Origin of the sequence: Streptomyces luteogriseus (genome assembly GCF_014205055.1) — a bacterium.
In the GTDB taxonomy this organism is placed as follows: Bacteria; Actinomycetota; Actinomycetes; order Streptomycetales; family Streptomycetaceae; genus Streptomyces; species Streptomyces luteogriseus.
Genome location: NZ_JACHMS010000001.1, coordinates 7,735,830 through 7,792,066, shown reverse-complemented (window position 1 = coordinate 7,792,066; position 56,237 = coordinate 7,735,830). Strand labels below are relative to the sequence as shown.

At 71.5% G+C, this 56,237-nt stretch carries 52 protein-coding genes and 2 pseudogenes (2 of these 54 cut by a window edge); 19 read left to right on the top strand and 35 right to left on the bottom strand.

The window, feature by feature from the left end; translation table 11 throughout:
• Positions 1-161, top strand: the 3' portion of a protein-coding gene (locus tag BJ965_RS34615) for a twin-arginine translocase TatA/TatE family subunit (RefSeq protein WP_184914459.1). Its footprint begins 91 nt before the window's first position; only the last 161 of its 252 coding nucleotides appear in the window; the start codon falls outside the window, past its left edge; the stop codon is at positions 159-161.
• 12 nt (positions 162-173) lie between these two features.
• Here the strand turns inward: BJ965_RS34615 and htpG are convergent, their stop codons facing one another.
• The 7 genes and pseudogenes from htpG to BJ965_RS34580 form a co-directional block, all read right to left on the bottom strand.
• Positions 174-2,072, bottom strand: coding sequence for a molecular chaperone HtpG (gene htpG / locus BJ965_RS34610; RefSeq protein ID WP_184914456.1), 1,899 nt, complete (start codon positions 2,070-2,072; stop codon positions 174-176).
• Positions 2,073-2,159: 87 nt separating this feature from the next.
• Positions 2,160-2,873, bottom strand: a complete 714-nt coding sequence (locus BJ965_RS34605; protein WP_184914453.1) for a class F sortase — start codon at positions 2,871-2,873, stop codon at positions 2,160-2,162.
• 116 nt (positions 2,874-2,989) lie between these two features.
• Complete coding sequence (locus BJ965_RS34600) at positions 2,990-3,688, bottom strand: hypothetical protein (RefSeq protein WP_184914450.1); 699 nt, start codon at positions 3,686-3,688, stop codon at positions 2,990-2,992.
• Between the two features lie 195 nt (positions 3,689-3,883).
• Positions 3,884-4,171: a DUF3040 domain-containing protein gene (locus BJ965_RS34595; RefSeq protein WP_184914446.1), complete on the bottom strand. Its 288-nt coding sequence runs from the start codon at positions 4,169-4,171 to the stop codon at positions 3,884-3,886.
• A 455-nt stretch (positions 4,172-4,626) separates the two neighbouring features.
• A pseudogene (locus BJ965_RS34590) lies at positions 4,627-5,858 on the bottom strand (cation:proton antiporter).
• 291 nt (positions 5,859-6,149) lie between these two features.
• Positions 6,150-7,613 carry an L-fucose/L-arabinose isomerase family protein gene (locus tag BJ965_RS34585; protein WP_184914443.1) on the bottom strand — a complete coding sequence of 488 codons (1,464 nt, stop codon included), beginning with the start codon at positions 7,611-7,613 and terminating at the stop codon, positions 6,150-6,152.
• A gap of 2 nt (positions 7,614-7,615) precedes the next feature.
• Entirely contained in the window at positions 7,616-8,902 is a 1,287-nt protein-coding gene (locus BJ965_RS34580) for an MFS transporter (RefSeq protein WP_184914438.1), read from the bottom strand.
• A 208-nt stretch (positions 8,903-9,110) separates the two neighbouring features.
• Here BJ965_RS34580 and BJ965_RS34575 point away from each other — a divergent pair, with 208 nt between their 5' ends.
• Positions 9,111-13,076, top strand: a complete 3,966-nt coding sequence (locus BJ965_RS34575) for a glycosyl hydrolase (protein WP_184914434.1) — start codon at positions 9,111-9,113, stop codon at positions 13,074-13,076.
• On the opposite strand, the gene BJ965_RS34570 is transcribed toward BJ965_RS34575, so the two are convergent.
• The 4 genes from BJ965_RS34570 to BJ965_RS34560 all read right to left on the bottom strand — a co-directional run bounded on the left by BJ965_RS34570 (position 13,064) and on the right by BJ965_RS34560 (position 15,774).
• Positions 13,064-14,083, bottom strand: a complete 1,020-nt coding sequence (locus tag BJ965_RS34570; protein ID WP_184914430.1) for a LacI family DNA-binding transcriptional regulator — start codon at positions 14,081-14,083, stop codon at positions 13,064-13,066. The genes BJ965_RS34575 and BJ965_RS34570 overlap by 13 nt on opposite strands.
• A 114-nt stretch (positions 14,084-14,197) precedes the next feature.
• Positions 14,198-14,770, bottom strand: coding sequence for a carbonic anhydrase (locus tag BJ965_RS34565; protein WP_184914427.1), 573 nt, complete (start codon positions 14,768-14,770; stop codon positions 14,198-14,200).
• Between the two features lie 57 nt (positions 14,771-14,827).
• On the bottom strand, positions 14,828-14,959 hold the full coding sequence (locus tag BJ965_RS40010; RefSeq protein ID WP_281402954.1) for a hypothetical protein: 132 nt from the start codon (positions 14,957-14,959) through the stop codon (positions 14,828-14,830).
• 383 nt (positions 14,960-15,342) lie between these two features.
• Complete coding sequence (locus BJ965_RS34560; RefSeq protein WP_184914424.1) at positions 15,343-15,774, bottom strand: helix-turn-helix domain-containing protein; 432 nt, start codon at positions 15,772-15,774, stop codon at positions 15,343-15,345.
• 76 nt (positions 15,775-15,850) lie between these two features.
• On the opposite strand from BJ965_RS34560, the gene BJ965_RS34555 reads away from it, so the two are divergent.
• The 3 genes from BJ965_RS34555 to BJ965_RS34545 are packed head-to-tail and all read left to right on the top strand — an operon-like array spanning position 15,851 to position 18,543.
• Positions 15,851-16,702 carry a class I SAM-dependent methyltransferase gene (locus BJ965_RS34555; protein WP_184914422.1) on the top strand — a complete coding sequence of 284 codons (852 nt, stop codon included), beginning with the start codon at positions 15,851-15,853 and terminating at the stop codon, positions 16,700-16,702.
• A 51-nt stretch (positions 16,703-16,753) separates the two neighbouring features.
• Positions 16,754-17,464, top strand: a complete 711-nt coding sequence (locus BJ965_RS39655; RefSeq protein WP_184914419.1) for a ThuA domain-containing protein — start codon at positions 16,754-16,756, stop codon at positions 17,462-17,464.
• Positions 17,434-18,543, top strand: coding sequence for a Gfo/Idh/MocA family protein (locus BJ965_RS34545; RefSeq protein ID WP_184914415.1), 1,110 nt, complete (start codon positions 17,434-17,436; stop codon positions 18,541-18,543). Before BJ965_RS39655 ends, BJ965_RS34545 begins: the two co-directional genes overlap by 31 nt.
• Positions 18,544-18,545: 2 nt before the next feature.
• Here BJ965_RS34545 and BJ965_RS34540 read toward each other — a convergent pair whose 3' ends face one another.
• Positions 18,546-20,024 carry a glutamate-cysteine ligase family protein gene (locus BJ965_RS34540; protein ID WP_184914412.1) on the bottom strand — a complete coding sequence of 493 codons (1,479 nt, stop codon included), beginning with the start codon at positions 20,022-20,024 and terminating at the stop codon, positions 18,546-18,548.
• Between the two features lie 140 nt (positions 20,025-20,164).
• Here BJ965_RS34540 and BJ965_RS34535 point away from each other — a divergent pair, with 140 nt between their 5' ends.
• The 3 genes from BJ965_RS34535 (at position 20,165) to BJ965_RS34525 (ending at position 23,118) form a co-directional block, all read left to right on the top strand.
• Positions 20,165-21,346 (top strand): MFS transporter, encoded by a 1,182-nt coding sequence (locus BJ965_RS34535; protein WP_184914410.1) that lies wholly within the window; start codon positions 20,165-20,167, stop codon positions 21,344-21,346.
• A 100-nt stretch (positions 21,347-21,446) separates the two neighbouring features.
• Complete coding sequence (locus tag BJ965_RS34530; protein ID WP_184914408.1) at positions 21,447-22,325, top strand: SDR family oxidoreductase; 879 nt, start codon at positions 21,447-21,449, stop codon at positions 22,323-22,325.
• Positions 22,326-22,389: 64 nt separating this feature from the next.
• Positions 22,390-23,118, top strand: a complete 729-nt coding sequence (locus BJ965_RS34525) for a maleylpyruvate isomerase family mycothiol-dependent enzyme (protein ID WP_184914405.1) — start codon at positions 22,390-22,392, stop codon at positions 23,116-23,118.
• A gap of 18 nt (positions 23,119-23,136) precedes the next feature.
• Here BJ965_RS34525 and BJ965_RS34520 read toward each other — a convergent pair whose 3' ends face one another.
• Positions 23,137-23,529 carry a MarR family winged helix-turn-helix transcriptional regulator gene (locus BJ965_RS34520; protein WP_184914402.1) on the bottom strand — a complete coding sequence of 131 codons (393 nt, stop codon included), beginning with the start codon at positions 23,527-23,529 and terminating at the stop codon, positions 23,137-23,139.
• 86 nt (positions 23,530-23,615) lie between these two features.
• Between BJ965_RS34520 and BJ965_RS34515 the strand changes: the two genes are divergently transcribed.
• Together BJ965_RS34515 and BJ965_RS34510 are read left to right on the top strand one after the other, a co-directional pair.
• Positions 23,616-25,103: an MFS transporter gene (locus BJ965_RS34515; RefSeq protein WP_184914400.1), complete on the top strand. Its 1,488-nt coding sequence runs from the start codon at positions 23,616-23,618 to the stop codon at positions 25,101-25,103.
• Between the two features lie 197 nt (positions 25,104-25,300).
• Complete coding sequence (locus BJ965_RS34510; RefSeq protein ID WP_184914398.1) at positions 25,301-26,548, top strand: ABC transporter substrate-binding protein; 1,248 nt, start codon at positions 25,301-25,303, stop codon at positions 26,546-26,548.
• A 24-nt stretch (positions 26,549-26,572) separates the two neighbouring features.
• Here the strand turns inward: BJ965_RS34510 and BJ965_RS34505 are convergent, their stop codons facing one another.
• The 4 genes from BJ965_RS34505 to BJ965_RS34490 are packed head-to-tail and all read right to left on the bottom strand — an operon-like array spanning position 26,573 to position 30,178.
• Positions 26,573-27,313 (bottom strand): ABC transporter ATP-binding protein, encoded by a 741-nt coding sequence (locus BJ965_RS34505; RefSeq protein WP_184914397.1) that lies wholly within the window; start codon positions 27,311-27,313, stop codon positions 26,573-26,575.
• A 2-nt stretch (positions 27,314-27,315) separates the two neighbouring features.
• Positions 27,316-28,188, bottom strand: coding sequence for an ABC transporter ATP-binding protein (locus tag BJ965_RS34500; RefSeq protein ID WP_184914395.1), 873 nt, complete (start codon positions 28,186-28,188; stop codon positions 27,316-27,318).
• Positions 28,178-29,170 carry a branched-chain amino acid ABC transporter permease gene (locus tag BJ965_RS34495; RefSeq protein ID WP_184914393.1) on the bottom strand — a complete coding sequence of 331 codons (993 nt, stop codon included), beginning with the start codon at positions 29,168-29,170 and terminating at the stop codon, positions 28,178-28,180. The genes BJ965_RS34500 and BJ965_RS34495 overlap by 11 nt, the downstream gene beginning before the upstream one ends.
• Positions 29,171-29,182: 12 nt before the next feature.
• Positions 29,183-30,178, bottom strand: a complete 996-nt coding sequence (locus BJ965_RS34490; RefSeq protein ID WP_221513289.1) for a branched-chain amino acid ABC transporter permease — start codon at positions 30,176-30,178, stop codon at positions 29,183-29,185.
• A 112-nt stretch (positions 30,179-30,290) separates the two neighbouring features.
• On the opposite strand from BJ965_RS34490, the gene BJ965_RS34485 reads away from it, so the two are divergent.
• Together BJ965_RS34485 and BJ965_RS34480 are read left to right on the top strand one after the other, a co-directional pair.
• Positions 30,291-31,229: an SAM-dependent methyltransferase gene (locus tag BJ965_RS34485; protein ID WP_184914390.1), complete on the top strand. Its 939-nt coding sequence runs from the start codon at positions 30,291-30,293 to the stop codon at positions 31,227-31,229.
• 8 nt (positions 31,230-31,237) lie between these two features.
• Positions 31,238-31,522 (top strand): DUF6332 family protein, encoded by a 285-nt coding sequence (locus BJ965_RS34480; protein ID WP_184914388.1) that lies wholly within the window; start codon positions 31,238-31,240, stop codon positions 31,520-31,522.
• Here BJ965_RS34480 and BJ965_RS34475 read toward each other — a convergent pair.
• From BJ965_RS34475 to BJ965_RS34465, 3 genes are all read right to left on the bottom strand, one after another.
• Entirely contained in the window at positions 31,483-32,148 is a 666-nt protein-coding gene (locus tag BJ965_RS34475) for a response regulator (protein WP_184914386.1), read from the bottom strand. The genes BJ965_RS34480 and BJ965_RS34475 overlap by 40 nt on opposite strands.
• Positions 32,145-33,386 carry a sensor histidine kinase gene (locus BJ965_RS34470; RefSeq protein WP_184914384.1) on the bottom strand — a complete coding sequence of 414 codons (1,242 nt, stop codon included), beginning with the start codon at positions 33,384-33,386 and terminating at the stop codon, positions 32,145-32,147. The genes BJ965_RS34475 and BJ965_RS34470 overlap by 4 nt, the downstream gene beginning before the upstream one ends.
• A gap of 99 nt (positions 33,387-33,485) precedes the next feature.
• Positions 33,486-34,178, bottom strand: a complete 693-nt coding sequence (locus BJ965_RS34465; RefSeq protein ID WP_184914382.1) for a TetR/AcrR family transcriptional regulator — start codon at positions 34,176-34,178, stop codon at positions 33,486-33,488.
• A gap of 170 nt (positions 34,179-34,348) precedes the next feature.
• Between BJ965_RS34465 and BJ965_RS34460 the strand changes: the two genes are divergently transcribed.
• The gene (locus BJ965_RS34460; protein WP_184914380.1) at positions 34,349-34,798 is read left to right on the top strand and encodes a nitroreductase family deazaflavin-dependent oxidoreductase; all 450 of its coding nucleotides are present in this window, start codon (positions 34,349-34,351) and stop codon (positions 34,796-34,798) included.
• Here the strand turns inward: BJ965_RS34460 and BJ965_RS34455 are convergent.
• On the bottom strand, positions 34,782-36,023 hold the full coding sequence (locus BJ965_RS34455) for a geranylgeranyl reductase family protein (protein WP_184914372.1): 1,242 nt from the start codon (positions 36,021-36,023) through the stop codon (positions 34,782-34,784). The genes BJ965_RS34460 and BJ965_RS34455 overlap by 17 nt on opposite strands.
• Before the next feature lie 190 nt (positions 36,024-36,213).
• On the opposite strand from BJ965_RS34455, the gene BJ965_RS34450 reads away from it, so the two are divergent.
• From BJ965_RS34450 to BJ965_RS34435, 4 genes and pseudogenes are all read left to right on the top strand, one after another.
• Entirely contained in the window at positions 36,214-37,569 is a 1,356-nt protein-coding gene (locus tag BJ965_RS34450) for a dipeptidase (RefSeq protein ID WP_184914370.1), read from the top strand.
• A gap of 61 nt (positions 37,570-37,630) precedes the next feature.
• Positions 37,631-38,335, top strand: coding sequence for an MBL fold metallo-hydrolase (locus tag BJ965_RS34445; protein ID WP_184914367.1), 705 nt, complete (start codon positions 37,631-37,633; stop codon positions 38,333-38,335).
• A 198-nt stretch (positions 38,336-38,533) separates the two neighbouring features.
• Positions 38,534-38,815: pseudogene (locus BJ965_RS40535) on the top strand (IS5/IS1182 family transposase); the annotation flags it as partial.
• Positions 38,816-38,938: 123 nt separating this feature from the next.
• Positions 38,939-39,445, top strand: coding sequence for a DUF6624 domain-containing protein (locus BJ965_RS34435; protein WP_184914365.1), 507 nt, complete (start codon positions 38,939-38,941; stop codon positions 39,443-39,445).
• A 77-nt stretch (positions 39,446-39,522) separates the two neighbouring features.
• On the opposite strand, the gene BJ965_RS34430 is transcribed toward BJ965_RS34435, so the two are convergent.
• The 13 genes from BJ965_RS34430 to BJ965_RS34370 form a co-directional block, all read right to left on the bottom strand.
• On the bottom strand, positions 39,523-40,608 hold the full coding sequence (locus BJ965_RS34430) for an ABC transporter ATP-binding protein (RefSeq protein ID WP_184914363.1): 1,086 nt from the start codon (positions 40,606-40,608) through the stop codon (positions 39,523-39,525).
• Positions 40,609-40,634: 26 nt separating this feature from the next.
• The gene (locus tag BJ965_RS34425; RefSeq protein ID WP_184914361.1) at positions 40,635-41,735 is read right to left on the bottom strand and encodes an ABC transporter ATP-binding protein; all 1,101 of its coding nucleotides are present in this window, start codon (positions 41,733-41,735) and stop codon (positions 40,635-40,637) included.
• 26 nt (positions 41,736-41,761) lie between these two features.
• Positions 41,762-42,754: an ABC transporter permease gene (locus BJ965_RS34420; RefSeq protein WP_184914359.1), complete on the bottom strand. Its 993-nt coding sequence runs from the start codon at positions 42,752-42,754 to the stop codon at positions 41,762-41,764.
• 77 nt (positions 42,755-42,831) lie between these two features.
• On the bottom strand, positions 42,832-44,508 hold the full coding sequence (locus BJ965_RS34415; RefSeq protein ID WP_184914357.1) for an ABC transporter substrate-binding protein: 1,677 nt from the start codon (positions 44,506-44,508) through the stop codon (positions 42,832-42,834).
• Between the two features lie 79 nt (positions 44,509-44,587).
• Positions 44,588-45,619, bottom strand: a complete 1,032-nt coding sequence (locus BJ965_RS34410; RefSeq protein WP_184914355.1) for an ABC transporter permease — start codon at positions 45,617-45,619, stop codon at positions 44,588-44,590.
• 297 nt (positions 45,620-45,916) lie between these two features.
• Complete coding sequence (locus tag BJ965_RS34405) at positions 45,917-46,960, bottom strand: NUDIX hydrolase (RefSeq protein WP_184914353.1); 1,044 nt, start codon at positions 46,958-46,960, stop codon at positions 45,917-45,919.
• A gap of 145 nt (positions 46,961-47,105) precedes the next feature.
• The gene (locus tag BJ965_RS34400; protein ID WP_030834847.1) at positions 47,106-47,306 is read right to left on the bottom strand and encodes a hypothetical protein; all 201 of its coding nucleotides are present in this window, start codon (positions 47,304-47,306) and stop codon (positions 47,106-47,108) included.
• A gap of 64 nt (positions 47,307-47,370) precedes the next feature.
• Positions 47,371-47,607 carry a hypothetical protein gene (locus tag BJ965_RS34395; RefSeq protein WP_184914350.1) on the bottom strand — a complete coding sequence of 79 codons (237 nt, stop codon included), beginning with the start codon at positions 47,605-47,607 and terminating at the stop codon, positions 47,371-47,373.
• 50 nt (positions 47,608-47,657) lie between these two features.
• Positions 47,658-47,933 carry a hypothetical protein gene (locus BJ965_RS34390; RefSeq protein ID WP_097215086.1) on the bottom strand — a complete coding sequence of 92 codons (276 nt, stop codon included), beginning with the start codon at positions 47,931-47,933 and terminating at the stop codon, positions 47,658-47,660.
• A 161-nt stretch (positions 47,934-48,094) separates the two neighbouring features.
• Positions 48,095-50,488 carry an ATP-binding cassette domain-containing protein gene (locus BJ965_RS34385; RefSeq protein ID WP_184914348.1) on the bottom strand — a complete coding sequence of 798 codons (2,394 nt, stop codon included), beginning with the start codon at positions 50,486-50,488 and terminating at the stop codon, positions 48,095-48,097.
• Positions 50,489-50,590: 102 nt separating this feature from the next.
• Positions 50,591-51,007 (bottom strand): VOC family protein, encoded by a 417-nt coding sequence (locus BJ965_RS34380; RefSeq protein WP_184914346.1) that lies wholly within the window; start codon positions 51,005-51,007, stop codon positions 50,591-50,593.
• 10 nt (positions 51,008-51,017) lie between these two features.
• Entirely contained in the window at positions 51,018-51,461 is a 444-nt protein-coding gene (locus tag BJ965_RS34375; RefSeq protein WP_030834860.1) for a helix-turn-helix transcriptional regulator, read from the bottom strand.
• Between the two features lie 165 nt (positions 51,462-51,626).
• Positions 51,627-52,580, bottom strand: coding sequence for an ROK family protein (locus BJ965_RS34370; protein WP_184914344.1), 954 nt, complete (start codon positions 52,578-52,580; stop codon positions 51,627-51,629).
• Between the two features lie 197 nt (positions 52,581-52,777).
• Between BJ965_RS34370 and BJ965_RS34365 the strand changes: the two genes are divergently transcribed.
• Both BJ965_RS34365 and BJ965_RS34360 read left to right on the top strand, forming a co-directional pair.
• Complete coding sequence (locus BJ965_RS34365) at positions 52,778-53,842, top strand: LacI family DNA-binding transcriptional regulator (protein ID WP_184917840.1); 1,065 nt, start codon at positions 52,778-52,780, stop codon at positions 53,840-53,842.
• 7 nt (positions 53,843-53,849) lie between these two features.
• Positions 53,850-54,665 carry a hypothetical protein gene (locus BJ965_RS34360; RefSeq protein WP_184914342.1) on the top strand — a complete coding sequence of 272 codons (816 nt, stop codon included), beginning with the start codon at positions 53,850-53,852 and terminating at the stop codon, positions 54,663-54,665.
• On the opposite strand, the gene BJ965_RS34355 is transcribed toward BJ965_RS34360, so the two are convergent.
• Positions 54,611-56,237 carry the 3' portion of a serine/threonine-protein kinase gene (locus tag BJ965_RS34355; RefSeq protein ID WP_184914340.1) on the bottom strand. Its footprint extends 167 nt past the window's final position, so only the last 1,627 of its 1,794 coding nucleotides appear in the window; its start codon lies beyond the right edge, outside the window; the stop codon is at positions 54,611-54,613. The two genes, BJ965_RS34360 and BJ965_RS34355, sit on opposite strands and share 55 nt — an antisense overlap.

Sequence of the window (56,237 nt, the reverse complement as noted above, 5' to 3'; positions counted from 1 at the left end):
GCAAGGCGGCCCGCATCCTCAAGGCCGAGGCCCGCGCGGCGAAGGACGAGGAGGCCGGGACGGCCCCCGCGCCGCGGGTGGTCCAGGGCGAGGTCGTCCCGCCGGGCACCGGCACCACCCCGCCCGGTGCCCGGCCGGCGGGCGCCCCGGACCACCCCTGATCCTCACCCTGACTACAGCGTCCGCTCCAGGCGGTCCGCCACGAGCCTGACGAAGCGCGCCGGGTCCTTGGGCTGGCCGCCCTCGGCGAGCACCGCCAGGGCGTGCAGCAGCTCGGCGGACTCGGCGAGCTCCGAACGGTCCTCGCTCGCCCGGTACGCCTCGTGCAGGCCCTTCACCAGCGGGTGGCCGGGGTTGAGCTCCAGGATCCGCTTGGTGCGCGGCACCTCCTGGCCCATCGCCCGGTACATGTTCTCCAGGGCCGGAGTCAGGTCGTGCGCGTCCGAGACGACGCAGGCCGGGGAGATCGTGAGCCGCGTGGAGAGGCGGACCTCCTTGATGTCCTCGTCGAGCCGCTCCTGCATCCAGCCGAGCAGCCCGGCGTACTCCTCGGCCTGCTTCTCCCGCTCCTCGCCGGCCTTCTCCTCGCCCTCGGCGTCGAGGTCGATCTCGCCCTTGGCGACGGACCGGAGCTTCTTGCCCTGGAACTCGCCGACGGCGTCGACCCAGACCTCGTCGACGGCGTCGGTGAGCAGCAGCACCTCGATGCCCTTGTCCCGGAACGCCTCCATGTGCGGGGAGTTCTCGATGCTCTGCCGGGACTCGCCGGTGATGAACCAGATGTCCTCCTGGCCGTCCTTCATCCGCTCCACGTACTGCGCGAGCGTGGTCGGCTCGTCGGCGGAGTGCGTGGTCGCGAACGAGGAGACGGCGAGGATGGCGTCGCGGTTCTCGGAGTCGGTGACCAGGCCCTCCTTCAGGGCCGTGCCGAACTCGCGCCAGAACGTGGCGTAGCGGTCGGCGTCCTTGGTCTTGATCTCCTTGACCGTGGAGAGCACCTTCTTGGTCAGCCGGCGCTGCATCATCCGGATGTGCCGGTCCTGCTGGAGGATCTCGCGGGAGACGTTGAGCGAGAGGTCCTGCGCGTCGACGACGCCCTTGACGAAGCGGAGGTAGGGCGGCAGCAACGCCTCGCAGTCGTCCATGATGAAGACGCGCTTCACATAGAGCTGGACGCCTCGCTTGAAGTCCCGCGTGAACAGGTCGTGCGGGGCGTGCGAGGGGACGAAGAGCAGGGCCTGGTACTCGAAGGTGCCCTCGGCCTGGAGCCGGATCGTCTCCAGCGGCTCGCGCCAGTCGTGGCTGATGTGCTTGTACAGCTCGTGGTACTCGTCGTCGGACACCTCGTCGCGCGAGCGCGCCCACAGGGCCTTCATGGAGTTCAGCGTCTCGGGCTCGGGCGCGCTCTCACCGTCCTTCGCCTCCGGGACCATCCGGATCGGCCAGGTGATGAAGTCCGAGTAGCGCTTGACGATCTCCCGGATCGTCCACTCGGAGGTGTAGTCGTGCAGCTGGTTCTCGGGGTCGGCGGGCTTGAGGTGGAGCGTGACGGAGGTGCCCTGCGGCGCGTCGTCGACCCTCTCCAGCGTGTACGTGGCCTCGCCGCGCGACGTCCAGCGGGTCCCCTGGCCCTCCCCGGCGCGCCGGGTCACCAGCGTCACCTCGTCCGCCGCCATGAAGCCGGAGTAGAAGCCAACCCCGAACTGGCCGATGAGCCCCTCGGCCCCGCCCGCGTCCTTGGCCTCCTTCAGCTCCTTCAGGAACGTGGCGGTCCCCGAGTTGGCGATGGTGCCGATGAGCTGCCCGACCTCGTCGTACGACATGCCGATGCCGTTGTCCCGCACGGTGAGGGTGCGGGCCTCCTTGTCGATGTCGAGCTCGATGTGCAGGTCCGACACGTCGGCGTCGAGGGAGTCGTCCCGCAGCTTCTCCAGACGCAGCTTGTCGAGCGCGTCGGAGGCGTTGGAGACGAGCTCCCTCAGGAAGACATCCTTGTTCGAGTAGACCGAGTGGATCATCAGCTGGAGCAGCTGACGCGCCTCTACCTGGAACTCAAACGTTTCGGTCGTCATGGTTCGCGAATCCCTCACAGGTCCCACAGTCGCCTGAACTGGTGGGTGTCACTGTAAAACACCAAGTCAGGCCCGGGCGCCGGAAAGTCAGACGAGGTGGGCGAAGACGACCAGGTTCTCGGTGTAGTCCCGGGCCCGACGGTCGTAGGAGCCGGAGCAGGTGATGAGCCGGACCTGGGCCCTCGGTGTGTCGCCGTAGACGCGGTCGCTGGGGAAGGCGTCCTTCTCGAACGACTCGACGGCGTCGACGGCGAAGGTCGCCTTGCTGCCGTCGGCCCGCGCCACCTGGAACCGGTCGCCCTTCTTCAGCGCGTTGAGTCCGGCGAACACGGCCGGGGCGGTCGCGGTGTCCACGTGCCCGGCGATGATCGCGGTGCCGGACTCCCCGGGCGTGTGGCCCTTGGCGTACCAGCCGACCAGGTTGGTGTCCTCCGCCGGCGGCGGTTCCAGCTGCCCGAAGTCGTTGATGGCGAGAGCGGTGAAGGGCGCGTCGACCGAGATCTTGGGGATGAGCAGACGCACCGGCCGGGACCGCGGCAGATGAGGGCCGGACGCGCCGGACCGGTGGGGCGCCGCGGACGTGGACGGCGTGTCGGGCAGGTCGGGCACGGCCGAGGCGGCGGCCACGGCGGGCGGCGCGTGCGGCGGGCCGGCGGAGTCCGGCGACCCACCGCGGCCGCCGACCAGGTTCACGGTCAGGACGAGTGCGGCCACCACCCAGAGCACCGTCACCACGCGGCGGAACCGCCGCTTCGACGGGGCGGGGCCGAGGTCGGAAAGAGCGGAGGGACTGGCTGCCATCAAGGACCACCTCATTCAGGCACGGCAGCGGGCACGGCACGCGGGAGGACGAGCCGGGCCGCCGCGACGTGCGGGGCACGTGCGGCGGCCACGGCTGCCATGGGGTCAGGCACCGGTCACACGGCGCCCTGCGAGGCCTTCTGACGACGCAGCGCGAACAGACCGGTGCCGGCCACCGCCAGCACCGCCAGACCACCGGCGGTCACGCCCGGAGCGGAGGCCAGGCCGCCGCCACCGGTGTGCATGCCACCGCGCGGCTTCTCGTGCTTGCCCTCCCAGGAGCCCTTGTCGTGCTTGCCCCCTTCTTCCTGCTTGCCGCCCCAGTCGCCCTTCTCGCCGGAGCCGCCCTCTTCCTGCTTGCCGCCCCAGTCGTCCTCGCCGTCCTTGTAGGTGTCCGGGTCGTACTTGGAGCCCTCCCAGTCGTCGGAGTTCACGGAGGCCAGCGCACCGCCGCCGGTGTGCATCCCACCGTGCGGCTTGCCGTGCTTGTCGTGCTTGCCCTCCCAGCCCTTCTCCTGCCCGTCGTCCTTGCCGTGCTCCTCGTGCTTGCCCTCTTCGTCGCCCTTGCCGCCCCAGTCGCCCTTGTCCTGCTCGGAGGAGTCCCAGTCGTCCGCGGTCACCGCGGACAGCGCTCCGCCACCCGTGTGCATCCCGCCGTGCGGCTTGTGGTGCTTGCCGTCCTTGTGGTGCTCCTTGCTGTAGGAAGTGGTGTCGTGGTCCCCGTCACCCATCGCGTCGGCGAATGCGGCGGGTGCGGCGATCGCGAGGGCGGCCGTGGCAGTGGCCGTCGCGAGCAGCATGCGGGCAGAGCGCATCGGTGAGTCCTTTCGTCGCGAGCCGGGCAGCTGACGCCTCGCCAGCTCACGAGACCCGGCCTCGACGTGAACCACCGTCAGTCGAGTCGGGCCGTCCCACCATCCGGGGCGTGCACACGGGTTAAGACGACACCCTGACGGCGGCATAACGCGACGGTCCGGCCGGCCCCGGAGGGACCCGCCGGACCGCCCCCGTCAGCGCCGTCCGAACCCCCGGTGCGTCATGCGGGCCGGGTCCGGATCGGCCAGCTGCGCCGCCATGCCGACGAGGACGAGCCCGCCCGCGATGAGCAGCCCCTGCGCCAGGACGATGCCGGTGCCCAGCACGACGAAGCCGAGCCCCAGCCCCCACCAGGCTCCGGCCCGCCGGTACTCGCGGGGCCGGGCGGGTCGGCCGGTTCTCATGGCCCGGGTGAACCGGGGGTCCTCCCGCTCGAGTCGTGCTTCGAGATCGACCAGACGACGGTCTTCGGACTGCGGCACGGCTTCTCCTTCCCGGAACCCGAGCGCTTCGAGGCAGGACACGGCTGAGGGCATGACAAGTCCTGAGGGGTCGGGCCCTGTGCGGTGCGGAGGGAGACAGGGCGCGCCGATGCGGCGGTACGACCGGCCGCGGCTGTCTCACCAGGGCTTCGGCTTCCCCCCTCCAGCGGCGTCCCCCATCGGGCCCCACCTCCATTCTTCCCGGTGGCCGCCTCCGCCGAACGCCGTTCCGGGATGCGGGTGTTCGGTCCGACGACGGGTGCTGTCACGGACGGCGGGCCGGCCCGGCGCCGGGCGTCCGCGGGCTCGAGGCGGCGGTAAGCGGCGCTCTTGCTCCGACGGATCTTCCGGCTGACCGCCCTCGTGCTCGTCGCGCACGCCGTGCTGCGTACGATCCGTGCCGTCCGCGTCGGGCGGCCCGGCCCCTGGGGCGCGCCGGGGCCGGCCATCGCCCGCTACCGCTCGGCCTCGGCGGGCTGGGGGGCGGACGGTGTGCCGTCGCTCTCGGGTCCGACGTCGTACGCCGGGGCCGTGCGGCGGGGCAGGAGGCCCTGGCCCGTCCGGAGCGCCCGGGCGAGCAGGTGCGCGCGTCCGGCGGCGATGGGTCCGAGGACCGCGAGGACGAGGACGTACCCGGCGATGAAGGGGGCGAGCCGGGCGTCGAGGCCAGCGCCGGCGGCCATGGCGGCCAGGATCAGCGCGAATTCCCCGCGGACCACGAGCGTGGTGGCGATCTCGGCTGCGGGGTCGATGCCGTAGCGGTACACCTGGGCGACGAGGAGACCGGCGATGACGTTCATGACGAGCGTCAGGACGGCCGCCGCGGTGACCGGTCCGACGACGGAGACGATGTCGCCGGGGTCGATGGAGAGGCCGAAGGCGAAGAAGAAGATGGCCGCGAAGGCGTCGCGCAGCGGGTGTACCAGGTCCCTGATGCGCGGGCCGGAGGGGGTTCCGGCCAGGATCAGGCCGACCATGAACGCGCCGATGGCGTCGGCGACGCCGAGGACCTCGGCGACTCCCGCAACCAGGACGGCCGCGCCGAGGAAGCTGATGACGAGCAGTTCGTTGTCGCGGGTCTCGATGAGCCGCCCGACCGGTTTCGTGCCGTAGCGGGCCGCCGCGGCCAGCAGCAACAGGAAGCCGAAGGCCTTGGCGCCCTGCAGGACCATGTCGCCCACGCCCTGGGCGCCGCTGATGACGGGCTGGAGGGCGGCCAGGTACAGCGCGAGGAAGATGTCCTCGACCACGATGACGCCCAGGATGAGGCGCGTCTCCGGGCGCCCGATGCGGCCCAGGTCGATGAGGATCTTGGTGGAGATGGCGGACGAGGAGATCCCGAGGAACCGGCGAGGACGAGTGCCTCCCGGACGCCCCAGCCCAGCACGAAGCCGAATCCCAGGCCCGCGCCGACGTTGAGCAGCAGGTAGATCCCGCCCGCTGCCAGCAGCCGCCGGCCGCCGCTCTTGAGGTCGTCGAGGTGGAACTCCAGGCCGAGGTAGAACAGCAGCAGCACCAGTCCGAGTGCCGAGAGCATCTCGAAGTCGTGGGCGTCCTGGACGATGACCAGGCCGGGGGTGTGGGGGCCGAGGAGGATGCCCGCGAGCATGAACAGCGGGATCGTGGGGAGGCCGATTCTGCCGCCGAGGCGGGCGAGGAAGGCGGCGGCCAGGAAGGCTCCGCCCATGGCGAGAAGGCTGTCAGCGTGTCCCACGGATCACCACCTTCGTGGACGCGCAGGCGGATCGTTTCACCGAACGGGGATGGATAGGGGCTCCTCCTCCAGGAGGCTGGGTCGGGCAGCGCGCGCCTCTCGGCGCGCCCCCGAGGCCGCGGCCATGACCAGGGCGCGGCGGCTCGGGCGGTGCTGTCAGCCTCACACGGGCCCCGGGCCCGCCACCATCGGTGCCCGCACCCACATCCGGGTGGGGACGACACCCATCCTCGACGACACCCTCCCCGGCGCGGTGGGGGCCCCTCACACCTGCCGGTGGTCGATGCCCAGCAGGCTCGCGGCGGCCCGGAAGTCGGCCGTGCGGTGGCCGACCGCGAGGGACCAGTGGTGGCCGACGCCCGTGGCACTCCAGGCGTCGACCCATTCGCCGGGGTCGCGGTCGAAGTCGACCCGGCTGGTGGTGTTGCCGATCTCCAGCAGCGGTCCCGGTACGACGGTGCCCTCGGAGGTGACGAAGGACAGGCTGCCGTCGGCATCCTGGCCGAGGCCGAGCAGGGTGACGGGCCCGTGCCGGACGTCGAGCTCGACGCTCACGCCCCAGCCGCGCTTGCCGTGGTAGACGCCGAGGCCGCGCAGCAGCGGGTCGCGGGCGCCGAGCGCGAGGTGGGCGGGGCCGTCGTGGCCCATCTCCACGACGCCGTCCTCGAAGTCGAGGGCCTGGATCTCGGTGAAGGAGCCTCCGGCCCCTGCGCACTGAGTGGCCAACTGGGCGACGGATGTGCGCAGTTCGTACTCGCCGGCTGCGGGCACGCCCCGGGCGGTCAGCAGGGAGGCGCCGAGGATCATGCCGGCGGCGAGCCGCTCGTGCAGTTCGCCGTCGAGGCCGCGGTGGTAGTAGGCGAGGCTGTCGAGCTCGAAGTCCGCGACCAGCCGGTCCAGGGCGACGGACACGGTCGCGCCCCAGGCGAAGTCCTCCTCCACCACGCTCTCGTCGAGGGTGAACACCTGGCGGGCGAGCGCCATCCGCTCCCGGGTCTCCGCCTGCGTCACCTGTTCCACGCGGTGCCGCAGGTCGTCGAACTCCAGGACCTCCACGTGCGAGCCGAACGTCGTGGCGAGCAGGGTCGGATCGGTCTGCACGTCGAGCATGCCGGGGTAGACGTGCCCCATGAGGCCGTGCCGGGCGTGCCGGAGCGCGGCCCGGATGCGGGCGGCCCGGATCCACTGCTCGATGCGCCGCCAGGCGGACTCCTGGTGCAGCCAGCCCGACACCGACCGGAAGGGGATGCCGGCACGGCGGAAGACGTTGCCCACCTCGGGGACGGAGCACTGTGCGCAGTAGGCCAGCCAGTCCCCCGTGCCGAAGGCCGCGTGGTCCATCCTCTCGGACGGCTGGAGGTCGATGACCAGCACCGGGGTGTGCGAGCGCTGGGCGATCGGCAGCACCATCGAGGAGGTGAGGTACGTCGTGAGGAACAGCACGATCAGGTCGCAGTCGGCCTTGCGCAACTCCTCGGCGGCGCGTGCGCCTTCCCGGGCGTCGGAGACGAACCCGGCGTCGGTCACCTCCGCGTCCATCTGCCGGAAGCGGTCGGCGACATGGGCGGCCGATTCCTTCAACTGCGGCAGCAGGCCGGGGAACTGGGGCCAGTACGTGCCGAGTCCGCCGGAGACCAGGCCGATCCGGGTGCGGCGCCGGGTGACGGGCGGGAGCAGGTCGTGGAGGGCGGCGGTCCGTACGCCCGTGCGATCCGCGGTCGTTGCCATGGTCAGTGCTCCTTGTCGGAGAGGCCGGCCGGCCAGGTGCTGGGAACGCGCAGGTCCGCCGCGTCCCGCCCGGGGCTCGCGGAGCGCGGGACCAGGACGCGGATGATGAACAGGCCCGCGAACGCGGCCGCCGTCATGCAGGCGGTGATCGTCCAGAGGAGGACGGAGGGGCTGTGATCGGCCAGGGCCGGGGTGAAGAACGCCGCGACCGCGAAGACGCCCCGGGACAGGGCGTAGGTCAGGCCCTGGGTGGTGCCGCGGGTGTCCGCGGGCAGCGTGAGCTGCGACCACACCTTGTAGTTGGCCTCTCCGGCGAAGGGGTTGGAGAGCTGGTAGAGCACGAAGAAGACGAGCATGCCGACGAGTGCGCCCGCGGTCAGGGACGCGATGACGAAGGCCAGGATCTGCACCACGGCCGCCACGTGGAACAGCCGGTCGCGCCAGGGGCTGTCGGCGACGCGCACGAAGGCGACGGTGAGCAGCACACCGATCGGGATGAACGCCAGGTTGATCCCGGTGGCGAGGCTCTGCGAGGCGTCGCTGACGGTGACGAGCAGATAGGTGCCGAACTGGCCGAAGGTGTTGGCCCCGAGGCCCCAGGTCACGTAGAAGACGAAGGTCGCGGTCATCGGCACCAGGGCGGCGCGGGTCCACACGTTCTTCAGGGAGATGCTCTCCGGAGCGGTCTCGGTGTCCGGCTCCGACGGGGCGTCGGGCAGTTTCAGCCGGGACCTCAGGGCCCAGGTGACCAGTGCGGCGACGGCGAGCTGCCCGGTGATCAGCCGGGCCCCGGTCATGCCCGTGGTGGACAGGACGAAGCCGAGGAAGATGGCGACCGTGATGCCCAGCATCCACATGACCTGCGTGAACGCCACCAGTCTCCCCCGGGCCCAGGCGGGCGCCGCGTCCGACACCACGGCCAGTGACGTCGGCAGGTCGGCGCCGGCCGCGAGGCCCGCGACGAGTACACCGGCCAGCAGGGTGATGTCGTCCGGCGCGAGCGTGATGACGAGGGCGCCGATCGCGAAGCAGAAGATGTCCCAGTTGTAGACGCGGCGGCGGCCGAAGAGGTCGGCGAGCCGTCCGCCGACGAGGGATCCGACGGCGATGCAGCCGGTGACGATCGCACTGATCGCCCCGGCCATCCACACGCCCATGTCGTAACTGTCGCGGTAGATGGCCAGGTTGACGGAGATGCTCACGATCAGCCCGGCGTCGAGGTAGGAGGCCATGCCCGACAGGGCGGCGGCCTTCCAGAGCGGTGGGGGGATGGGGCGGGTACCGGCCATGATGCGACTCCGTCGTCTGGTGACATCGCGGTTCCGGGGGCCTGGTCGCAGCGAATATAGGGCGAGAAAAACGTTGCAACAAGGTGTCGCGCACGTAGGAGCGACATGACGCCGAAGCAGCGGGCTCCGTACGGGCATATGGCGTGGCCGCCCCAGCTCGCCTACGGTGAAGGGGGCCTGAAAACGTTTCAGGGAAGGACCGTGGTCCGTGATCTCCTCCGAGCTCCGGCGACTGTTCGACGATCCGCCCCGCGACTTCGGCCCCACTCCCCTGTGGTGGTGGTCGGGGGCGAAGGTGACCCGCGAGCGACTCGTCTGGCAGTTGCGGGCGTTCGCGGAGGGCGGGGTCCACAACCTGGTGGTCATCAATCTGGCTCCGGCCGGCCCGACGTTCGGGGCCCGCGCCGACGATCCGGTGTGGTTCGGCGAGGAGTGGTGGGCGCGCTTCACCGACGCCTGCGAGATCGCCGCCGAACTGGGCACGCGGCTGTGGTTCTACGACCAGATCGGGTTCTCCGGGGCCAACGTGCAGGGCGGGGTGACGCGGCGTCACCCCGAGGCCGCCGGACTCGCGCTGCGCTGCCGTGACGTGCGCGTCTCCGGGGGCGCGGTCGCCCTGGCGGACGCCGAGACGCCGCTGGCCGCGTACTCCCGGCAGGGCCGGCGGCTCGATCTCGACGCGGGCGGACACCTGGCGGCCCCGGACGGGACCGAGGTGCGGCTCGTCACCGCCGTCCCCACCGCGTTCGACTACCTGGACCCGCACGCCGTGGGCCTGTTGATGGACACGGTCCACCACGAGTACGACCGCCGGGTACCGGAGTACCTCGGCAGTGTCATCGCGGGCAGCTTCCAGGACGAACTGCCCGGCACCAACGCCTGGAGCCACCGTTTCGCCGACGAGTTCCGCGCCCGGCGCGGCTACGACCTGCTCGACCACCTGCCGGCCCTGTTCGGCACGGAGTCCGGGGTGCCGGAGAGGAAGGTCCGCGCCGACTACTACGCGGTCCGCGCGCAGCTGACCGAGGAGGCCCTGTTCCGGCCGCTCGCGGCCTGGCACCGCGAGCGCGGTCTGCTGCTGGGCAGCGACCAGAGTCATCCCGCCCGCGCGGGCTACCCGGCCCAGTCCACGCAGATCTACACCGACTACTTCCGCACCCACCGCTGGTACGGCGCCGCGGGCAGCGACCACCACGGCGACGCCAAGGTGCACTCCTCCATGGCCCACCTCTACGGCCACGAGCGCGTGTGGATCGAGGCGTTCCACTCCTCCGGCTGGGGCGGCACGCTGGAGGACACCTACGACTGGCTGCTGCCGTTCCTGCGCAGCGGCGCCAACCTGTACAACCCGCACGCCAGTTACTTCGGCACAGCGGGCGGCTGGTTCGAGTGGGCGCCGCCGTCCACCGACTGGCGCCAGCCCTACTGGAAGCAGTACCCGGTGTTCTCCCGGGCCGTGGCCCGGATCTGCTCGATCATGTCGTGGGGCGGCTACGCGGCCGACGTGGCGGTGCTGCACCCCACCGCCACCATGCAGGCCCTCGTCCCCCTCGACGCACCCGTCCGGCACTTCGGCGACGGGCTGCTGGGCGACGACCACGCCGACGCCGACGAGACCCAGCGCCACTATCTGGACCTGTGCGGCTCGAACAACTGGCTGGGGCCGCATGCCGGTGCCCTGGACCGGCACGGGATCTCCTTCGACGTCGTCGACGACGACTCGGTCCAGCGCGCCGAGGTCGCCGACGGGGCGCTGCGGGTCGGGGGCATGGCGTACAGGGCGGTGCTGCTGCCCTCGGCGAGTGTGCTGGAGGAGGGGACGGCACGGCGGCTGTCCGAACTGCTCGACGCGGGAGGGCGGGTGGTGGTCGTGGGCCGCCCGCCCGGGACGGCCGCGGGCCGCGCCGGTGACGATGCCGTCGTGGCATCCCTGTCGGCGCACCCCCGGCTCGAGCGGGCCGGCGGTCCCGAGGCCGGCGCCGAGGCGGTGGCCGACGCGGCCGGGTACGCGACGGGTGACGTACCGCTGCTCGTCCGGCGGCAGGGGAACGAGGCGGTGGCCCTGGTGACGGCTGCTTTCCCCGAGATCGGCGCGCATCCACTGCGCCCGCCCGGGACCGAGCCCCAGCCCGAGCCCCGGCCCGACCGAACCTCGTCCGTCACCGTCCGGGCGTGCGTCGCGGAGGCCGAGGTCTGGAACCCGGCGACCGGCTCCCGCGCCCCCGCCCGTGTCACGGTCTCCGAGGACGGTGCCCTGTCGGCCATCGAGGTGCCGCTGGACGGCGCCCCCGCGGCCCTGGTCGTCTGGCGGGAAGGCCGCCCGGCGCCAGCCCCCTCCGCGAGGGGGACGGCGGTCCGGACGGTCGACCTCTCGGCGGGCTGGAACGGCCGGTTGGTGCCCACGATGGACAACACCTGGGGCGATCTGGCACTGCCCCCGGGGGCGTCCGTGGAGGAGCCGCAGATCTGGACCATGGAGTGGACCGAGGGTGCGGCCTGGGAGCGGACCCGGGTCACCTACGGCAACCGGGTCCGGGTCCTGCCCCCGGTGGCGCCCGGCCGGGTTCCCGAACCGCTCGGCGCCGCCGACGCGGAGCGGGTCCTGGCCGGTGAACTGCCGCTCGTCCCGCCGGACTCGGGCTGGGAGACCGGGGTGTACTCGTCGAGCCGTGGCCTCCCGGACCAGGGCGGGCTGCTGGGCACCAAGGGGCTGGTGAGCGAGGAGTTCGTTCGGGTCCCCGTGCCGGTCGGGGGAACGGCCGCCCGGGTCCGGGCGATCGTGGAGACCGGCCACCGGGGGCCCGCCGAGCTGCACGTCGGCGCGGAGGCGGTCAAGCGGGTGTGGTGGAACGGGGAGCCCTTGGGCCCCTTCGACGGCGGCTACCTGGCCTCCGCCCCGGTCACCGTGGCCCGGGAGCGCAATGTGCTGGAGTACGAGCTGTCGGACGCCCAGGACCGGCCCTCGACGATCTCGGCAGCCACCGGCACACCGCTCGGCAGCTTCTTCTGCCTCTCCGAGCCGGGCGGGCTCGGCTTCCGGCCTCGGTTCATGCGCCCGCCCGACGGGGTCCGGCCCGACGGCCGGGTCGCCTATCGCGCGCGGTTCCGGGCCCCGGCCGGACAGGCGCGGGCGGTGCTCGTCGTGGGGGCCGCCTCGGCGGTGACCGTGCTGCTCGACGGGGAGGTGGTGGCGCGGCAGGAGGAGGTGGAGTACTACGCGGCGGACTGGGGCGCCGTGCCGATGTTCTTCCGCCATGAGCCGGAACTCGGGGCGGGTGAGCACACACTGGAGGTCGTGGCGGACACCGCCGACGTCCGGGACGCCGTGTTCGTCGACCTGATGGCGTCTTCGGGGGCCGGGGTGACGTCCCTGGTCAGTGGGGCCGGCTGGGAGGCCGGGACGGGCGCGTGGCGGGGCCGGACCGTCGAGGACACGCGCAGGCGGGGCGAGTTGCAGCACTGTCACGCCGCCGTGCGGCCGCACCCGCTGCCGGACACCGCATGGCTCAACGGGCGCCCGCTGCTCGGCGGTACCGTACGGCCGTCTCGGTCCACCGACGGCGTCCGGGCGTCGCCGCAGCGCTTCCGGTTCACCGTGCCGGCGGGAACGGTGTCGCTGGAGCTGCCGTTGGCGCTGCCCGCGCGCGTGCGGGTCGGGAAGGGAGCCGAACTCCCCCTGACCGGCGACCGGCTGACGCTCCGTGAGCCGCTCCCGGCACCGGCCCGTGTCGAGGTGGTCACCGAGCCCACGGCGATACTGCGGGGTGGCTCCGCCTGGCACGGGCCGGTTCGGGTGCAAACCGTGCCGGCGCCGCTGGCACTGGGTGACTGGCGCGAGCAGGGGCTGGGCGGCTGGAGCGGGGGCGTGACGTACGCGCGGGCGGTGGAGGTGCCGCACGGGCCCGATCCCGTGCTGGATCTCGGGCGGGTGCGGGGCAGTGTGGAGGTGTCGGTCGACGGGGAGCTCGCCGGCGAGGCGTTCTGCGCGCCGTACCGCTTCCCCCTGCGCGCTGCCGCGGGGCGGACCGTCCGGGTGGAGGTGACGGTCCGGGGCACGCTGGCCCCGTACCTGCGGGAGGCCACGCCGACCGACTGGGCTTTCCCGTGCCAGCTGCCGTCGGGGCTGTGGGGGCCGGTGACGCTGCGGATCCCGGCCGGGGGTCAGTCGTCGTAGGGCGGCCGGGTGGAGTCGCGCAGGACGAGGCCGGGGGCGAAGACGCGGGTCTCGTGGAGGTGGTCGGCGCGGGCCTCGATCTCGTCGAGCAGCATCTCCACGGCCGCCCGGCCGAGGTCCTCGACCGGCTGCCGGACCGTGGTCAGGGTCGTCGCCCCGAAGGCCGCGACGTCGAGGTCGCCGTAGCCGACGACCTGGACGTCCTCGGGGACGCGCACGCCCCGCTCGGTCAGACCCCGGCACAGGCCGGCGGCGAGGAAGTCGTTGGTGCAGAACACCCCGTCGGGCAGATCCTTCAGCCCGCGGGCGATCTCCGTGCCGTACGCGACGGTCATCCGCTCGGCGACGACCTGGTCGAGCCGCGCCCCGCGGCGGCTGCGCACGGCCTGCCGGGCGCCCTGGTAGCGGTCGGCGCACTGGCGTATGCCGCGCTCCCCGTTGACGACCAGGATGTCGCGGGCCCCGCTGTCGAGGAGGTGCTGTACGGCGATGCGGCCGCCGGCGATGTCGTCCACGGAGGCCGAGCAGCCCTCCCGGTCGGGCATCGCGCGGTCGGCCAGGACGAGCGGGATGCCCCGTTCGCGCAGCCGGGCCAGCCGGCTCGGGTCGGCGCTGAGCGGTACGACGACGACTCCGACGGCCCGCTGCCCGACGAGCATGCTGAAGTAGCCCTGCTCCCGCTCGGGGGCGTCGCCGCTGTGGCAGAGGACGAGGGCGTAGCCGTGGTCGTAGGCCGCGTCGGCGGCGCCCCGTGCGATGCGCGCGTAGAAGGAGTTGGTGATGTCGGGCAGTACCAGCCCGATCGCGGAGGAGTGTCCCGTGCGCAGGCCCGCGGCACCCGGGTGGGGGACGTAGTCGAGCGCGGCGACGGCGACGCGGACCCGCTCGGCGGTCCGGGCGTTGACCCGCTCGGGCCGGTTGAGCACGTTCGACACCGTCGACACCGAGACACCGGCGGCCGCGGCGACGTCCTGGATGCGGGCGGGGCGTGCCGGAACGGCGTCCACCCCCTCGCTGTTGCGGCCGCGCGACCAGGCACGACGATGGCCTTCATGAGCGGCACGAGTATAACGTGACCGGGCGTGGAACGTTTTTTCCGCCCGGTCCCCGTCGGCCGCCGGTCAGGCGGCGGGTGCACCGGTGAGGACCTCCACGCGGCCTGTGTCGAGCGAGTAGTAGGCGCTGACGACTGCCAGTTCACCCCTCTTCACGAGTGGCGCGAGGTCCTTGTCGGTCCGCAGGCCGGCGGCGGTCTGCTTGGTGTGGATCCGGACCATCGCGTCGACCGGGTCCGCGTGCTGCTGCCTGACGGTCTCCCGGTAGGCCCGCCGCAGGGCTTCGGCGATCGGCTGGAGGTTGCCGGGCAGCGGCTTGTCGTCCTTCAGGGCCCCGTAGGCCGCCTTGACGGCTCCGCATCGCTGGTGGCCGAGGACCACGACGAGCGGGGTGCCGGACGTCATCGGGCCGTACTCCACGGAACCGACGACGACGGGTCCGACGGCCTGCCCGCCGGTGCGCATCACGAACAGGTCGCCGAGGCCCGCGTCGAAGACGAGCTCCGGCGGCACGCGGGAGTCGATGCGGGAGAGGATCACGCCGTACGGGTCCTGCGCCTCGGCGACGAACTTGCGCCTCTTCGGATCGCGGTCGGGGTGCTGGAGCTTGCCGTCCACCCAGCGCTTGTTGCCGTCCATCAGCCGTGCGAACGCCGACCAGGGCGAGTCCGGTCGCGAGCCCGCCGCGGGAGAGGGTCAGGGCGTGCCCGCCACGGCCCTGCCCGTGCCGGCGGTGTCCTTCGACGAGCAGGCCGTGAGCAGCGCCGCGCCAGCATCCAGCCCACCCGTGAGTACGGCCCTGCGCTGCGGTGCTGGTGCGGTACCCATGTGGCGGTCCCCTTTCGGTGGCCGTTCTCCCTGGTGGGAGGCGGTGATGGCACTCTCGCGGGACGCCGGTCAGGGCCCGTACAGCACGCGTGCAGCGCAGGAGAAGGACTGATCCAAAACGCGGGTCCGCTCAGGACCGCACCGTGCCGGTCGCCGCACGGCTCGGCGCCGTCGCCGAGCCGCTCCGCCGGCCGAAGACGGGCTCGATGACTAAGAAGGCCACGGCGGCCAGGAGATACCCCGGCGAGTAGCCGCTCTGGAGGAGGCCCGACCAGAATCCGCGCCGTTCGGCGGGAGCAGTGCGCCGACCGGCCGCATCACCGGGGTCGCGGTGGTGCGGGCACAGCACGGCCCAGTTCTGGACCAAGGGCCCCGGTGGCCGGTCAACGGCGTTCGGGGGGCCGCTTTCCCGGCGCCGCGACGCCGCCGGAGGCCGCCGCGTCGATCAGGCGGCGGAAGGTGGAGCACTCCAGGTGGCTCGGCGCGGGGCAGGCGGCGGCGTGCCGCAGGGAGTCCCGCAGGACGGCCAGTTCACGGATCGTGCGGTCCAGTTCGTCCGCCTTGGCGGACAGCATGTCCCGGTCGATGCACGGCCGCCCGTCCGGCGCGAACATCTGCGCGATCTCGTCGAGCGAGAACCCGGCCGTCCGCCCCAGCGCGATCAGCGCCAGCCGCTCCAGCACCCCGGGGTCGTACTGGCGGCGCAGGCCGCGCCGGCCTGCCGAGGAGATCAGTCCCTTCTCCTCGTAGAACCGCAGGGTCGAGGCGGGCACTCCTGCGCGGTGCGCCACTTCTGCTATGTCCAGTTCTGTCATTGTCTTGACCTCAAGTCGACTTGAAGTAGAACGCTGTCATCCCGCCCCGACGAAGACAAGCAGAGGGAGTACGACGATGGATGCCTCACGCAGGTCCTACGACGAGCAGGCCGCCCGCTGGAACGGGCCCGCCGGCCATGCCTGGGTGGATCTCCAGGGGGTGCTGAACCAGATGTTCGGGCCGATCGAGGAGTTGCTCGTCGACGCCGTGTCCGCCGAACACGCGGCCAGTGTGCTGGACGTCGGCTGCGGCACGGGCAGCATCACCCGGGCCGTCGCCCGCAGGGTCGGGCACTGTGTGGGTGTCGACATCTCCGGACCGATGATCGAGGAGGCGCGGGCGCGGGCCGAGCGGGAGGACGTACCGGCGTCCTTCGTCCAGGCCGACGCGCAGGAGTACGCGTTCGAACCCGCGGCCTTCGACGCTGTCATCTCGCGCTTCGGTGTCATGTTCTTCAGCGACCCCGTGCGCGCCTTCGCCAATCTGCGGAGCACGGTGAAGGACGGGGCCGGGCTGCGGTGCGTGGTCTGGCGGGGGCCCGAGGAGAACCCGTTCATGACGACCGCTGAACGCGCCGCGGCCCCCTTCCTGCCGGAGCTTCCCGCCCGCCGGCCGGACCAGCCGGGCCAGTTCGCCTTCGCGGACCCTGGGCGGGTCCACCACATCCTGGCGGAGAGCGGCTGGGCCGGGGTCGGCATCGAGCCGGTCGACGTGGTCTGCACCCTGCCCGAGAAGGAACTCGTCACCTATTTCACCCGGCTCGGTCCGCTCGGGACGGTCCTGCCCGACGCCGACGAGCGGACCCGGGCAGAGATCGTCGAGGTGGTCCGGCCCGCCTTCGACCCGTTCGTGCAGGGCACGGAAGTCCGTTACACCGCGGCCTGCTGGATGGTCTCGGCGCGGGCCGCCACCGCGAAACTTTCGTGAGGTCCGGCCCTCTTTTCCGATCGCGGGCGACCGGCGCATAGTGAGATCACGATGACGCAGAAGAGAGCCCTGGTGGTCCGAGGCGGCTGGGAAGGACATCAGCCGGTCGAGGCCACGGAACTGTTCCTGCCCTTCCTCCGGGACAACGGATACACGGTCCGGGTCGAGGAGTCGACCGAGATCTACGCGGACGCCACCGAGATGGCCGGCACCGACCTGGTCGTGCAGTGCGTGACGATGTCGGAGATCACGCGCGACCAGCTGGCGGGGCTGAGCTCCGCGGTCGAGGCCGGTACCGGCTTCACCGGCTGGCACGGCGGCATCGCCGACTCGTTCCGCGCCTCGTCGGACTATCTGCACCTGGTGGGCGGCCAGTTCGCCACACACCCCGGCAAGGAGCCGTGCGAGCGCCGGGGTGCGGCGGACGACAACTTCCTGCCCCACACCATCAGTCCCACCGATGCCGGCCGCGAGCACCCGATCACGGCCGGCATCGAGGAGTTCGCGCTGGACACCGAGCAGTACTGGGTGCTCCACGACGACCTCATCGATGTCCTGGCCACCACCACGCATCCCGTCCGGCCGTGGCAGCCCTGGCACCGGCCGGTCATCTCCCCGGCGGTCTGGACCCGCCGGTGGGGTGCCGGGCGGATCGTGGTGACGACGCCGGGGCACAGCGTCGACGTGCTGGAGCACCCCCATGTCCGCACGATCATCGAGAGGGGCATGCTGTGGGCGACGCGCACCGCGTCGGAGTCGTAGGACTCGGCGTCATCTCCCGCGCGTACCTGGACACACTCGTGGGCCGTCCCGGCGTACGCGTCACCGCGGTCGCCGACCTCGACGCCTCCCGGTCGGCGGCGGCCGCCGCCGAACTGCCCGGCGCCCGGGCGCTGACCGTCGAGGAGCTGCTGAGCAGCCCGGACGTGGACACGGTCCTGAACCTGACCACACCGGCCGCCCACGCGGAGATAGCCCTCGGGGCGATCCGGCACGGCAAGAACGTGTACGGGGAGAAGCCCCTGGCCGCGGAGCTGGAGGACGCCCGGGCCGTCCTGGAGGCCGCCGCGAAGGCGGGCACCGGTGTCGGCTGCGCCCCGGACACCGTGCTGGGCACGGGAGTTCAGACCGCGCGTGCCGCGGTGGAGGCCGGGAAGATCGGACGCCCCCAGTTCGCCTCGGCCGTGATGGTCACCCCGGGACACGAACGCTGGCACCCCCACCCCGACTTCTACTACACGGCCGGCGGCGGCCCGCTGCTGGACATGGGGCCGTACTACCTCACGTCCCTGGTCCACCTGCTGGGACCGGTGCGTGCCGTGACGGGGGCCGCCGGGCGGCTGCGCGCCGAGCGCGTCATCGGATCCGGCCCACGCGCCGGCGAGCGCATACCGGTCGAGGTGGACAGCCATGTCTCCGGAGTGCTGGAGCACGTGAACGGGACGCTGACGACGCTCACGACGAGCTTCGACGGCGTGGCCACCACGGCCGCGCCCATCGAGGTGCACGGCGACAGCGGCACCCTCTCCGTCCCCGACCCCAACCGCTTCGACGGGGAGGTGCGCCTCCACGCCCTCGGCGACACGCGCTGGCGCGCCTTGCCGGCGTCGGCGGGCTACGCGGACGGCGCACGCGGTGTCGGCCTGCTCGACTTCGTCACCGCCGGCGGGGTGCGGGCACCGCGCGCGAACGGCGAACTGGCCCTGCACGTCCTGGAGACGATGACGGCTCTGCTGCGTTCGGCGGCCGAGGGGCGGCGCATCGAGCTGATGACATCGGCGCGGGTGCCCGAGCCCGTCCCGTTGACCGCTGCCGCGCAGTGGCAGGGCCGGACCGGCTGAGGTCAGTCCACGGGCCAGGTGTGCGCGGGCGCGTTCATGTGCATGTAGTCCATGTACGTCCTGGTCATCTGCCGCAGCGCCTCCCGCCGGTCGGAGATGCCGGCCTTCTCCAGGTGGTGCACCGTCTCCGCCTGCCACAGGGCGCCGTTGCGACCGCTGACGCAGCGCTGCTCGATGATGCCCAGCAGGGGCTCGCGCCACGCGGCGTCCATGCCGGTCAGCTCCAGGCCCTTGTGTGCCAGGGGCAGCAGCCGCCGCAACACCAGTTCCGTGACCGGCACTTCGCCCACGCCGGGCCAGTACAGGCGGGCGTCGATGCCGTCGCGGGCCGCGGTGTGCAGGTTCTCCTCGGCGACCGAGAAGGACATCCGCGTCCACACCGGCCGGTCCTCGTCGACCAGGGCGCGGGTCAGTCCGTAGTAGAAGGCGCCGTTGGCGATGATGTCGGCCACGGTGGGACCGGCGGGGAGCACGCGGTTCTCGATGCGCAGATGCGGGCCGCTGTCGGTGACCGCGTAGATGGGGCGGTTCCAGCGGTAGATCGTGCCGTTGTGCAGGGTCAGCTCGCCGAGCTGGGGAACACCGCCGCTGTCCAGCTCCTTCTGCGGGTCCTCGTCCTCGCACAGCGGCAGCAGAGCCGGGAAGTAGCGCACGTTCTCCTCGAAGAGGTCGAAGACGCTGGTGATCCAGCGCTCCCCGAACCACACCCGGGGCCGTACGCCCTGGGCCTTGATCTCCTCGGGGCGGGTGTCGGTGGCCTGCTCGAACAGGGGGATGCGGGTCTCGCGCCACAGCTCCTTGCCGAACAGGAAGGGCGAGTTCGCCGCGAGGGCGATCTGCACGCCCGCGATGGCCTGGGCCGCGTTCCAGTAGTGCGGGAACTCCTTCGGGTCGACCTGGAGATGGAACTGGGTACTGGTGCAGGCGGCCTCGGGAGTGATGGTGTCGGCGTACGTCGACAGGCGCTCCACGCCGTCGACCCTGATCCTCAGGTCTTCTCCCCGGGCCGCGAAGATCTGCTCGTTGAGCAACCGGTAGCGCGGGTCGCCGGAGAGCGCGGCGCCGCTGACGTCCGGCTCGCCCAGGGTCGGCAGGATGCCCACCATGATCAGGTGCGCGCCCACCGCGGCGGCGCGGTCCTCGGCGTGGTTGAGGGCGTCCCGGATCGCCTGCTCCCAGGAGCCGGGGCCACCGGCCGTCAGCTCCCGGGGCGGGATGTTGATCTCCAGGTTGAAGCGGCCCAGTTCGCTGGACCAGGCGGGGTCGGCGATCGCCCGGAGCACGTCGGTGTTGCGCATCGCGGGCAGCCCGGCGTCGTCCACCAGGTTGAGCTCGATCTCCAGGCCGACCTGGGGGCGCTCGCTCTCGAAGCCCGACTCGTGGAGCATCCGGGCGAGCACCTCGAGGTCGGTGTGCATCTTCTCCCGGTACCGACGGCGGTCCTCCCGGGTGAACACCAGGGCCGGCACGTCACGTCCCATGTGCCCTCCTGCGCTCCTGCGGCGGATGCGTCCGCTCCTCGGCGATGGGTCTCGTCCCAGAGTCGCACCTTGTCGTCGCCCCCGCACCCACCTAGCCTGAGTTTGTGCCGCAAATAAACAAACCCCGAACGCACAATGACGTGCCGGGCCACAGCAGCTCCCTGACCCGACTCCGGATCGCCCTCACCGTCTTCTTCGCCCTCGACGGCTTCGTCTTCGCCGGATGGGTCGTGCGCATCCCCGCCATCAAGGCGCAGACCGGCGCCTCCGCCAGTGCCCTCGGCCTCGCCCTCCTGGGCGTCTCCGCCGGGGCCGTCATCACCATGACCCTCACCGGACGCCTGTGCCGCCGCTACGGGAACCACCAGGTCACCGTCGTCTGCGCGGTGCTGCTCTCGCTCTCCGTCGCTCTGCCCCCGCTGACCCACTCTGCGCTCGCGCTGGGCCTCGTCCTGCTGCTCTTCGGGGCCGCGTACGGCGGGATCAACGTCGCCTTCAACAGCGCGGCCGTCGAGCTCGTGGCCGCGCTTCGGCGGCCGGTCATGCCGAGCTTCCACGCGGCCTTCAGCCTGGGCGGCATGGTCGGGGCGGGGCTGGGCGGGCTCGTCGCGGGGGTCCTCTCCCCCACCCGGCACCTGCTGCTGCTCACGCTCGTCGGCCTGCTCGTCACCGCCGCGGCGGGCCCCATCCTCCTGCGGCACGAGCCGCCGGCGCCCCCGGAGCAGGACCTTCCCACCGAGGGAGCCCCGCCCCGCCTGGACCGCCGCACCCGAGCGCTGGTGATCGTCTTCGGCCTGATCGCGGGGTGCACCGCGTACGGCGAGGGGGCGCTGGCCGACTGGGGAGCCCTGCACCTCGAACAGGACCTGCATGCCTCGGCGGGTGCCGCGGCCGTGGGCTACTCCTGCTTCGCGCTCGCCATGACGGTGGGGCGACTGACCGGCACGACGCTCCTGGAACGCCTGGGGCGGACCCGGACCGTCGTCGCCGGCGGCAGCACCGCGGCGGCCGGCATGCTGCTCGGCGCTCTCGCCCCCTCCCTCTGGGCGGCCCTCCTCGGCTACGCGGTCACGGGCATCGGCCTCGCGAACCTCTTCCCTGTGGCCGTGGAACGCGCGGGCGCCCTCGCCGGTCCCGGTGGTGTCGCCACGGCCTCCACTCTGGGCTACGGGGGCATGCTCCTCGGCCCGCCGGCCATCGGCTTCATGGCGGACTGGTTCTCCCTGCCGGCCGCACTGACGAGCGTGGCGGTCCTGGCGGCGGTGGCGGCGGTCGTAGGCGCCCTGGTGGGGGCGGCCGCGCGACGGACGGCCGCGGGCTGACACGAGGGGGCTGCCAGGAGGGATGCCGAGGTTCCTGGGTACCCGTGGCCCCGCCCGTTGTGATCACCGGGCCGTACGACGTGTACAAGGAGGCAGACCCGTGACCGAACAGCAGCACCCCGGAGAGCAGCACCCGACCCCGGAGTTTCCCTCCCAGGACCAGCCGCACCCGGGCTGGACCGGCCCGATGGACCCGCCCCCGGACCACGGTGAGGAGTCCTACCGGGGCAGCGACCGGCTGGCCGGCCGCAAGGCCGTGATCACGGGCGGGGACTCCGGGATCGGCCGCGCGGTCGCCCTGGCGTTCGCCCGTGAGGGAGCCGACGTCCTGTTCACCCATCTGGATGACGAGAAGGACGACGCCGCCGAGACGGCCCGGCTCGTCGAGGAGGCCGGCCGGCGTGCCGTGCCCGTCTCGTGCGACGTACGGGAGGAGGCGAACTGCCGGGCGCTGATCGACCGCGCCGTGCAGGAGTTCGGACGGATCGATGTCCTCGTGAACAACGCGGCGTACCAGATGTCACAGCCCGACGGCATCGAGGCGATCACCACCGAGCAGTTCGACCGGGTACTGCGCACGAACCTGTACGGGATGTTCTGGCTGTGCAAGATGGCCCTGCCGCACATCCCGGAGGGCGGCAGCATCATCAACTCCACGTCGGTGCAGGCGTACAAGCCCAGTCCGCATCTGCTGGACTACGCGACGACGAAGGGCGCGATCGTCACGTTCACGCAGGGGCTGGCGCAGATGCTGATCGAGAAGGGCATCCGCGTCAACGCGGTGGCGCCGGGCCCGGTGTGGACGCCGCTGATCCCGGCGACCCTCCCGGACACGCGGACGTTCGGCAAGCAGGCCCCCATCGGACGGCCCGCACAGCCCGCCGAAATGGCTCCGGCGTACGTCTTCCTCGCCTCGCAGGAGGCGTCGTACATCACCGCCGAGATCGTCAACGCGACGGGCGGGACGCCGCTGCCGTAGCCCCGGGGCCGGCCGCCGGAAATCCCCGGGCTCGAACAGCACTTCATGCGGCAGACTCGGCGCCATGGAGACCGCCGAGTTCGTTCAAGCACTGGAGACGGAAGGCCGGCTGCTGGCAGCGGCCGCCGAGGAGGCCGGGACGGAAGCAAAGGTGCCGACGTGCCCCGAGTGGCAGGTGCGCGATCTGTTGCGGCACACGGGCGCCGTGCACCGCTGGGCGGCCGCCTACGTCGCCGAGCAGACCACCGAACGCCGCCCGCTGGTCGAACCCACCGGCCTCGACGGCGCGGAGCTGATCGCCTGGTACCGCGACAGCCACCGGCACCTCGTGGGCACGCTGGCGGGCGCCTCGCCCGAGCTGGAGTGTTTCACCTTCCTGCCCGCGCCGTCCCCGCTGGCCTTCTGGGCCCGGCGGCAGGCGCACGAGACGGCCGTGCACCGGGTCGACGCGGAGTCCGCACGCGGCGGCGCCCCGACGGAGGTCACCCCCGAGTTCGCGACCGACGGCATCGACGAACTGCTGCGCGGCTTCCACGCTCGCCCCAGGAGCCGCGTACGGACCCCCGAGCCACGCGTCCTGCGGATCCGCACCGAGGACACCGGCGCGGTGTGGACGCTGCGGCTGTCGCCGGAGCCGCCCGTGACCACGCGGGACGAGTCCGGGGAGGCGGAGTGCGAACTGTCCGCTCCGGCCGGACAGTTGTACCTGGCGCTGTGGAACCGGGCGCCTCTGCCGAGCGCCACGGGCGACCAGGCACTCGCCACGCTGTGGCGGGAGGCGTCGGCGATCTGAGCAGCCGCCGACGGGCAGTCAGCCGTCGGTGAGCATTCTCGCCAGTACCGCGCGCTGCACGGGAAGCACCTCGCCGTGCAGCGCGCGCCCCTTCGCCGTGAGGCAGACCTTCACGCCACGCCGGTCCTCGGAGCACATGCCGCGCTCGACGAGGCCCTCCCTCTCCAGCCGGGCGATCAGCCGCGACAGCGCGCTCTGGCTCAGGTGGACCCGCTCGGAGATCTCCTGGACACGGTAGGACGGCGTGCCCTTGGGGGTCCGGCACCCGGCGAGGACGTCGAGCACCTCGAAGTCGCTGGCGCACAGCCCGTGGCCGTGCAGCGCACGGTCGAGTTCGCACTGGGTCCGCGCGTGCAGCGCCAGAATGTCCCGCCACCGTTCCACGAGCGCCTGCTCGGCCTGCTGAGCCATGCGCGGCACCGTAACAGAGAACCGAGATTGTTGCACCTGAATTAAATGTATTTGCATCTCATGCATGCGCATGTAGTGTCCCGGGCATGACCTCTCCGCTCATCTCCCCCACGTCCGAAGGGCGTTGGACGCCACGGCTGTGGGGCACCCTGCTCGTGCTCTGCGCCGCGATGTTCCTGGACGCCCTGGACGTGTCCATGGTCGGCGTCGCCCTGCCGTCCATCGGCGCCGATCTCGGCCTGTCGACCTCGGCGCTGCAATGGATCGTCAGCGGCTACATCCTGGGCTACGGCGGTCTGCTGCTCCTCGGCGGACGCGCCGCCGACCTGCTGGGCCGACGCCAGGTCTTCCTGGTGGCCCTGGGCGTCTTCGCGCTCGCCTCGCTGCTCGGCGGACTCGTCGACTCGGGGCCCCTGCTCATCGCCAGCCGCTTCATCAAGGGCCTGAGCGCGGCCTTCACGGCCCCCGCCGGCCTGTCGATCATCACCACGACGTTCCCCGAGGGCCCGCTGCGCAACCGCGCGCTCTCCATCTACACCACCTGCGCGGCCACCGGCTTCTCCATGGGCCTGGTGCTCTCGGGCCTGCTCACCGAGGCCAGTTGGCGCCTGACCATGCTGCTGCCCGCACCCATCGCCCTGATCGCGCTCGTCGCCGGCCTGAAGCTGCTGCCGCGCAGCGAACCGGAGAAGGACCACAACGGCTACGACGTCCCCGGCGCCGTCCTCGGCACCGCCTCGATGCTGCTGCTGGTCTTCACTGTCGTCCAGGCACCGGAGGTCGGCTGGGCGTCGGCCCGCACCCTCCTGTCCTTCCTCGCGGTGGCCGCGTTGCTGACCTCGTTCGTCCTGGTGGAGCGGCGCTCGGCGGGACCGTTGATCCGGCTCGGCGTGCTGCGCTCCGGCAGCCAGATCCGCGCCCAGCTCGGCGCGATGGCCTTCTTCGGCTCGTATGTCGGCTTCCAGTTCCTGGCGACGCTCTACATGCAGTCGCTGCTGGGCTGGTCGGCGCTGCACACGGCGCTCGCCTTCCTGCCCGCGGGCGCGCTGGTGGCGGTGTCTTCCACGAAGGTGGGAGCGATCGTCGACCGGTTCGGCACCCAGCGGCTGATCGCGGGGGGCTTCGCGCTCATGGTCCTCGGATACGCGCTGTTCCTGCGCGTCGACCTGGACCCGGTGTACGCCGCGGTGATCCTTCCAAGCATGCTGCTGATCGGCGCCGCCTGCGCCTTGGTCTTCCCGTCGCTCAACATCCAGGCCACCAACGGCGTCGACGACCACGAGCAGGGCATGGTCTCCGGTCTGCTCAACACCTCCGTCCAGGTCGGCGGCGCGATCTTCCTGGCCGTCGTCACGGCCGTGGTGACCGCCGGCGCGCCCTCGGACCCCACTCCGCAGGCCGTCCTGGACAGCTACCGGCCCGGCTTCTTGGTCGCCACGGGCATCGCCGTCGCCGGCCTCCTGATCACCCTCACCGGCCTGCGGCCCCGCCGCAGGAGTAAGTCCGCAGAACCGTCCGTCGTCGTCGCCAGGTCCATCCCCGAGGAGGCGGAGCGCGTCACCGTAGGCGACTAGGAAGCGTTTCCAGACATGATCAAGGCCCTGCGCGACCCGAGGAGGGAGCGCAGGGCCGAGGCGAGAGGCGCAATCAATCGAAAGAGTGTGCGTTTCATGCCTTTTCCGGACTTCAAATGAGTTCTACCCTCGTGTACAGATGGCGGGCGGAGGGCCGGCCAGTCGACCACCGCCGCCTGTAACGAGCGGAGGCGGAGATGAAAGCGTCGATACGGCGGTCCGCGATCTTCGCAAGCGCGGCCGCCCTCGTGATAGCCGTCTGCGGAACGACGGGCACTGCCCAGGCCGAGCCGGGCGACGGTGAGCTCCAGTTCGGCTACGTCCTGCCGGAGACGGGACAGCTGGCCTACCTCGGCCCACCCCAGATCGAGTCGCTGAAGTTCGCGATACAGAAGATCAACGACGCCGGCGGAGTCCTGGGCAAGTCCGTGCCCAAGGTGGTCTCCAGTGACGAGGCGGGCCAGGAGGCCGTCGCCGCACAGTCGGCGGACCGGGTCCTCGCGGCAGGCGTGGACGCGGTCGTAGGCGCCGCGGCTTCCGGCATGTCGCTGGCGTTCATCGACCGGGTGACCGGAGCGGGCGTCGTGCAGTGTTCGGGGTCGAACACCGCTCCCACCTTCACCGACTACGAGGACGACGGCTACTACTTCCGCACCGTCCCGAGTGACGTGTTGCAGGGGCCCATCCTGGCGGATGTCGTCCGCGACGACGGACACGACCGGGTGGCCCTGGTCGCACGGGCGGATGACTACGGGCGCGGCCTGATGGAGGCCACCCGCAAGTCGCTGGAGGAACGTGGCGCGACGGTGACGCTCGCCGAGACCTACGACCCGAAGGCGACCAACTTCGACCAGGTCGCCCAGCAGATCGAGAACTCCAGGCCGGACGCCGCCGTGGTGATCGCCTTCGAGGAAGGCACCCAGATCCTGCAGGGCATGATCGAGTCCGGACTCGGACCCGACCGGATCGGCGTCTACGGCGCCGACGGACTGCGCAGTGAGGAACTGCCCTCGCTGGTCGCCCCGGGCCAGCCGGAGCGGCTCTCCGGGATGAAGGGGACCGCGCCGGCCTCGGCGGAGAACGAGCAGTACGTGAAGGAGCTGAAGGAGTTCGCGCCGAAGCTGAAGGAGCTGCAGTTCGCACCGCAGGTCTTCGACTGCGTGACGACGATCGCGCTCGCCGCCGAGAAGGCGGATTCCGACGATCCGGGCGCGTACGTGAAGGAGATGAACGGGATCACCAAGGACGGCGAGAAGTGCAACTCGTTCGCCGCCTGCAAGGAGCTCCTCGCCGACGGCAGGGACATCGACTACGACGGCGTGAGCGGTCCGCTCGACTTCACTGACAAGGGCGAACCCGGCCAGGCGACGATCGAGGTGTACGGCTACGACGACGAGGGGAAGTTGCAGACCCTGCGTACCGAGACCAGCAAGGCCGAGGAGTGAACCGGGAGAATCCAACAGCGGGAGTCAACGGACGCGGGCGAGCGTGCCGAGGTAGAGCTCGATCACCTTCTCGTCGTGCAGCAGGGCCGTACCCGTGCCGGTGTACGCGTTGCGGCCCTGGTCGAGGACGTAGCCGCGGTCGCAGAGCTGAAGGCACCTGCGGGCGTTCTGCTCGACCATGAGCACGGCGACGCCCGCGCTGTTGATCATTCTGCACCGGTCGAAGACGTGGTCCTGGTGGAGCGGTGACAGGCCGGCCGACGGCTCGTCGAGCAGCAGCAGCTGCGGCTCCATCATCAGCGCGCGGGCCATCGCGAGCATCTGGCGTTCGCCGCCGGACATCGCGTCGGCCTTCTGCCTGCGGCGGTCGGCCAGCACGGGGAAGAGCTCCTCGACCGCCGCGACCCGCCGCGCGTGGTCCTTGGGCCGCAGATAGACCCCCATCCGCAGGTTCTCCTCGACGGTCAGCGTGGGGAACACGTTCTGAAGCTGCGGTACGTAGCCAACGCCCCGCCGCACCAGGTCGTGCGCGGGCCGGCCGGTCACGTCCTCGCCGCGCAGCCGCACGGTCCCGCCGCGCACCCGCAGCAGCCCGAAGACGGCTTTGACCAGCGTGGACTTGCCGGCGCCGTTGGGCCCGATCACGCCGACCACCTCGCCCGGCCGCACCTCGACGCTACATCCGCGCAGCACGTCGACACCGGGGACGTAACCGGCGACGATGTCGTCGGCCGCCAGCACCGGTGCCTGGTCCTCAGGGGACATGACTACTCCTCCTCGCCCTTCTCGTCGGTCGCCTCCGGCTCGTCGTGCCGCTTGCCCAGGTAGGCGTCCACGACGGCGGCGTTCCGGCCGATCGTGTGCGGTGGGCCCTCGGCCACCAGGCGGCCGTCGGCCATGACGGCCACCCAGTCGCTGATGCCCATCACCACGTCCATGTCGTGCTCGACGAAGCACACGGTCAGCCCCTCGTCCCGCAACCGCGTGATGTGCCCGAGCAGCGACTGGGTCAGTGCGGGGTTCACCCCGGCCATCGGCTCGTCGAGCAGGAGCATGACCGGCCGGGTCATCAGCGCGCGGGCCAGTTCCAGCAGTTTGCGCTGGCCGCCGGAGAGCGTGCCGGCATGGTCGTCGCGCAGGGGCCCGAGCCGGAACCGGTCCAGCAGTTCGTCGGCCCGGCGCTCGAACTCCCGCTCCTGCCCGCGCCACAGCGGCCGCAGCAGCGCGGGCAGCGCCCGCTCGCCGCGCTGCCCGGGCGCGGCGAGCAGCAGGTTCTCCAGCACCGTGAGCCGAGCGAGCGCCCTGGAGAGCTGGAACGTACGGACCATTCCGCGACGCGCCACCCGGTGCGCCGGGGCGCCGGTGAGCGGCTGTCCGTCGAACGACCAACGGCCGCCGTCGGCCCGGTCGAACCCGCTCACCACGTTGAACAACGTGGTCTTGCCGGCGCCGTTGGGCCCGATGAGCGCCGTGATGGCCCCGCGCTGCACCTCCAGGTGCTCGACCCGCACGGCGACGAGGCCGCCGAAGGTGCGGGTCACCTCGTCCAGGACCAGCAGGGGATCGGGCTTGCGCACCCCCGGCTCGGGATCGATCGCGGAAAGCCGGCCCGGGTGGGACGCGGCAGGGTCAGCGGCCACTGAGCAGCATCTCCTTCCGGCTGCCGAGGATGCCCTGCGGCCGGAACGCGACCAGCAGGATCAGGGCGACCCCGACCAGGGCGAAGCGCACCGCGCCGACCTCCGACGTGCTGATGAGGTCCGGCGAGACGAACTCGGCGTCGATGGCCTGGCGGAGCGCGCTGTCGATGAAGCTGAGGACGAACCAGAACAGGACCGAACCAACGACCGGTCCGAGGATCCGCCCGGCACCTCCGAGCACCAGCAGCGTGTACAGGAAGAACGTGACGGCCGGGTCGTAGTTGTCCGGGTTCACGGACTGCACCTGGATCGCCTGCATCATGCCCGCGACCGCTCCGATGACGCCGCCGAGCACGAGGCTCTGCATCTTGTACGCGTAGACGTTCTTGCCGAGGCTGCGCGCGGCGACCTCGTCATCACGGATCGACCGGATGACACGGCCCCAGGGGCTGTGGATCAGCAGGGCGAGCAGGCTTCCGGCCACGACCACCAGCGCCCATCCGACGATCATCACCCAGAGGTCGCGAGCGCCGAACCTCACGAGCCACACGCCGTAGGTGCCGGGCTCGATGGGGCTGAGCGCGTAGAAGTCGTTCGCGAACCGCTGCAGCCCGAACACCCCGCCGGTGACCGGCTCGGCCCAGCTGGAGCGGTAGAACAGCCGTAGCGTCTCCCCCGCCGCGATCGTGGTGATGGCGAGGTAGTCGGCGCGCAGCCGCAGGGTGGGCAGGCCGAGCAGCAGGGCCAGCACGATCGCGCAGGCGACTCCGCCCAGGACGCCGAGCCACATCGGGCCGTCGTACGTCGACACCGTGATGGCGAGCCCGTAGCCGCCGACCAGCATGAATCCGACCTGGCCGAAGTTCAGCAGCCCCGTGTAGCCGAAGTGCAGGTTCAGCCCCATCGCGGCGAGTGCGTACACGGCGGCGATGGGGCCGATCCCCGAGCGCAGGGCGTCCGAGAGGATGGCCGAGAAGTCCATGGCGCCACCCCCTCACCCGACGCGTTCGGCCCGGCCGAGGATGCCCTGCGGCCGGACGAGGAGGACGAGGATGAGGACGAGCAGCGCCCAGGCGTACTGGAGGTCGACCGGGAACCACAGGGTGGACATCTGGGCGACGACACCGATGACGAGGCTGCCGGCCATCGCACCGTAGGCGGAGCCGAGACCGCCCAGGATGATCCCCGCGAACATGAGCAGCAGGAGCTTGAAGCCCATGTCCCAGGTGACGATCTCCACCAGGCCGAAGAAGACCCCGCCGAGCGCGGCCAGCCCGCCGGCGAGCATCCAGACGAACAGCACCACCCGCTGCACGTCGATGCCCGACGCCTCCGCGAGGTCGCGGTTGGCGGAGACCGCCCGCACGGCCGTGCCGATCCGCGTCTTCTGCAGGAGCGCTGCGATGCCGAGCAGCACCAGGACGGAGAGCAGCGTGACGGTGAGGTCCCGTGGGGTGATGCCGGCCGGCCCGATGCCGATCGTGCTCTGGATGTCGTACTGGGCGTAGGAGGCGGGCCGTGTTCCGTACAGCACGAGGACGACGTGGCGCAGCAGCAGCGAGAGCCCGATGGTGACGATGAACATGTTGATCAGCCCGGTGCCCCGAGCCCGCAGCGGGCGCCAGATGCCGCGCTCGACCGCCCCGCCCAGCAGGGCACCGAAGACCACCGCGGCGAAGGCGGCGGGGATGAGGTGCCAGCCCGGACCGGCCGCGGAGGCGTTGAGGAAGAACGCGAAGGTGGCGCCGATCGTGACGAACTCACCGTGCGCGAAGTTGATCAGGTGGATGGTGCCGAAGATCAGCGAGAGCCCGACCGATGTGATCGCGATGATCACCCCGAACTGGATACCGTCGATCAGCGCCTGCAGAGCGCGCGCGGCGAACGTGGGGCCGCGCGGGACTTCCTCACCCTGGGCCCGCGCAAAGATCGCGGGCGCCGTCACGAGGACCAGGGCGAGGCCCGTCACGAGCATCCGCTGATAGCGCACGGCGGTTCCGGTACGTCACGAACGTCCCTTATGGGCTCAGTGTAGGCGCAGGTCGGGGCGGTGACACGGACAGTGAGCCCGGTGTGGGTGCCCACGGAACGGAGGACGCGGGATGGGTGACAGCGGGGACCTCACGAGTGCGTACAACGACGACAGTGTGCTCTTCCGGGTGCTGCGCCACCTCGGCTGGGACAGCCTGGTCGACATCGGCTACTTCACGCTGCCCACCCTGCCGCTCGTGGTCCTGACCGGGCCGGTGCCCTTTCAGCGCCGACTGGCTCGCCGGTCGCTGGCGTTGCTGGAGGCCCGGCCCGGACAGCTCGTCCTGGATGCCGGATGCGGTCGCGGTGACACCACGGCGCGGTTGGGCGCCGCGGGATGCCGGGCGCTGGGGGTGGACATCCAGCCCGCGCAGATCGACCAGGCACGTCGCCGCTTCGGCGACAGCGCGCGCTTCGCCGTCGCCGATGCCACGGCTCTGCCGCAGCGGGCCGCGGAGATCCCGCTGACGGAGGGTTCCTTCGACCGAGTGCACTGCCTGGAGGCCGCCTTCCACTTCGGCCACGAGGGCCGCAGGTCATTCCTGAGCGAAAGCTTCCGGCTGCTCCGCCCGGGAGGCCGCCTCGTCCTCGTGGATGTCACTTCCCGTGAGGATCAGCCGATCGGGTCCCTCGACCCGAACGGCCTCGTACGCGGGACCTGGCGCTTCGACGACATCGAACCGTACGGGCGGTACCCGCTGATGGCTTCCGCCGCCGGCTTCACCACGCGCCGGATCCTCGACTGGACCACCCCCGTACTCCACAGGGCAGCCCAACTCTGTGCCCTGTTCGCCGCCGCCGCGTCCACCCGGGCCGGCCGACAGGCCCTGTGCGTGCGGTGGCCCGGCCTCAGAACACTCGACGCACAGGACTGGGACGAGGTCATCACCGTCGTCCGAGCTCACCGGGCCATCGGGCGCGGCACTCGCTACACGGCGTACGTCCTCGACAAACCCGCCTCCCGAGGACGCGCGATGGGACGCTTGCCCGCCGGGCGCCCTCCTGTTTGACTCGCCGTATGACCAGTCACGGGGGACGGCGCAGTCAGGCCGAACGGGACGCGATCACCGTCGAGATCGGGTACGCGCTGTGCAGTGCCGCCTTCGCCGCGGCGGTGGTGTTCGGGGCCGTGGCCGGGCCCGCGCTGCTCTTCGACCTGCCGGACACGGCCGAGCGCCTGCTGCTGCGCGCCGGTGCGGTGCTCGCTCCGGTCCTCTTCGTCGCGCGGGTCGTCAGTGTCCTCGTCTGGTTCCGGACGGCGGATCAGCCCAGCCAGCCCGGCCGCACCAACCCCGACTCGTAGGCGAGCACGACCAGTTGGGCCCGGTCACGGGCGCCGAGCTTCACCATCGTGCGACTGACGTGGGTCTTCGCGGTGAGCGGGCTGACGACCAGGCGGCGGGCGATCTCCTCGTTGGACAGGCCGATCCCGACCAGCGCCATCACCTCCCGCTCCCGCTCGGTGAGCCGGGCCAGGGCGCCGGCCGCCGCCGGTTCCTTGGAGCGGGACGCGAACTCGGAGATCAGCCGCCGCGTCACGCCCGGCGACAGCAGGGCGTCGCCCGCGACCACCGCCCGGACGGCGCGCAGGAGTTCCTCCGGCTCGGTGTCCTTGACCAGGAAACCGGAGGCGCCGGAGCGGATCGCCTCGAAGACGTACTCGTCGAGCTCGAAGGTGGTGAGCATGACGACCCTGACGTCCTCCAGACCGGGGTCGCCGGTGACCTGCCGGGTCGCGGCCAGGCCGTCGAGGGCGGGCATGCGGATGTCCATCAGGACGACGTCCGGGCGCAGTTCGCGGATCCGCCGCACGGCCTCCTCGCCGTCGGCGGCCTCCCCTGCCACCTCGATGTCGGGCTGTGCGTCGAGCAGCGCCCGGAACCCCGCCCTGACCAGTGACTGGTCGTCGGCCAGCAGTACGCGGATCAACGGTCCTCCTGCGTCGGTCCGGGAGACGCCCCGGCGGATGCCGTCAGCGGCAGGACGGCGAGCACCCGGAACCCTCCGTCCGCGCGGGGGCCCGCCTCGATGGTGCCATCCAGGGCCGCGGCCCGCTCCCGCATCCCGGCGAGTCCGTTGCCACTGCCGCCCGCGTCGTCCCAGGTCGCGGGCCCGTCGTCGTCCACGCGCAGCCGCAGCGCGCCCGCCTCGCGCGCCAGGCGCACCCGCGCGTGCCGCGAACCCGAGTGCCGGACGACGTTGGTCAGTGCCTCCTGGACGATCCGGAAGGCGGCGAGGTCGGTGCCGGGGGCGAGGCTCGGCGGCTCCCCCTCGACGTCCACCGTGAGGCCCGCGCTCGCGGCCTGCTCCACCAGTTCGGGCAGCCGGTCGAGCCCCGGCGCGGGGGCGCGCGGCGCGTCGCCGGGGGTGCGCAGGGTGTCGAGCACCTGGCGCACCTCGCCGAGTGCCTCCTTGCTCTGGTCCTTGATCGTGGTGAGGGCCGTGCGGGCCTGCTCGGGGTCGGTGTCCAGGAGCGCGAGGCCGACCCCGGCCTGCACGTTGATGACGGAGATGCTGTGGGCGAGGACGTCGTGCAGCTCCCGCGCGATCCGCAGCCGCTCCTCGTCCGCCCGCCGCCGTGCGGCCTCGGCCCGTTCGGTCCGTTCCCGGGCCCACTGTTCGCGCCGGGCACGGAACAGCTCCGCCACCGCCGCGATCGCCACCACCCAGGTCGCGACCACGATCTCCTCGCCCCAGGAGGCGGCGGAGTCACCGGAGGGCGGCAGCCACCGGAAGAGCCAGTGCGCCACCAGGACGTGCCCGGCCCAGAGCATGCCCATCGCGGCCCACGCCGCCCTGCGGTGCCCGGCGACGATCGCGCTGAAGCAGGCCAGGGCGACGGTGAAGAGCACCGGGCCGTAGGGATACCCGGCGCCGAGATAGACCATCACGGCGGCCGCCGTGCCGAACACCACGGCCACCGGATACCGCTTCCGCCACAGCAGCAGCCCTCCGGCCACGAGCAGCAGCGCCCGCGCGAAGAGATCCAGCTCCGCCCGCTCGCCCTGCCCGTGGGCGGCGAAGTTCGTCCCGGCCAGCACGAACGCGGTCACGAGGACCGTGGACCGCCAGGGCCATCGCGGCTCCCGCCCCTCCCACCGGTCCCACCACGCGGGCCCGTGCCGCCACCACTGCGGCGAACCACCCCGCGCACGCTGCTCGTCCATACCGGCCACGCTAGACGCCACGCTCCCGCGGCCGCGTCACCCCGGCGTGGTGATCACGCGTACTCCCGGGGAAGTACGCGTGATCACCGGGCCGGTGGCCTACCGGGAGGTGGGAACCAGCCCGACCCCCCGGGCGAGTTGCCCCACCGCGTGCCGGAAGAACGTCTCCCGGTCCTCCACCACCCGGTTGAACTGGCCGAACAGCTCGAAGCCGACCAGCCCGTACAGCTGGGCCCAGGCCGCGACGAGTGCCGTCACGACCGCCGGGGGGAGGTCGGGGGCGAGGTCGGCGGCCATGCGTTCGGCCTCGGGGCGGAGCTCGTCCGCCAGCGGGGGCCGGGCGAGCTCCGGATCCTGGTGGGCGTCGCGGGCGATGCCGATGAGCAGCAGCCCGACACGGGCGGCGGCCGGGACGGTGGCGTCCGGGGCCGTGTAGCCGGGGACGGGCGTGCCGTAGATCAGCGCGTACTCGTGCGGATGGTCCAGCGCCCAGCTACGCACCGCCTCGCAGACCGTGAGCCAGCGCTCGAAGGGGCCGGCCGCCGCCTCGTGGGCCGCCTCGGCGCTCTCCCCCAGGGAGTCGTAGGCGTCGATGATGAGAGCGGTCAGCAGGTCGTCACGGCTGGGGAAGTAGCGGTACAACGCGGAGGAGACCATGCCCAGCTCTCGGGCCACGGCCCGCAGCGAGAGCCGGGCGGCGCCCTCCGCCGCGAGCTGTCTGCGGGCCTCGTCCTTGATGGCCGCGGTGATCTCGATCCTGGCCCGGGCGCGGGCGCCCTGTGCGGTGCTCATGCCGGGGAGTCTCCCACGAAAGCGGAGCAGTGCACACAAGCGAGAGCGGCAGACAAAAACGAGAGCGGTGCTCTTGCTCTTCCGTGCCGGCCTCATGCAGACTGACACCAGAGAGCGAGAGCGGTGCTCACAGAAGAGAACACCGCTTCGCCGCCACCCGAGGGGACCCCATGTCCACGCACGTCCAGAAGCCCGGCTGGTTCACCGTCAACGTCTTCAACCGCCTCGTGGCCTGGCTGACCCGCCGCGGCGTCAGCGTCTGGGGCTCCCGCGTCCTCGCCGTCCGCGGCCGCAAGAGCGGCCAGTGGCGCACCACCCCGGTCAACCTGCTGACCCTGGACGGCAGGCAGTACCTGGTCGCGCCCCGCGGCCATGTGCAGTGGACGCACAACATGCGCGCCGCGGGCGGCGGCGAACTGCACCTCGGCAAGCACGTGGACACCTTCACCGCGGCCGAGGTCGGCGACGACGACAAGACCCCGATCCTGCGCGCCTACCTCAAGCGCTGGAAGGCGGAGGTCGGGGTCTTCTTCAACGGGGTCGGCCCCGACTCCCCGGACGACCAGCTGCGCCGCATCGCCCCGGACCACCCCGTCTTCGAGATCACTCGGACGAGCTGACCTCCGCACCCGCGGCGGGACGGCGGTCCATCGCGGCCAGGGCACGCTGGGCGATCGGATACGTGCGAACGATCTCGCCCAGCGACGTCGAACCCTGTGTGATCTCCTTGAACGCCCTCCACGCGGGGCGAAGGCCCGTCAGCGCCGCGTGGAACAGGCCGGGACGGCGCTCGAACGCCGTGAGCAGCCGCTTGCCGACGCTCATCTCCACCCCGAGCCCGGCCTTGACCGCGAACGCGTAGTTGAGAGCCTGCCGGCGCGTGTCCACCGCGTCGTGCGCCTCGGCGATCCGCACCGCCCACTCCCCCGCCAGCCGGCCGGACCGCAGAGCGAAGGAGATGCCCTCGCGGGTCCACGGCTCCAGGAGCCCCGCCGCGTCACCGCACACCAGCACCCGCCCGCGGGAGAGCGGCGAGTCGTCGGCGCGGCAGCGGGTCAAGTGCCCCGAGGAGATGCTCGGTTCGAAGCCGGCGAGGCCCAGCCGGCCGATGAACTCCTCCAAGTACCGCTTGGTGGCGGCGCCTTCGCCACGGGCCGAGATCACCCCGACCGTCAGGGTGTCGCCCTTGGGGAAGACCCAGCCGTAACTGCCGGGCATGGGGCCCCAGTCGATGAGCACCCGCCCCTTCCAGTCCTCGGCGACGGTCTCCGGCACCGGGATCTCCGCCTCCAGGCCGAGGTCCACCTGGGCGAGCTTGACCCCGACGTGCGCCCCTATGCGGCTGGCGCTGCCGTCCGCGCCGACGACGGCCCGGGCGAGCACGACCTCGCCGCCCTGCAGGACCACGGCGACCGTACGCCGGTCCGGCACCGTCGAGCCGTGCTGTTCGACCCGCTGCACCGTAACCCCCGTGCGCAGCTCGGCGCCCGCCTTCTGCGCGTGCTCGACGAGCTGCTGGTCGAACTCGGGCCGGTTGATCAGCCCGAAGAGCATCTGCCTGGAGCGGCGCGTGCGCGTGAAGCGGCCGTTGTTCGAGAAGGTCACCGCGTACACCCGGTCCCTGAACGGCAGCTCGAAGCCGGGCGGCAGGGCGTCGCGTGAGGGACCGATGATGCCGCCGCCGCACGTCTTGTACCGCGGCAGCTCGGCCTTCTCCAGCAACAGCACGCGTCTGCCGGCCACTGCCGCCGCGTACGCGGCCGAAGCGCCCGCGGGTCCCGCGCCCACCACGACGACGTCCCACACCTGCCGCGCGTCGTCCGCCGAAGAGTTCTCGCTGCTCACGATGGTCTACTGCTCCCGATCAAGCCGCCTGCCGCTGTCTCCCGCATCCTACGGCGGCGGTCGCCGCAGGCCGCTGTGGGAGGATCGGCAGCGTGGGTGGCCCTTACACGGGGCCGCGCCCGCACCACACGATCACCGCGTACCGAGAGGTACGCATCCGTACAACGTCGCACCCACGAGGAGCGTGCCCATGTCGTCGAATCCGGTCGCCGAGACCGTCGCCTCGCTGATGCCCAGGGCGAAGGAGGAGCTCGCCGAACTGGTGGCCTTCCAGTCGGTGGCGGACTTCGACCAGTTCCCCCGGAGCGAGAGCGAGGGCGCCGCCCGCTGGGTCGCGGACGCGCTCGCCGCCGAGGGCTTCCAGGACGTGGCCCTGCTCGACACCCCCGACGGCACACAGTCGGTCTACGGCTTCCTGCCCGGCCCCGATGGCGCGAAGACCGTCCTGCTCTACGCCCACTACGACGTGCAGCCGCCGCTGGACGAGGCCGCCTGGACGACCCCGCCGTTCGAGCTGACCGAGCGGGACGGCCGCTGGTACGGGCGCGGGGCCGCCGACTGCAAGGGCGGCCTGATCATGCATCTGCTGGCGCTGCGCGCGCTGAAGGCGAACGGCGGCGTACCCGTCCATGTGAAGGTGATCGCCGAGGGCTCCGAGGAGATGGGCACGGGCGGTCTGGAGCGCTACGCCGAGGAGCACCCGGAGCTGCTGGCGGCGGACACGATCGTGATCGGCGACGCGGGCAACTTCCGGGTCGGCCTGCCGACCGTCACCTCCACCCTGCGCGGCATGACCATGGTGCGCGTCCAGGTCGACACCCTCGCGGGCAACCTCCACTCGGGCCAGTTCGGCGGTGCCGCTCCCGACGCGCTGGCCGCGCTGATCCGCGTGCTGGACTCGCTGCGCGCCGAGGACGGCTCGACGACCGTCGAGGGGCTCTCCGGCGACGCGGGCTGGGAAGGGCTCCAGTACGAGGAGGAGGAGTTCCGCCGGGACGCCAAGGTGCTGGACGGCGTCGAGCTGATCGGGTCCGGGACGGTCGCCGACCGCATCTGGGCGCGGCCGGCCGTCACGGTCATCGGCATCGACTGCCCGCCGGTGGTCGGTGCCACCCCGTCCGTGCAGGCGAGCGCCCGTGCGCTGATCAACCTGCGGGTGCCGCCGGGCGTGGACGCGGGCGCGGCGACCAAGCTGCTCCAGGCGCACCTGGAGGCGCACACGCCGTGGGGTGCCCGCGTGAGCACCGAGCAGATCGGCGAGGGCCAGCCGTTCCGCGCCGACACCACCAGCCCCGCGTACCAGGCCATGGCGTCCGCGATGGCGGTCGCCTACCCGGGGCAGGAGATGCAGTACGCGGGGCAGGGCGGTTCGATCCCGCTGTGCAACACGCTGGCCGCGCTCTATCCGCGTGCGGAGATCCTGCTCATCGGGCTGAGTGAGCCGGAGGCCCAGATCCACGCGGTGAACGAGAGCGTGTCCCCCGAGGAGCTGGAGCGGCTGTCGGTGGCGGAGGCGCTGTTCCTGCGCACCTACGCGGCGAGCTGACCGCTCTGCCCGCAGCAGAAGGCCCTCGTCCTCGGACGGGGGCCTTCCCTACGGTCGTCCCATGGACGTCGTCGAACTGTCCCCGCGCCTGCACCTGCTGCGCTTCCCGGTCGGCCAGGCCTACCTCTGGCGCGACGGCGGTGAACTCACCCTGGTCGACGCCGGGCCGGCCGGTTCCGGTGCCCCGATCACCGATGCGGTGGCCGGTCTCGGCCGGCATCCCCGGGACGTACGGCGGATCGTGCTCACCCACTTCCACGAGGACCACGCGGGCGGGGCGGGCGAGTTCGCCGCGCTGAGCGGCGCCGAGGTGCTGGTCCACCGGTTCGACGCGCCCTTCGTGCGCGGGGACGCCCCGGGGCCGCCGCCGTTGTTCGAGGACTGGGAGCGGCCGCTGCACGAGCAGGCCGCGAAGCTCCTGCCCGAGGGGGACTTCACCCGGCCGCCGCTGGTCACCGAGGTGTCCGGCGGCGACGTGCTGGACGTCGGTGGCGGGGCGCGGGTCGTGCACGTCCCGGGACACACGCACGGCAGCATCGCGCTCCATCTCCCGGAACACGGGGTGCTGTTCACGGGTGACACGGTCGCCGCGTCACCCGTCGACGGCACGGTGATGCCGGGGGTGTTCAACCTCGATCGCCCCCAGGTCCTCGCGGACTGCCGGCGCCTGGCCCAACTGGACGCGGACGTGGCCTGCTTCGGTCACGGAGATCCGGTGACGAGTCAGGCGGGCCGTGTGCTGCGCAACGCCGCGCACGGATGGTGACCCACCTCCGCGTTCGACGGCCTAGGGTCTGTCCGGCGGATCATGTGACTTCTCGCGCTTCGGTCCGTCGGCATGTTCATGGGGCGGAGAGATCTCACAAACGAGGAATGGGCGCGGCTGTGGCCGCATCTGCCCAAGTCCAGTCAGTGTGGCGGGCGTTGGGTCGGTCACCGCAGGATCATCAACGGGATCCCGTAGGCGTACTCCTCCCGCTGCAACCGCCGCTACCTGCGCAGACGGCAGATCAAGCACACCATCCCCGAGCCGAAGAACCAGCGGGCCAACCGCCAGCGTCGCGGCAGCAGGGGCCGACGGCCCGCCGGTTTCGACAAGACGATCTACAAGCGTAGGAACGAAGTCGAGCGGACGCTCAACGCCCTCAAGAACTCCCGCGCCGTGGCCACGAGACTCGACAAGCGTGCCTACGTCTTTCAAGGCACCGTGACCGTTGCAGCGATCCGACTCTGGCTCCGGGGATAGATCCATTATCCCGGTGCGCGGGGGTGCCTGTCACCGTTCTCCGGAATGATCTTTACGCCTGATTTGCGCCTCTAGGCTTGCGGGCAACGAGCACAACACGCTGATCTGACCTGGGAGTTGAGAGTGGCGCACGACGTTGCCGCGCTGGCCGTGGAACTCACGGACATGGCCGCGGCCGATCACCAGTCCGCAGTCCGCGCGAACAGCGACGACCCCGCCGAGCAGCTGGCCTGGCGGCGGCTGACCGCACAGCACGGTGACCGGCTCAGCGAGATCATGGATGAATATGGCTGGCCGACGAAGGAACTGGTCGGCGAGGAGGCCGCACGCGCAGCGTGGCTGATCGCCCAGCACGCTGACCGGCAGCTCGACGTTCAGCGACGCGCCCTCCAGCTGATGCAGCAAGCGGTGTCGGCAGGCTCGGCCAGCTCACGCGAACTGGCCTTCCTACGCGACCGCACGCTGGTCAATGAGGGGCGCAGGCAGATCTACGGCACTCAGATCGCCGGCGTGAAGGACGGGGCACCGGTTCCCTGGCCTTGTGAGGAGCCCGAGCGCATGGACGAACTCCGTGCAGAAGTCGGCATCGAGCCCTTTGACGAGTACGTTGCCAAGTTCGCGATGGCCTGACGCCCCGTTCCCATCCGCCTCCGGCGGATCCCTGCCCCGGGTTCACCTGCCGTGGGTAGTGATCCGCCGGAGAGACCCTAGTCGAGGGCCGGGTCCAGGACGATGTCCTCCTCGCGTGCGGTGACCGACGGTTCCTCGGGGAAGTGGCAGGCGGTCAGATGGCCCGGGGGGCTGCCCTCGACGCGCACCAGTCGCGGCTCCTCCAGGGCGCACGTGTCCTGCGCCTTCCAGCAGCGGGTGCGGAAGCGGCAGCCGGAGGGCGGGTCGATCGGGGAGGGCACGTCCCCGGCGAGCCGGATGCGTTCGCGCCGGTCGACGGCGTCCGGGTCGGCCTCGGGCACGGCGGACAGCAGCGCGTGCGTGTAGGGGTGCCGTGGCCCGGTGTACAGCGACTCCCGCTCGGCGACCTCGACGATCTTGCCGAGGTACATCACGGCGACCCGTTCGGAGAAGTGCCGTACGACGGCGAGGTCGTGGGCGATGAAGAGGAAGGCGATGCCGAACTCCCGCTGGAGGTCCTGGAGCAGGTTGACGACCTGCGCCTGGATGGAGACGTCCAGCGCGGAGACGGGCTCGTCGGCCACGATCAGCTTGGGCCGCAGGGCGAGGGCGCGGGCGATGCCGATGCGCTGGCGCTGACCGCCGGAGAACTCGTTCGGGTAGCGGTTGTAGTGCTCGGGGTTGAGCCCGACCGTCTCCAGGAGTTCCTGGGCGCGCTTTTTGTGGCCTTGCGGCGGGTTGATGCCGTTGAGCCGCATCGGCGTCTCGATGATGGTGCCGACGGTGTGCCGGGGGTTCAGCGAGGAGTACGGGTCCTGGAAGATCATCTGGAGGTTGCGGCGGGCCTGCCGCATCCGCCCGGGCGGCTGGTGCGTGATGTCCTCGCCGTCGAAGACGACGGAGCCGCCGGTGGGTTCGAGCAGCCGGGTGATCAGGCGGCCGGTGGTCGACTTGCCGCAGCCGGACTCGCCGACCAGGCCCAGTGACTCGGCGGGCCCGACCGAGAAGTCGATGCCGTCGACGGCCCGAACGGCGCCGATCTGCCGCTGGAAGAGGATGCCCTGCCGGACGGGGAAGTGCTTCTGCAGACCGCGCACCTCCAGGAGGTTCTCGTCGGTGGGGCGGTCGGTGCTCTGCCCGGTGAGGGGCTCGGTGGTGCTCACGGCATTGTCCCTTTCGTCCGCCGCCGTCACTGTGCGGCCCGTGCGGCCGCGGTGCCCCGGTCCACCGGACCGGCTCCGGCGCGGATCTCCTGCTTGACGTCGTCGCTGAGATGGCACGCGGCGAGGTGCCGTGCGCTGCCGGAGACGAGGCGCAGCTCGGGCCGCTCTGCCGTGCAACGGCCCAGGGGGGCCCAGCCCTTGTAGGCGCAGCGGGGGTGGAAGGAGCAGCCGTCCGGCAGGTTGATCAGGCTCGGCGGGGTGCCGGGGATCGGGTCGAGCCGCTCGCCCACGTCACCGCTGAGGTGTGGCATCGACTGCAACAGGCCCCAGGTGTAGGGGTGCTGAGGCGTCTTGAGCACATCGCGGGTGGCGCCGTACTCGATGCGGCGGCCGCCGTACATCACCAGGATGTCGTCGGCGACGTCGGACACCACGCCGAGGTCGTGCGTGATGATGACGACGGCGGAGCCGAACTCCTCCTGGAGATCGCGGATCAGGTCGAGGATCTGCGCCTGGACGGTGACGTCCAGGGCGGTGGTGGGCTCGTCGGCGATGAGCAGCTCCGGGTCGCACACCAGGGACATGGCGATCATGGCGCGCTGGCGCATGCCGCCGGAGAACTGGTGCGGGTAGTCCCTGACCCGGCGCTCGGGCTGCGGGATGCCGACCCGCTTCAGCATCTCCACCGCGCGGTCCCTGGCCTCCTTCTTGGAGACCTTGTGGTGCACCCGGTAGGCCTCGGCGATCTGGGAGCCGACGGTGAAGAAGGGGTGCAGCGCGGAGAGCGGGTCCTGGAAGATCATGGAGACCGTGCGGCCGCGCAGGGCGCGCATCCCGGCCTCGGGCAGGGCGACGAGTTCCCGGCCCTCCAGCCAGATCTCGCCGGACACCTGGGCGCGGGTGCCTTTGTGCAGTCCGAGCAGGGCCAGCGAGGTCACCGACTTGCCGGAGCCTGACTCGCCGACAATGCCGAGGGTCCTGCCCTTCTCCAGCGTGAAGGAGACGCCGTCGACCGACTTGACGAGGCCGTCCTCGGTCGGGAAGTGCACCTTCAGGTCGCGTACGTCGAGAAAGGGTGCGGGCGTGGATGCGAGGGCCGCGGGCTGCGGTGAGGTCGATACGGACACGGGTGTTCCTAAGGACGAAGAGGGGGTCAGGCCAGGCGCACGCGCGGGTCGACGAGGCCGTACACCAGGTCGACGACGACGTTGGCGATGACGACGAACGTCGCGGCGAAGAGCGTGGTGCCGAGGATGACCGGCAGGTCGGAGTTCTGGACGGAGTCGACCGCGAGTTTGCCGATGCCGTTGATGCCGAACACCGACTCGGTGATGACCGCGGAGCCGCCGATCAGGGAGCCGACGTCCATGCCGAAGATGGTGATGATCGGGGTGATGGCGGCCCGCAGTCCGTGCTTGAGGACGACGGTGGCGGCCGGCAGGCCCTTGGCGCGGGCGGTGCGCATGTAGTCCTCGGCGAGGACCTCCAGCATGGAGGAGCGGGTGAGCCGGGTGTACATCGCGAGGTAGACGATGACCAGGGTGGTCCACGGCAGGATCAGCCCCTGGAACCAGCCGGCCGGGTCCTCGGTGATCGGCGTGTAGCCGGAGGTCGGCAGGATCTGGAACTTGTCGACGAAGAGGTAGAGCAGGAGCAGACCGATGAAGTAGATCTGCACCGACACGCCGAACAGGGCGATTCCCACCGCGGCCTTGTCGGCGGCCCTGCCCCGGCGTACCGCGGCGGCGGTGCCGAGGCCGACGCCCAGGACCAGGAAGGCCACCGCGGCACCGAGGCCGAGGGAGAGGTCCGCCGGGAAGTCCGAAAGGAGAGTGGTCAGGACGGGGGTGTCGGTCTGGAAGGAGACGCCGAGGCAGGGCGCGCCGCAGTGGATGCGGACGCTCTGGTCCCCGAAGTCACGGCCGGCGAACAGCCCCTTGAGGAACTCCCAGTACTGCGTGAGGTAGCTCCGGTCCAGGCCCAGCGAGTGCTTGATCTCCGCGAGGCGTGAGGGCGAGCAGGTCTTTCCGCAGGCCAGGAGTGCGGGGTCGGACGGCAGCGCGAAGAAGATGAAGAAGGTGATCGTGGTGATCACCAGCATGATCACGGCCGCTGCCAGCAGGCGTCTGATGAGGTAACGAAACATGGGGTGCCGGGACCTGACGTGAGTGGGATGCCCGCCGGCGGCCGGGGCCGCCGGCGGGGTGCGGTGGAGACGGTCCGTCAGTGCTTGATGTAGACGTGGACCAGGCTCGGCTCGGCCAGGATCGTGTCGGAGATGACCCCGCCGACCTTGGAGCCGGACATGTCGCTGAAGTTCATGTACATCAGCGGAACCACGGCGGCGTCCTTGAGGATCTGCCGGTCCATCCGGCCGTAGGTCGCGTTGCGCTGTGCGACGTCGGTCATCGTGGCGGCCTTGTCGATCAGGGCGTTGACCTTCGGGTCGTTCAGGTAGGAGAGGTCCTGGTTCGACTGCGGGTTCTTCTTGATCAGCCGGCCGTCGAAGAGGGTGGGCAGCACCGTGGAGGCGTTGGGCCAGTCGGCGATCCAGTCGCCCCAGGTCAGGTCGTACTGGTTCTTCGTGTTGTTGATGGTGCTGAAGTAGTTCGACGCGTCGATCGGGGAGATGTTGACGTGGATGCCGATGTGCTCCAGCGAGGTCTTCACGGCGTCGGCGAAGTGCTCCTCGGTCGGGGTGTTCTCCACGGCGATCGACATGGTCGGCTTCGGGTTGCCCGCCTGCTTCATCAGCTCCTCGGCCTTGGCGAGGTTCCCCGCCGGATTGGCGCTGTACAGGTTGAACTTCTGGTAGCCGCCGATGCCGGGGCTCAGCATCGTGGTGGCGTAGTCGCCGTAGGCGGAGCCGCCGAAGGCACCGCGCACGGTGGTCTTGTCGATGGCGTACTCGATCGCCTGGCGGACGCGCAGGTCCTTGACCCGGGTGGTGTTGATCGCGAGGTAGTTGATGCCGGGCGCGGGGATCTTGTGGTAACGGCTCTTCAGGGAGGGGTCGTTGGCGAGCTGCGCCAGGTCGGAGCCGGCGATGGGCCACTGCTGGACCGAGGTCTGGGCGGTGCCCGCGTCTGCCTTGATCTGCTGGTCGATGGCGGACTCGTCCTGGCCGAACTTGACGTCGATCCCGTCGACGTTCTGCTGCCGGATCGGGTCGGTCGCCTGGGACCAGTGCGTGTTCCTGGTGAGGACGAGTTCCTTGTTCTTGGTGTACGACTTGATCATGTATGGGCCGTCGGACCAGATCTTGGTGTCGTAGGTCGAGCCGGTGTCGTGGGCCTTGGGCACGGCGGACCAGCCGGTCATCGTGGTGGTCTCGTTGAAGTCGGCCACCGGCTGCTTCAGGTGGAAGACGATCGTGTACTTGTCCGGCGTCCGGATGGAGTCGAGCTGCTTGCCCCGGTAGGGGCCCTTGTAGTCGGAGCCGCCGACGAGCCACTGGGCCGCGTAGGGCGGGCCGCCGTTGATGTCGGAGGAGAAGCCCCGCTCGACGCCGTACTTGACGTCCTGTGCGGTGACCTCGGTGCCGTCCTGGTACTTGACGCCGTGCCTCAGGTGGAAGGTCCAGACGGTGGCGCCCTTGCTCGGCGTTCCGGTGTCGGTGGCCAGGTCACCGACCAGCTTCGGCTTCGAGCCGCTCTCGTCCCAGCCCGTCAGGGTCCGGAGGATCTCCTGGTCCATGCTCTGGCCCTCGGTCGTGTAGACGCGCTGGGGGTCCAGGTGGTCGAAGTCGGCCTTGTTCAGGACGGTGAGGGTGCCGCCCTTGCCGGGTGTGCCGCTGCCGCTGTCGCCGGAGGACCCTCCGCATGCGGTGGCTCCGAGGGCGATCACCACGGCGGTTGCCGCGAGAGCGACCGTACGGGATCTGCGCGTTCTGCGCGTCATGGGGGAAACTCCGTTCTTGCTACGGGCTCGGCGGCCGTTCGTGGGACCGCCGGGCCGAGTTCTCGGGGGGGGTGGCCGGTCAGCCGCGCCGGGCTCGGGGGTCCAGGGCGTCCCGGACGCCGTCCCCGAGCAGGTTGAGCGCCAGGACCAGGAGGAGGAGCAGGACGCCGGGCACGAAGAGGTACATCGGGTCCTGGAGGAAGAACTGGGAGGCGTCCGACAGCACGGCTCCCCAGTCGGGGTTGGGCGGGATGACACCGACGCCCAGGTAGGACAGCGCCGCCTCGGTGGTGATGTTCTGCGGCACGGCCAGCGCGAAGGAGATCAGGATCGGCGCCCAGAGGTTGGGCAGCAGCTGCCGGAAGAGGATGTGCCGGCGGCCGGCGCTCATCAGCCGCGCGGCGTCGACGAACTCCCGCTCGCGCAGGGAGAGTACCTGCCCGCGCACCAGCCGGGCGGTGTACGCCCAGGCGAAGACCGCGATGTTGAGGACCAGGACGAGGAGCCGGAGGTTCTCGTCGGTGCCGCCGTGGGTGTTGGTCTGGAGCGCGTTCTGGATCACCGGGGTGAGCGCGATGATGAACAGCAGCTGGGGGAAGGCCAGCATCACATCCATGATCCGGGACAGCAGGGAGTCGACCCAGCCGCCGAAATATCCGGCGGCGAGTCCGGCCACGACTCCGACCGCGGTGGACAGGACGGCCGAGGCGAATCCCACATACAGGGAGGTGCGCAGGCCGTAGACGATGCGGGCGAAGAGGTCGTATCCGGTGCCCGGTTCGACGCCGAGCAGGTGCGTGGCGCTGATGCCGCCCAGCGATCCGTAGGGGAAATTGCCCGTGTCCGGATTGATCGCCTTGTTGTCGGGGGTGATCGGTCCCCAGCCGGTCACCGCGGTGAGGACCGGCGCGAGGAGGGCGATCGCGATGAACAGGAGGGTGGCCATCAAGGCGGCCGTGGTGACCTTGTCCCTCCTGATCCGCCGCCAGGCCATCCGGGCCGGTGAGCGGCCGGCGACAACCGTGCCGCCGGGTCTGGAGTCCTGCGTCGACGGCTCGGTCAGCAGCGCGGTGCCGCCGCCGGAGTCGACCGGCTGGTGTTGCGTGGTCATCGTACGGACATCCCGGATCTGCCCCTGGGGCAAGGAAATTGGGTGGCGGTCGTTGCTTCCGCCGTGAGACTCTGCGGACTTTCGCAACGGTGTGCGAGTCCGGTCAAGCCGCGCAGGGGCGAGAAAAGGGATTGTTTGCGGACATGGAAAAGTGTTGACGAGAGCGGGGAACGCGATTACCCGTCGCGTGAATGTTCGAGGGACATTCCTTGGTCAGTGATTGGCCGTGACCCGGGCGTCGTTTCCTTTTGCTTTTCCCTCGGAAATCCCCGTCCCGGGTAAAGAGCGGGCCCGGCGTCAGCCGACCGGCACTCCGGCCTCGAGATAGAGCGCGGCTCCGCGTTCGCGCGCCCGCAGGGCCCAGCGCAGCCGCTCGAAGCGCACTGGAGGCAGCAGGTCGGCGGCCTCCTCCTCGGTGACGAACCGCCAGGCGCGCAGCTCCGGTCCGGGCAGCAGCAGCCTGCCCGCCTCGTCGGAGTGCAGGAGGCCGCCGTCGAAGAGGAGCCGCAGCCCGCCGAACCCCGGGGGTGCGGGGCGCTCCCAGTCGACGACGAGCAGGCTCGGTACCTCGTCGAGGCTGATGCCGGTCTCCTCGGCGACCTCGCGGATCCCGGCGCGCGCGGGCGCCTCGCCGGGTTCGACGACGCCGCCCGGGAATTCCCAGCCGGCTTTGTACGTGGGGTCGACGAGCAGCACCCGGTCCTGCTCGTCGAAGAGGAGCACTCCGGCGGCGACCGTCTCGGCGGTGGGCTCGGGCGTCTGCACGATGTCGCAGACGGGCACGGCACCGCCGGTGACGGCCTCGGCGATCCGGACAGCCGTCTCGTACGGCGTGAGGTCGCTGGTGTCGACGGGGTGGGCGTCGGCGGTGAGCCAGGAGGCGAGAGCCGCCCGGTACGGCTCGATGTGATCGAAGGACCACTGGCGTATTCGCATGTCGCCGTCGGGAAGGTCGCGCGGAACCTCACGGCCCGCTGTGCGCTCCCGCAGTATCGTTTCGGCCGGAGCGAGCAGGATGTGGCTGACCGGGATCCTGCGCGCGGCCAGGCCGCCGAAGATCTCGTCGCGGTGCTCCTGGCGCAGCAGGGTCATGGGCACGACGAGGGTCCCGCCGAGCTCGGCGAGCATCGCGGCCGCCGTGTCGATCACGAGCCGTCGCCAGATCGGCAGGTCCTGGAAGTCGCCGGCCTCGGCGAGGCGTTTCGGTGGCAGCAGGTGGGCGAGCGCGCCACCGATGACCTCCGGGTCGAAGAGCGTGCTGTTCGGGATCAGTTCGATCAGTTCCCGTGCGGTGGTGGTCTTCCCCGCACCGAACGCGCCGTTGATCCAGACGACGGTCACAGGTCCCCCTCTTCTGTTGGCCCCCTGAGGCTTGCCCGCTCCACCCTGCCACGGAAACCAGCCGCAGTTGAGGGCGCATGACGACGGCGCCGGCGCCCCCTCACGCGGGAGCGACGGCGCCGTGGCTGCGGGGCCGTGCGGCTCGTCAGCCCTTCTTCTTCGCCTGGGCGCCGTCCTCCCGGTCCAGGGACAGGCTGTCCTTGGCGACGGTCTCGTCGAGGGTCTTGAGGGTCTCGTCGACGTTCAGGGTGCGGAGGCCGTCCCCGAGGGCGTGGGACGGGGTGACCGCCGCGACGACGAAGCCGGTGGCGAGGGAGGCGATGGCGAGCATGCTGCGCTTCTTCATGCCCGACTCAACTGCCGGACCCGCTCCGGGGTCACGCAGCCGCGTACGACCGGGCGAGGGGCGGCTACGCGGAGTCGCCGTCCCGGTCGGCCGCCCAGGCTCCGGGGCCGCCGCCGCGCCACTCGATCAGGCCCGTGGCCGCCACGTACGCCTCGTCCGCGTCCTCGATCCCGGCTCGCCGCAGGAACTCCGCGATGTCGAGCGGCCCGTAGGCGATACCGAGGAACTGGTCGTCCACGCGGACCCGCCGTCCGCCGTCCACGGCGGGCGGGTAGACCACGACGGGTTTCACGGACGCCATGGCACCAGGGTGCGCGGGGACGGCGCCGGCCGCGCGCCGGGCTGGGCCGTTCAGCCCGCCTTCCGCGTCGGCCGGAACTCGTGGACGTCGGCGGTGAGGGTGCCGTCCTGCTGCTCGTAGTGCGACAGGGCGAGGCCGAGACCGAAGAAGGTGGGTGCCCATTCGCCGACGAAGATGCCCCAGCGGTCGGCGCGGGCGACACCGGTCCCGGCCTCCATCTTCCTCGAGCCCATCCAGGCGACCACGCTGAGGCCGATGGAGGCCATGCCGGCCAGGTAGGCGTGCTCGCTGCGGACGCCCATCTCGTGCATCTTCTTGATGATCATCAGTGGCTCCGTTCCGTGGGGGATTCAGGAGACGGAGTGCCCTCAACGGATGTCGATATTCGCCAGATTTGTCCTCAATGTCCGACATGGCGAGCGTGCGGCTGTGAGGCGGGCCCCGGAGCGCGCCGGGCGGCTCACCTCACGGCCGTACGGACCTCCGGTCAGGCGCCCACGTAGGCCGCCAGGTGCTCCCCGGTCAGCGTGGAGCGGGCCTCGACGAGGTCGGCCGGGGTGCCCTCGAAGACGATCCGGCCGCCGTCGTGACCCGCACCGGGGCCGAGGTCGATGATCCAGTCGGCGTGCGCCATGACCGCCTGGTGGTGCTCGATCACGATGACCGACTTGCCGGAGTCGACGAGCCGGTCGAGCAGGCCGAGCAGCTGCTCCACGTCCGCCAGGTGCAGACCGGTGGTCGGCTCGTCGAGGACGTAGACGCCGCCCTTGTCGCCCATGTGCGTGGCCAGCTTGAGGCGCTGCCGCTCGCCGCCGGACAGCGTCGTGAGCGGCTGGCCGAGGGTGAGGTAGCCGAGCCCGACGTCCGCGAGCCGCTCCAGGATCTTGTGCGCGGCCGGGGTGCGGGCCTCGCCGCTGCCGAAGAACTCCTCGGCCTCGGTCACCGGCATCGCCAGCACCTCGCTGATGTCACGGCCGCCGAGGCGGTACTCCAGCACCGACGCCTCGAACCGCCGGCCCTCGCACTCCTCGCAGGGCGTGGCGACGCTCTGCATGATCGCCAGGTCGGTGTAGATGACACCGGTGCCGTTGCAGGTGGGGCAGGCGCCCTCGGAGTTGGCGCTGAACAGCGCGGGCTTCACGCCGTTGGCCTTGGCGAAGGCCTTGCGGATCGGGTCGGCCAGACCGGTGTACGTCGCCGGGTTGCTGCGCCGGGAGCCGCGGATCGGGGTCTGGTCGATCGCCACCACGCCCTCGTCGGTGGGGATCGAGCCGTGCACCAGCGAGCTCTTGCCGGAGCCCGCGACGCCCGTGACGACGGTGAGGACGCCGAGCGGGACGTCGACGTCGACACCCTGGAGGTTGTTCGCCGAGGCGCCCCGGATCTCCAGCGCGCCGGTGGGCTTGCGGACCGTCGCCTTGATCTTGGCGCGGTCGTCGAGGTGACGGCCGGTGACGGTGCCGCTGGCCCGCAGCCCCTCCAGGGTGCCCTCGAAGCAGACGGTGCCGCCCGCCGTGCCGGCGCCGGGGCCGAGGTCCACGACGTGGTCCGCGATGGCGATCGTCTCGGGCTTGTGCTCCACGACGAGCACGGTGTTGCCCTTGTCGCGCAGGCGCAGCAGCAGGTTGTTCATCCGCTGGATGTCATGGGGGTGCAGGCCGATGGACGGCTCGTCGAAGACGTAGGTGACGTCCGTGAGCGAGGAGCCGAGGTGGCGGATCATCTTGGTGCGCTGCGCCTCGCCACCGGAGAGCGTGCCCGACGACCGGTCGAGCGAGAGGTAGCCGAGGCCGATCTCCACGAACGAGTCGAGGGTGTGCTGGAGCTTGGTGAGCAGCGGCGCCACCGACGGCTCGTCGAGTCCCCGGACCCACTCCGCCAGGTCCCGGATCTCCATCGCGCAGGCGTCGGCGATGTTCACCTCGCCGATCTTCGAGGAGCGGGCGAGCTCGCTGAGCCGGGTGCCGTCGCAGTCGGGGCACCGGGTGAAGGTCACCGCCCGGTCCACGAAGGCCCGGATGTGCGGCTGCATCGACTCGCGGTCCTTGGACAGGAAGCTCTTCTGGAGCTTCGGGATCAGCCCTTCGTAGGTGAGGTTGACCCCGTTGATCTTCACCTTGACCGGCTCGCGGTACAGGAAGTCGTGCCGCTCCTTCTTGGTGTACTCGCGGATCGGCTTCTCCTTGTCGAAGAAGCCCGACTCGGTGATGACCCGTACCACCCAGCCGTCACCGGTGTACGTGGGAATGGTGAAGGGGTCCTCGGAGAGCGACTTGGAGTCGTCGTAGAGCTCGGTGAGGTCGATGTCCGAGACCGTGCCCCGGCCCTCGCAGTGGGTGCACATGCCGCCGGTGCGGCTGAAGGACACCTTCTCGGTCCTGGTCTTGTCGGCACCTCGGTCCACCGTGAACCCACCGCTCGCCGAGACCGAGGCGGTGTTGAAGGAGAAGGCGCCGGGCGGGCCGATGTGGGGCGTGCCGAGCCGGCTGAAGAGGATCCGCAGCATCGCGTTGGCATCGGTGGCGGTGCCGACGGTGGAGCGGGGGTCGGAACCCATGCGCTGCTGGTCGACGGCGATCGCGGTCGTCAGCCCGTCCAGCACGTCGACCTCGGGCCGCGCCAGGTTCGGCATGAACCCCTGCAGAAAAGCGCTGTAGGTCTCGTTGATCAGCCGCTGCGACTCCGCAGCGATCGTGTCGAACACCAGCGAGCTCTTGCCCGAGCCGGAGACGCCGGTGAACACCGTGAGCCTGCGCTTCGGGATCTCGATGCTGACGTCCCTGAGGTTGTTCTCGCGCGCGCCGTGCACGCGGATCACGTCATGGCTGTCGGCAACGTGCGGCCCGGGCGACTGTCTGTCCGCCGTCGTGGCCTTGCTCATGGTGTCTCCATCTGTCGGGCGGGGCTGCCGCGCTCGGACGTTCTCGGTCCCCCGCGCCGCTCCCGGTGGGGGGGCGGCGCGGGGGGTGCGGTGCGGGGGCTGTTACGTCGCCTTGAGCTGCTGGATGCGGACCATGTTGCCCGCGGGGTCGCGGAAGGCGCAGTCGCGGACGCCGTAGGGCTGGTCCACCGGCTCCTGGACCACCTCGACGTCGCCCGCCTGTACCCGCTCGAAAGTGCCGTCGACATCGGTGGTGGCCAGGACGATGCTGGCGTAGGTGCCCTTGGCCATCATCTCGGCGATGGTGCGGCGCTCGTCCTCGGTGATGCCGGGGTCGGCGGCCGGCGGGTGCAGCACGATGTTCGTGCCGGGCTGGCCGACGGGGCCGACGGTGATCCAGCGCATGCCCTCGTATCCGACGTCGTTTCTGACCTCGAAGCCGAGGGTGTCGCGGTAGAACGCCAGGGAGGCGTCCGGGTCGTCGTGCGGAAGGAAGCTGGCGTGAATGTGAAGGTCCATGGCCATCACGCTAGTTTCGGCTCGCGGCGGGCGCTTCTCGATTCCTGACCGGTCTGGTCACCTGCTTCGACACGCACGACGGAATGCCGGCCGTCGCGCGAGCCGCCTCCCGCCGGTAGGCGCTCGGCGGCATGCCGACCAGCTCGGTGAAACGGGTGCTGAAGGTGCCCAGCGACGCGCAGCCGACCTCGAAGCACACCTCGGTGACGCTGAGGTCGCCCCGGCGCAGCAGCGCCATCGCGCGCTCGATGCGGCGCGTCATGAGGTAGCTGTACGGAGATTCGCCGTACGCCTGCCGGAACTCGCGGCTGAGGTGCCCGGCCGACATGTGCACGCCCCGGGCGAGCGCCTCGACGTCGAGAGGCTTCGCGTACTCCCGGTCGATCCGGTCCTTGACGCGGCGCAGTCGGGCGAGGTCACGCAGGTGCTGCGCCGAGGCGGGTCTGCTGCTCACAAGAGCGATCGTGCCACACCGCACACACGTACGGCCGATTTCCGCCCATACGGAACGAACCGGTCCGTATAGCCCCGGCCGGGGCCACCGCCCCGTCGGCCCCCGTGACGGCCCGCATCAGGCCACCGCAGGCTGAACGTTCCTGCCGGATCGGCGGGACCCGTCTCACACCCCGGCCGCCGCCGCGTCCGTCCGCTTGGCCAGGGCGGCCGCCGCCGCGCCCACCAGCCCGGCGTCGGTACCCATCTGCGCCGGCGCCACGGTCAGGTGCCGGACGAAGGACAGCGTCGCGTAGGTGCTCAGGGCCTTGCGCAGGGGGTCGAACAGGACGTCGCCCGCCTTGCCCACTCCCCCGCCGATCACCGCGATGTCGATCTCCACGAGGGTCGCGGTGGCGGCGATCCCGGCGGCCAGGGCCTGCGCGGCCCGCTCGAAGGAGGCGACGGCCACCGGGTCGCCGGACCGGGCGGCGGCGGCCACCGCGGCGGCGGAGGTGTCACCGTCGGCACCGGGGAGCCAGCCGTTCTCCAGCGCGCGCCGGGCGATGTTGGGGCCGCTCGCGATGCGCTCCACGCAGCCGTGCGAGCCGCACGGGCACAGATCGCCGTCGAGGTCCACGCTGATGTGGCCGATGTGACCCGCGTTGCCGGTGGGCCCGGGGTGCAGCCGGCCGCCGAGTACCAGACCGCCGCCCACGCCCGTGGAGACCACCATGCACAGCGCGTTGTCATGACCTCGAGCGGCGCCCTGCCAGTGTTCGGCCGCCGTGATCGCCACGCCGTCGCCGATCAGCTCGACGGGCAGATGCCCGGCGGCCGCCCGGACCCGGGAGACGAGCGGATAGTCGCGCCAGCCGGGCACGTTCACCGGGCTCACCGTGCCCGCGGAGGCGTCCACGGGCCCGGCACTGCCGATGCCCACGGCCGTGGCACGCCCCCACAGCGGCGACACGGTGAGCTCACCGAGCACCTCCTCCACGGCCCGCATCACGGTGTCGCCCTCCTCCCGGGCGGGCGTCGGCCGCTGGGCGCGGACCAGGATCCGGCCGCGGCCGTCCACCAGAGCGCCGGCGATCTTGGTGCCGCCGATGTCGAGCGCGGCCACGAGGTCGGTGTGCATCAGAGTCGGATCTCCCCGTCGGGCATGCATGAGAAAAACGCCGAGAAAGCCATCAAGCAGGGCAAGCAGCGGACCGATCCCGGTGCGGTGCGCGGGGCCGGAGATTGCGGTGGACAGTCTCTCCCGAGCCTGACAACGTTGTCCAGGCTCTATGCTCGACGCCACATCCTCATACAAACCCAGGATCGACGCACCCCCTGGACGACAGGACAGGACACCGCACCGTGCCCCAGACCCCTCTCCGATCCGCCACGCGCTACGGCACCCGGCCGACCATGAAGGACGTAGCGGCACGCGCCGGAGTCGGCCTCAAGACGGTCTCCCGTGTCGTGAACGGGGAGCCGGGGGTCACGCCGGAAACGGAGCGGCGGGTCCAGGAGGCGATCGACGCCCTCGGCTTCCGCCGCAACGACAGCGCGCGGGTGCTGCGCAAGGGCCGCACGGCGAGCATCGGCCTGGTCCTGGAAGACCTCGCGGACCCGTTCTACGGGCCCCTGAGCCGGTCGGTCGAGGAGGTGGCCCGCGCGCACGGCGCCCTGCTGATCAACGGCTCCAGCGCGGAGGACCCCGAGCGCGAGCAGGAACTGGTGCTGGCCCTGTGCGCGCGGCGGGTGGACGGGCTGGTGGTGATCCCGGCCGGGGACGACCACCGGTACCTGGAGCCCGAGCTCAAGGCGGGCGTCGCCACGGTGTTCGTGGACCGGCCGGCCGGGCACATCGACGCCGACGTGGTCCTGTCGGACAACTTCGGCGGCGCCCGCGACGGCGTCGCCCACCTCATCGGTCACGGGCACCGCCGGATCGGCTTCATCGGCGACATGCCCCGCATCCACACCGCTGCCGAGCGGCTGCGCGGCTACCGGGCGGCGATGGAGGACGCGGGCATACCGGTGGCGGGCTCCTGGATGTCCCTGGGCGTCACCGATCCCGAGCGGGTGCGCCGGGCCGCCGAGGAGATGCTGACCGGCCCGGACCCGGTCACGGCGATCTTCGCGGGCAACAACCGCGTGACGGTCACCGTGATCCGGGTGCTCGCCGAGCAGACCCGCCGTGTCGCCCTGGTCGGCTTCGACGACATCGAGCTCGCCGACCTCCTCCAGCCGGGCGTCACGGTCGTCGCCCAGGACGCCTCGGACATCGGCCGCACCGCTGCGGAGCGCCTGTTCCGGCAGCTGGACGGCACCCTCGTCACCCCCGAGCGCATCGAGCTGCCGACCCGGCTGATCACCCGCGGCTCGGGCGAGATCCCGCCGGCGGACTGAGCGGCCCATGGGCGACGCCACCGATCGCACCCTGCTGGCACTCGGCCTGGCCGAGGCGCCGCGTGAGCACCCCCTGCTGTATCCGGGTGCGTGGCCCGCGGATTCCGGGGTCCTCGACGGGGACCGCTTCCTGCCGGCCGAGCGTCTGGTGTACGAGGACCGCACTCCGGTCATCGCCATCGGATCCAACGGCTGCCCGGGGCAGTTGCGGCACAAGATGACGGAGTTCGGGATCAGGTCGGCGCTGCCGATGGTGAAGGCACGGGTGACGGGCGTCGACGCCGGCGTCTCCGCGCATGTGAGCCGCATGGGGTACGTGTCGGCGTCGCCGGTCGGCGCCCCGGGCACCGTGCGGGAGTTGTTCGTCCTGTGGCTCGACGCCGAGCAGCTCGCGGTGATCGACGCGAGTGAGGGCGTGCCGGTGCCGGGCGGCAACTTCGACCGGGCCTGGCTGCCGTCACCCGACGTCCGGATCGACCTCGCGGACGGCACCCGTCTGCCCGGGGCGTACGCCTACGTCAACCGGCACGGCGTCCTCCACGACGGCACGGGCACCCCGCGCACGCATCCGGGTGAGCGGGAGCTGCTGACCGAGCTCCTCGTCGGGCTGCCGCGTCTGCGGGAGCTGTTCGGTGTGGTGCCCGGGGAGTTCTGCGCACGGGCACGCGGAGACCGGCGGCTGTGCGAGCGGGGCACCCGGCTGTTCATCGAGGAGAAGCTGGTGACGGCCTCGGGGCTCGAGCGGTACGTGGCCGCCTCGGCGCGGGTTCAGCAGACCGGGAGGCCGGGGACCGGCGCGTCGTTGTCGCCGCCCTTGATGTAGACGTCGCTGACCCAGACGTCCGTGTTGCCGCTGTCGTCGTCGGTCTTCGCCCACCAGACGTTGGTCCACTCCCCGGAGGTCTCGCGGCGGCCCAGGTTCCGCTGGCAGTAGAAGTAGTTGGTGCCCGCGTTGAGGATGCCGATCTTGGTGCCGGAGGCGGTGTGGGAGTCGGCGGTCTTCCAGACCTGGCAGTTGTACTTGCCGCCGCCGATGGGATGACAGCCGGTGGCCGGGGTGGCCGAGCCGCCGCCCGTCGTGGCGCCGCCACCCGAACCGCCGCCGGAGGTGCCACCGTCCGGCTTCCCTCCGCCGGTGCCGCCACCGGCCGGCTTCTCGGGGGCCGGGCTGGTCGTCCGGCCGGTGGGCTCGGAGTCCTTCTCGTCAGCGGGCTTCTTCGACGGATCCCCGCCCTTGTCGTCGTCGCCCTGTTGCGTGGCCCGCGGCGCGCTGGAGCCGTCGTCCGCCCCGCCGGGCTCGGAGGACCCGCCCTTCGCGCGGGTCGCGTCGGTCTGCGCGCCGGTCTCCTTGCCTCCGGAATCGCCGAGCAGGGCGACCGTGGTCCCGGCGGCGGCGAGGACGACGGCGACGGCCGCGGCGGCAAGCAGGGCACGGCCCTTGCGGCGGGACGCGGCGCGGTCGGGGTTCAACGGGGTGGTCGGAGCGGAGGCGGCCGGGGTGGTGCCGCCGGGGTCGACGGGACCGGTGCCCCGTGGGGTGGTGGCGGGGTTCTGTGCGCCGGGGCCCGTGCCCTCGTCCGGCCCGGCTGCGCTCTGCTGCGGCGGACCGAACCCCGGAGGTACCGACGGGACGCTGCGTTCCGTCTCCGCGCGCGGGGGCGTGGCCGCCGGGCCGCGCAGGGTGGACGTCGGCGTGTCCGTGCGGCCCGCGTCCGCGACCGCCTGGAGCAGCGCGCGGGCCTGGTCGGCCTCGGGGCGGGACTCGGGGCGCTTGTCCAAGAGCCGTTGGAGGACGGGCCCGAGGAGGCCGGCGCGGCGGGGCTCCGGCAGCGGCTCGGAGACGATCGCGGTGAGCGTGGAGAACGTGGACGTGCGGCGGAAGGGCGAGGAGCCCTCGACGGCCGCGTACAACGTGGCGCCCAGGGCCCAGATGTCGGAGGCGGGGCCCGGGTCGGCGCCCTGGGCGCGCTCGGGGGCGAGGTAGTCGAGGGAGCCGACGAGTTCGCCGCTGCGCGTGAGATGCGTGGCCGAACCGTCCCCCGGATCGTCCATCGTGGCGATGCCGAAGTCGGTGAGGACGACCCGGCCCGAGCGGTCGAGCAGGATGTTCCCCGGCTTGACGTCCCGGTGCAGCACGCCCGCACGGTGGGCGGCGGCCAGGGCGTCCATGACCTTCGCGCCGATCCCGGCCGCCTCGTCCGGGTCCAGCGTGCCGCGCTCGCGCAGGACGTCGTCCAGGGACGGCCCGTCGACCAGTTCCATGACGATGAGCGGGCGGCCGTCGACCTGGGCGATGTCGTGCACGGCGATGACGCCGGGGTGGCGTACCCGGGCCGCGGCGCGTGCCTCGCGCTGCATCCGCAGTTGCAGAGCGGCCAGTTCGGGACCGGCCGCG

Coding starts and splice junctions, on each gene's coding strand:
- htpG (WP_184914456.1), bottom strand. CDS start 2,072: ATGACGACCGAAACGTTTGAGTTCCAGGTAGAGGCGCGTCAGCTGCTC.
- BJ965_RS34605 (WP_184914453.1), bottom strand. CDS start 2,873: ATGGCAGCCAGTCCCTCCGCTCTTTCCGACCTCGGCCCCGCCCCGTCG.
- BJ965_RS34600 (WP_184914450.1), bottom strand. CDS start 3,688: ATGCGCTCTGCCCGCATGCTGCTCGCGACGGCCACTGCCACGGCCGCC.
- BJ965_RS34585 (WP_184914443.1), bottom strand. CDS start 7,613: ATGGCAACGACCGCGGATCGCACGGGCGTACGGACCGCCGCCCTCCAC.
- BJ965_RS34580 (WP_184914438.1), bottom strand. CDS start 8,902: ATGGCCGGTACCCGCCCCATCCCCCCACCGCTCTGGAAGGCCGCCGCC.
- BJ965_RS34565 (WP_184914427.1), bottom strand. CDS start 14,770: ATGGACGGCAACAAGCGCTGGGTGGACGGCAAGCTCCAGCACCCCGAC.
- BJ965_RS40010 (WP_281402954.1), bottom strand. CDS start 14,959: ATGGGTACCGCACCAGCACCGCAGCGCAGGGCCGTACTCACGGGTGGG.
- BJ965_RS34560 (WP_184914424.1), bottom strand. CDS start 15,774: ATGACAGAACTGGACATAGCAGAAGTGGCGCACCGCGCAGGAGTGCCC.
- BJ965_RS34555 (WP_184914422.1), top strand. CDS start 15,851: ATGGATGCCTCACGCAGGTCCTACGACGAGCAGGCCGCCCGCTGGAAC.
- BJ965_RS39655 (WP_184914419.1), top strand. CDS start 16,754: ATGACGCAGAAGAGAGCCCTGGTGGTCCGAGGCGGCTGGGAAGGACAT.
- BJ965_RS34540 (WP_184914412.1), bottom strand. CDS start 20,024: ATGGGACGTGACGTGCCGGCCCTGGTGTTCACCCGGGAGGACCGCCGT.
- BJ965_RS34525 (WP_184914405.1), top strand. CDS start 22,390: ATGGAGACCGCCGAGTTCGTTCAAGCACTGGAGACGGAAGGCCGGCTG.
- BJ965_RS34520 (WP_184914402.1), bottom strand. CDS start 23,529: ATGGCTCAGCAGGCCGAGCAGGCGCTCGTGGAACGGTGGCGGGACATT.
- BJ965_RS34515 (WP_184914400.1), top strand. CDS start 23,616: ATGACCTCTCCGCTCATCTCCCCCACGTCCGAAGGGCGTTGGACGCCA.
- BJ965_RS34510 (WP_184914398.1), top strand. CDS start 25,301: ATGAAAGCGTCGATACGGCGGTCCGCGATCTTCGCAAGCGCGGCCGCC.
- BJ965_RS34505 (WP_184914397.1), bottom strand. CDS start 27,313: ATGTCCCCTGAGGACCAGGCACCGGTGCTGGCGGCCGACGACATCGTC.
- BJ965_RS34495 (WP_184914393.1), bottom strand. CDS start 29,170: ATGGACTTCTCGGCCATCCTCTCGGACGCCCTGCGCTCGGGGATCGGC.
- BJ965_RS34485 (WP_184914390.1), top strand. CDS start 30,291: ATGGGTGACAGCGGGGACCTCACGAGTGCGTACAACGACGACAGTGTG.
- BJ965_RS34480 (WP_184914388.1), top strand. CDS start 31,238: ATGACCAGTCACGGGGGACGGCGCAGTCAGGCCGAACGGGACGCGATC.
- BJ965_RS34470 (WP_184914384.1), bottom strand. CDS start 33,386: ATGGACGAGCAGCGTGCGCGGGGTGGTTCGCCGCAGTGGTGGCGGCAC.
- BJ965_RS34465 (WP_184914382.1), bottom strand. CDS start 34,178: ATGAGCACCGCACAGGGCGCCCGCGCCCGGGCCAGGATCGAGATCACC.
- BJ965_RS34460 (WP_184914380.1), top strand. CDS start 34,349: ATGTCCACGCACGTCCAGAAGCCCGGCTGGTTCACCGTCAACGTCTTC.
- BJ965_RS34450 (WP_184914370.1), top strand. CDS start 36,214: ATGTCGTCGAATCCGGTCGCCGAGACCGTCGCCTCGCTGATGCCCAGG.
- BJ965_RS34445 (WP_184914367.1), top strand. CDS start 37,631: ATGGACGTCGTCGAACTGTCCCCGCGCCTGCACCTGCTGCGCTTCCCG.
- BJ965_RS34420 (WP_184914359.1), bottom strand. CDS start 42,754: ATGTTTCGTTACCTCATCAGACGCCTGCTGGCAGCGGCCGTGATCATG.
- BJ965_RS34415 (WP_184914357.1), bottom strand. CDS start 44,508: ATGACGCGCAGAACGCGCAGATCCCGTACGGTCGCTCTCGCGGCAACC.
- BJ965_RS34410 (WP_184914355.1), bottom strand. CDS start 45,619: ATGACCACGCAACACCAGCCGGTCGACTCCGGCGGCGGCACCGCGCTG.
- BJ965_RS34400 (WP_030834847.1), bottom strand. CDS start 47,306: ATGAAGAAGCGCAGCATGCTCGCCATCGCCTCCCTCGCCACCGGCTTC.
- BJ965_RS34395 (WP_184914350.1), bottom strand. CDS start 47,607: ATGGCGTCCGTGAAACCCGTCGTGGTCTACCCGCCCGCCGTGGACGGC.
- BJ965_RS34390 (WP_097215086.1), bottom strand. CDS start 47,933: ATGATCATCAAGAAGATGCACGAGATGGGCGTCCGCAGCGAGCACGCC.
- BJ965_RS34385 (WP_184914348.1), bottom strand. CDS start 50,488: ATGAGCAAGGCCACGACGGCGGACAGACAGTCGCCCGGGCCGCACGTT.
- BJ965_RS34380 (WP_184914346.1), bottom strand. CDS start 51,007: ATGGACCTTCACATTCACGCCAGCTTCCTTCCGCACGACGACCCGGAC.
- BJ965_RS34370 (WP_184914344.1), bottom strand. CDS start 52,580: ATGCACACCGACCTCGTGGCCGCGCTCGACATCGGCGGCACCAAGATC.
- BJ965_RS34360 (WP_184914342.1), top strand. CDS start 53,850: ATGGGCGACGCCACCGATCGCACCCTGCTGGCACTCGGCCTGGCCGAG.